Annotated in this window: 50 protein-coding genes, 1 tRNA gene and 2 pseudogenes (2 of these 53 cut by a window edge); 35 read left to right on the forward strand and 18 right to left on the reverse strand. The window is 72.8% G+C overall.

Features of this window, described 5'->3' with window-relative positions; all coding sequences use genetic code 11:
* Together QCD66_RS01610 and acs are read right to left on the reverse strand one after the other, a co-directional pair.
* On the reverse strand, positions 1–545 hold the beginning of the coding sequence (locus QCD66_RS01610; RefSeq protein WP_364214942.1) for an immune inhibitor A domain-containing protein. 1852 nt of this gene lie to the left of the window's left edge; 545 of the gene's 2397 nt are visible here — the first part of the coding sequence; the start codon lies at positions 543–545; its stop codon lies beyond the left edge, outside the window.
* Positions 546–838: 293 nt separating this feature from the next.
* Positions 839–2803 (reverse strand): acetate--CoA ligase, encoded by a 1965-nt coding sequence (gene acs / locus QCD66_RS01615; protein ID WP_375733920.1) that lies wholly within the window; start codon positions 2801–2803, stop codon positions 839–841.
* A gap of 332 nt (positions 2804–3135) precedes the next feature.
* Here acs and QCD66_RS01620 point away from each other — a divergent pair, with 332 nt between their 5' ends.
* Positions 3136–3891 (forward strand): oxidoreductase, encoded by a 756-nt coding sequence (locus tag QCD66_RS01620; RefSeq protein ID WP_407566971.1) that lies wholly within the window; start codon positions 3136–3138, stop codon positions 3889–3891.
* Positions 3892–3919: 28 nt separating this feature from the next.
* Here QCD66_RS01620 and QCD66_RS01625 read toward each other — a convergent pair whose 3' ends face one another.
* Positions 3920–4720, reverse strand: coding sequence for an HAD family hydrolase (locus QCD66_RS01625; protein ID WP_375737275.1), 801 nt, complete (start codon positions 4718–4720; stop codon positions 3920–3922).
* Between the two features lie 634 nt (positions 4721–5354).
* Between QCD66_RS01625 and ssd the strand changes: the two genes are divergently transcribed.
* The 7 genes and pseudogenes from ssd (at position 5355) to QCD66_RS01660 (ending at position 10246) form a co-directional block, all read left to right on the forward strand.
* Positions 5355–6401, forward strand: coding sequence for a septum site-determining protein Ssd (ssd, locus tag QCD66_RS01630; RefSeq protein WP_375737276.1), 1047 nt, complete (start codon positions 5355–5357; stop codon positions 6399–6401).
* Positions 6398–7609, forward strand: a complete 1212-nt coding sequence (locus QCD66_RS01635) for a TadA family conjugal transfer-associated ATPase (protein ID WP_375737274.1) — start codon at positions 6398–6400, stop codon at positions 7607–7609. The genes ssd and QCD66_RS01635 overlap by 4 nt, the downstream gene beginning before the upstream one ends.
* A gap of 476 nt (positions 7610–8085) precedes the next feature.
* Positions 8086–8376, forward strand: a pseudogene (locus QCD66_RS01640) (hypothetical protein); the annotation flags it as partial.
* Between the two features lie 188 nt (positions 8377–8564).
* Positions 8565–9296, forward strand: coding sequence for a type II secretion system F family protein (locus tag QCD66_RS01645; RefSeq protein WP_407566972.1), 732 nt, complete (start codon positions 8565–8567; stop codon positions 9294–9296).
* A gap of 25 nt (positions 9297–9321) precedes the next feature.
* Complete coding sequence (locus tag QCD66_RS01650; RefSeq protein ID WP_212824267.1) at positions 9322–9489, forward strand: DUF4244 domain-containing protein; 168 nt, start codon at positions 9322–9324, stop codon at positions 9487–9489.
* On the forward strand, positions 9486–9854 hold the full coding sequence (locus tag QCD66_RS01655) for a TadE family type IV pilus minor pilin (protein WP_407566973.1): 369 nt from the start codon (positions 9486–9488) through the stop codon (positions 9852–9854). Before QCD66_RS01650 ends, QCD66_RS01655 begins: the two co-directional genes overlap by 4 nt.
* Entirely contained in the window at positions 9851–10246 is a 396-nt protein-coding gene (locus QCD66_RS01660; RefSeq protein WP_375736403.1) for an Rv3654c family TadE-like protein, read from the forward strand. The genes QCD66_RS01655 and QCD66_RS01660 overlap by 4 nt, the downstream gene beginning before the upstream one ends.
* A gap of 50 nt (positions 10247–10296) precedes the next feature.
* On the opposite strand, the gene QCD66_RS01665 is transcribed toward QCD66_RS01660, so the two are convergent.
* Positions 10297–12738 (reverse strand): DEAD/DEAH box helicase, encoded by a 2442-nt coding sequence (locus tag QCD66_RS01665; protein WP_375736402.1) that lies wholly within the window; start codon positions 12736–12738, stop codon positions 10297–10299.
* A 144-nt stretch (positions 12739–12882) separates the two neighbouring features.
* Between QCD66_RS01665 and QCD66_RS01670 the strand changes: the two genes are divergently transcribed.
* The 6 genes from QCD66_RS01670 to topA all read left to right on the forward strand — a co-directional run bounded on the left by QCD66_RS01670 (position 12883) and on the right by topA (position 20861).
* Complete coding sequence (locus QCD66_RS01670) at positions 12883–13275, forward strand: STAS domain-containing protein (protein ID WP_364214638.1); 393 nt, start codon at positions 12883–12885, stop codon at positions 13273–13275.
* Positions 13272–13709, forward strand: coding sequence for an ATP-binding protein (locus tag QCD66_RS01675; protein ID WP_357538193.1), 438 nt, complete (start codon positions 13272–13274; stop codon positions 13707–13709). The genes QCD66_RS01670 and QCD66_RS01675 overlap by 4 nt, the downstream gene beginning before the upstream one ends.
* A gap of 264 nt (positions 13710–13973) precedes the next feature.
* The gene (locus QCD66_RS01680) at positions 13974–16367 is read left to right on the forward strand and encodes a sodium-translocating pyrophosphatase (RefSeq protein WP_375736401.1); all 2394 of its coding nucleotides are present in this window, start codon (positions 13974–13976) and stop codon (positions 16365–16367) included.
* A 134-nt stretch (positions 16368–16501) separates the two neighbouring features.
* Positions 16502–17044 (forward strand): hypothetical protein, encoded by a 543-nt coding sequence (locus tag QCD66_RS01685; RefSeq protein ID WP_364214631.1) that lies wholly within the window; start codon positions 16502–16504, stop codon positions 17042–17044.
* A 17-nt stretch (positions 17045–17061) separates the two neighbouring features.
* Positions 17062–17664, forward strand: coding sequence for a hypothetical protein (locus QCD66_RS01690; RefSeq protein ID WP_357538199.1), 603 nt, complete (start codon positions 17062–17064; stop codon positions 17662–17664).
* A gap of 353 nt (positions 17665–18017) precedes the next feature.
* Positions 18018–20861 carry a type I DNA topoisomerase gene (gene topA / locus QCD66_RS01695; protein ID WP_375736400.1) on the forward strand — a complete coding sequence of 948 codons (2844 nt, stop codon included), beginning with the start codon at positions 18018–18020 and terminating at the stop codon, positions 20859–20861.
* A 10-nt stretch (positions 20862–20871) separates the two neighbouring features.
* On the opposite strand, the gene QCD66_RS01700 is transcribed toward topA, so the two are convergent.
* A complete protein-coding gene (locus tag QCD66_RS01700; protein WP_375736399.1) occupies positions 20872–22200 on the reverse strand; it encodes a D-arabinono-1,4-lactone oxidase in 1329 nt (442 codons plus the stop codon).
* A 232-nt stretch (positions 22201–22432) separates the two neighbouring features.
* Between QCD66_RS01700 and QCD66_RS01705 the strand changes: the two genes are divergently transcribed.
* Positions 22433–22993: a TetR/AcrR family transcriptional regulator gene (locus QCD66_RS01705; protein ID WP_375736406.1), complete on the forward strand. Its 561-nt coding sequence runs from the start codon at positions 22433–22435 to the stop codon at positions 22991–22993.
* A 36-nt stretch (positions 22994–23029) separates the two neighbouring features.
* On the opposite strand, the gene QCD66_RS01710 is transcribed toward QCD66_RS01705, so the two are convergent.
* Complete coding sequence (locus tag QCD66_RS01710) at positions 23030–24235, reverse strand: amino acid deaminase/aldolase (RefSeq protein WP_375736398.1); 1206 nt, start codon at positions 24233–24235, stop codon at positions 23030–23032.
* Positions 24236–24566: 331 nt separating this feature from the next.
* On the opposite strand from QCD66_RS01710, the gene tmk reads away from it, so the two are divergent.
* The 5 genes from tmk (at position 24567) to QCD66_RS01735 (ending at position 29293) form a co-directional block, all read left to right on the forward strand.
* Positions 24567–26651, forward strand: a complete 2085-nt coding sequence (gene tmk / locus QCD66_RS01715) for a dTMP kinase (protein ID WP_375736405.1) — start codon at positions 24567–24569, stop codon at positions 26649–26651.
* On the forward strand, positions 26648–27874 hold the full coding sequence (locus QCD66_RS01720) for a DNA polymerase III subunit delta' (RefSeq protein ID WP_364214616.1): 1227 nt from the start codon (positions 26648–26650) through the stop codon (positions 27872–27874). Before tmk ends, QCD66_RS01720 begins: the two co-directional genes overlap by 4 nt.
* Positions 27875–27989: 115 nt before the next feature.
* Positions 27990–28316, forward strand: coding sequence for a YbaB/EbfC family nucleoid-associated protein (locus QCD66_RS01725; protein WP_375734997.1), 327 nt, complete (start codon positions 27990–27992; stop codon positions 28314–28316).
* A complete protein-coding gene (locus tag QCD66_RS01730) occupies positions 28317–28622 on the forward strand; it encodes a hypothetical protein (RefSeq protein WP_375734996.1) in 306 nt (101 codons plus the stop codon).
* Positions 28622–29293: a hypothetical protein gene (locus QCD66_RS01735; RefSeq protein ID WP_364214607.1), complete on the forward strand. Its 672-nt coding sequence runs from the start codon at positions 28622–28624 to the stop codon at positions 29291–29293. The genes QCD66_RS01730 and QCD66_RS01735 overlap by 1 nt, the downstream gene beginning before the upstream one ends.
* Positions 29294–29323: 30 nt before the next feature.
* Here the strand turns inward: QCD66_RS01735 and QCD66_RS01740 are convergent, their stop codons facing one another.
* From QCD66_RS01740 to QCD66_RS01750, 3 genes are all read right to left on the reverse strand, one after another.
* A complete protein-coding gene (locus QCD66_RS01740; RefSeq protein WP_375734995.1) occupies positions 29324–29566 on the reverse strand; it encodes a type II toxin-antitoxin system RelE/ParE family toxin in 243 nt (80 codons plus the stop codon).
* Positions 29563–29859 (reverse strand): type II toxin-antitoxin system Phd/YefM family antitoxin, encoded by a 297-nt coding sequence (locus QCD66_RS01745; protein WP_364214601.1) that lies wholly within the window; start codon positions 29857–29859, stop codon positions 29563–29565. The genes QCD66_RS01740 and QCD66_RS01745 overlap by 4 nt, the downstream gene beginning before the upstream one ends.
* Before the next feature lie 150 nt (positions 29860–30009).
* On the reverse strand, positions 30010–31491 hold the full coding sequence (locus QCD66_RS01750; RefSeq protein WP_375734994.1) for a hypothetical protein: 1482 nt from the start codon (positions 31489–31491) through the stop codon (positions 30010–30012).
* 209 nt (positions 31492–31700) lie between these two features.
* Here QCD66_RS01750 and QCD66_RS01755 point away from each other — a divergent pair, with 209 nt between their 5' ends.
* Positions 31701–32549 (forward strand): regulatory iron-sulfur-containing complex subunit RicT, encoded by an 849-nt coding sequence (locus QCD66_RS01755; RefSeq protein WP_364214595.1) that lies wholly within the window; start codon positions 31701–31703, stop codon positions 32547–32549.
* Positions 32550–32567: 18 nt separating this feature from the next.
* Here the strand turns inward: QCD66_RS01755 and QCD66_RS01760 are convergent, their stop codons facing one another.
* Positions 32568–34295: a metallophosphoesterase family protein gene (locus tag QCD66_RS01760; protein ID WP_375734993.1), complete on the reverse strand. Its 1728-nt coding sequence runs from the start codon at positions 34293–34295 to the stop codon at positions 32568–32570.
* Positions 34296–34390: 95 nt separating this feature from the next.
* Between QCD66_RS01760 and QCD66_RS01765 the strand changes: the two genes are divergently transcribed.
* From QCD66_RS01765 to QCD66_RS01785, 5 genes are all read left to right on the forward strand, one after another.
* Positions 34391–34466: transfer RNA gene (locus QCD66_RS01765), tRNA-Thr, on the forward strand.
* Positions 34467–34887: 421 nt separating this feature from the next.
* On the forward strand, positions 34888–36669 hold the full coding sequence (locus tag QCD66_RS01770) for a bifunctional metallophosphatase/5'-nucleotidase (RefSeq protein ID WP_375734992.1): 1782 nt from the start codon (positions 34888–34890) through the stop codon (positions 36667–36669).
* A gap of 158 nt (positions 36670–36827) precedes the next feature.
* A complete protein-coding gene (locus QCD66_RS01775; RefSeq protein WP_375734991.1) occupies positions 36828–37331 on the forward strand; it encodes a DUF2231 domain-containing protein in 504 nt (167 codons plus the stop codon).
* Positions 37328–37939 carry an Hsp20/alpha crystallin family protein gene (locus tag QCD66_RS01780; protein ID WP_375734990.1) on the forward strand — a complete coding sequence of 204 codons (612 nt, stop codon included), beginning with the start codon at positions 37328–37330 and terminating at the stop codon, positions 37937–37939. Before QCD66_RS01775 ends, QCD66_RS01780 begins: the two co-directional genes overlap by 4 nt.
* Positions 37933–39105 carry a glycosyltransferase family 9 protein gene (locus QCD66_RS01785; protein WP_375734998.1) on the forward strand — a complete coding sequence of 391 codons (1173 nt, stop codon included), beginning with the start codon at positions 37933–37935 and terminating at the stop codon, positions 39103–39105. Before QCD66_RS01780 ends, QCD66_RS01785 begins: the two co-directional genes overlap by 7 nt.
* A gap of 20 nt (positions 39106–39125) precedes the next feature.
* Here the strand turns inward: QCD66_RS01785 and QCD66_RS01790 are convergent.
* A pseudogene (locus QCD66_RS01790) lies at positions 39126–39974 on the reverse strand (glycosyltransferase family 2 protein); the annotation flags it as partial.
* Positions 39958–41493, reverse strand: coding sequence for a D-glycero-beta-D-manno-heptose 1-phosphate adenylyltransferase (gene rfaE2 / locus QCD66_RS01795; RefSeq protein ID WP_375734989.1), 1536 nt, complete (start codon positions 41491–41493; stop codon positions 39958–39960). The gene rfaE2 and the pseudogene QCD66_RS01790, both read right to left, overlap by 17 nt.
* Before the next feature lie 122 nt (positions 41494–41615).
* Here rfaE2 and QCD66_RS01800 point away from each other — a divergent pair, with 122 nt between their 5' ends.
* Positions 41616–42164 (forward strand): type 1 glutamine amidotransferase domain-containing protein, encoded by a 549-nt coding sequence (locus QCD66_RS01800; protein ID WP_364214576.1) that lies wholly within the window; start codon positions 41616–41618, stop codon positions 42162–42164.
* Between the two features lie 55 nt (positions 42165–42219).
* Here the strand turns inward: QCD66_RS01800 and QCD66_RS01805 are convergent, their stop codons facing one another.
* A complete protein-coding gene (locus QCD66_RS01805; RefSeq protein WP_375734988.1) occupies positions 42220–43521 on the reverse strand; it encodes an MFS transporter in 1302 nt (433 codons plus the stop codon).
* A 133-nt stretch (positions 43522–43654) separates the two neighbouring features.
* Between QCD66_RS01805 and QCD66_RS01810 the strand changes: the two genes are divergently transcribed.
* On the forward strand, positions 43655–44143 hold the full coding sequence (locus QCD66_RS01810; protein WP_375734987.1) for a MarR family winged helix-turn-helix transcriptional regulator: 489 nt from the start codon (positions 43655–43657) through the stop codon (positions 44141–44143).
* Positions 44140–45774, forward strand: coding sequence for an MDR family MFS transporter (locus QCD66_RS01815; protein WP_364214567.1), 1635 nt, complete (start codon positions 44140–44142; stop codon positions 45772–45774). Before QCD66_RS01810 ends, QCD66_RS01815 begins: the two co-directional genes overlap by 4 nt.
* A 33-nt stretch (positions 45775–45807) precedes the next feature.
* Here QCD66_RS01815 and QCD66_RS01820 read toward each other — a convergent pair whose 3' ends face one another.
* A complete protein-coding gene (locus QCD66_RS01820; protein ID WP_375734986.1) occupies positions 45808–46302 on the reverse strand; it encodes an NUDIX domain-containing protein in 495 nt (164 codons plus the stop codon).
* Between the two features lie 87 nt (positions 46303–46389).
* Between QCD66_RS01820 and QCD66_RS01825 the strand changes: the two genes are divergently transcribed.
* On the forward strand, positions 46390–46968 hold the full coding sequence (locus QCD66_RS01825; RefSeq protein WP_375734985.1) for a hypothetical protein: 579 nt from the start codon (positions 46390–46392) through the stop codon (positions 46966–46968).
* 15 nt (positions 46969–46983) lie between these two features.
* On the opposite strand, the gene QCD66_RS01830 is transcribed toward QCD66_RS01825, so the two are convergent.
* Complete coding sequence (locus QCD66_RS01830; RefSeq protein ID WP_375734984.1) at positions 46984–47397, reverse strand: DNA glycosylase AlkZ-like family protein; 414 nt, start codon at positions 47395–47397, stop codon at positions 46984–46986.
* Between the two features lie 40 nt (positions 47398–47437).
* Between QCD66_RS01830 and QCD66_RS01835 the strand changes: the two genes are divergently transcribed.
* Entirely contained in the window at positions 47438–47830 is a 393-nt protein-coding gene (locus QCD66_RS01835) for a PPOX class F420-dependent oxidoreductase (RefSeq protein WP_364214555.1), read from the forward strand.
* 22 nt (positions 47831–47852) lie between these two features.
* On the opposite strand, the gene QCD66_RS01840 is transcribed toward QCD66_RS01835, so the two are convergent.
* Positions 47853–48767 (reverse strand): Ku protein, encoded by a 915-nt coding sequence (locus QCD66_RS01840; protein ID WP_357538244.1) that lies wholly within the window; start codon positions 48765–48767, stop codon positions 47853–47855.
* 185 nt (positions 48768–48952) lie between these two features.
* On the opposite strand from QCD66_RS01840, the gene ligD (QCD66_RS01845) reads away from it, so the two are divergent.
* The 3 genes from ligD (QCD66_RS01845) to QCD66_RS01855 all read left to right on the forward strand — a co-directional run bounded on the left by ligD (QCD66_RS01845) (position 48953) and on the right by QCD66_RS01855 (position 52046).
* Positions 48953–49894 carry a non-homologous end-joining DNA ligase gene (gene ligD, locus QCD66_RS01845; protein ID WP_364214552.1) on the forward strand — a complete coding sequence of 314 codons (942 nt, stop codon included), beginning with the start codon at positions 48953–48955 and terminating at the stop codon, positions 49892–49894.
* Positions 49881–50795, forward strand: a complete 915-nt coding sequence (gene ligD / locus QCD66_RS01850; RefSeq protein ID WP_364214549.1) for a non-homologous end-joining DNA ligase — start codon at positions 49881–49883, stop codon at positions 50793–50795. Before ligD (QCD66_RS01845) ends, ligD (QCD66_RS01850) begins: the two co-directional genes overlap by 14 nt.
* Before the next feature lie 525 nt (positions 50796–51320).
* Positions 51321–52046, forward strand: coding sequence for a helix-turn-helix domain-containing protein (locus tag QCD66_RS01855; RefSeq protein WP_375734982.1), 726 nt, complete (start codon positions 51321–51323; stop codon positions 52044–52046).
* 128 nt (positions 52047–52174) lie between these two features.
* Here the strand turns inward: QCD66_RS01855 and QCD66_RS01860 are convergent, their stop codons facing one another.
* Positions 52175–53854 (reverse strand): DNA repair helicase XPB, encoded by a 1680-nt coding sequence (locus QCD66_RS01860; RefSeq protein WP_375734981.1) that lies wholly within the window; start codon positions 53852–53854, stop codon positions 52175–52177.
* Between the two features lie 209 nt (positions 53855–54063).
* Between QCD66_RS01860 and QCD66_RS01865 the strand changes: the two genes are divergently transcribed.
* Positions 54064–54315: a hypothetical protein gene (locus QCD66_RS01865; protein ID WP_364214540.1), complete on the forward strand. Its 252-nt coding sequence runs from the start codon at positions 54064–54066 to the stop codon at positions 54313–54315.
* A 10-nt stretch (positions 54316–54325) separates the two neighbouring features.
* Here QCD66_RS01865 and QCD66_RS01870 read toward each other — a convergent pair whose 3' ends face one another.
* On the reverse strand, positions 54326–56441 hold the 3' portion of the coding sequence (locus QCD66_RS01870; RefSeq protein WP_375734980.1) for a helicase-associated domain-containing protein. Its footprint extends 299 nt past the window's final position; the window shows 2116 of its 2415 coding nt (coding positions 300–2415); its start codon lies off the right edge, out of view; its stop codon occupies positions 54326–54328.

Consider the following 56441-nt stretch of genomic DNA (forward strand, 5'->3'; position numbering starts at 1 on the left):
TCGCGGAAGTAGTCGGCACTGAAGTCGGAGCGCCACACGGTCGAGTTGTCGACCGCCCGGTTGGGGGCGGGGATCTCGTTGTGGAGTGGACCGTCGAAACGGATCGGCCCCGGCACGTTGGGGTTGCTGTCGATGTCGGGGTAGCTGGGGTGCCGGTCGTTGCCGAACTCGGCCAGGATCACGAAGATCCGGTCGGTCTTCTCACGGGACAGTTCGACGTACTGATCGGTGGTCTGTGCTCCACCGGCCTTGCGGGCGCCGGCGCTGCGGCCGGCCGGCCCGTTGCCGGTGGTCTCGCCGACCTTGACGACGGTGCTGCCGTTGCGCTTCTCCGGCGTCGAGCGGCCGGTCAGAACGTCCGTGAGACCCTGCTGGCGCAGTTCACGGCGCTTGTCTTCGAGCGGGTTGGGCAACTCGTCGTGGAAGGGCGCGGGATCCGAAACCGACGGGGATGCGTCCGGCGTCTGTGCCGGGGGCGCGGCATAGGCCGGCGAGCTGAGCGCGAAGCTCGACGTCGCCGTCAGCGTGAGCCCGAGCAGCCCCACTGCGACTCTGCGCACGTGGTACCTCCGGTTTGAGGGAACCGACCCGACGGGGGTTAGAGGGGTCGGGGGACGGCCCTGTTTTATGGGGCCATTGAGAAACCTAAACACTGATGGGGATCGTGGGAAGTCACCGACGTCAGTTTGTTGCAGGAAATTCGCAGTCGCTGCCCCATATGTCACATCCATCGGATGTTCAGTCCCGTGCGGCTGGCCCCCGGAGGTGTGTCTGCCTGCCAAAAGACCGACGGTGAGTGAGTCCTCAGTCAGGACCCACTCACCGTCGACGATGAAAATCAGTCTTCGTCGGACTTTCCGGACTGCATGCCGGAGGAAATCAGATCCATGACCGCCGAGTCCTGGAGCGTGGTGACGTCGCCGAGTGACCGGTTTTCCGCCACATCACGCAGCAGCCGGCGCATGATCTTGCCGGAGCGGGTTTTCGGCAGTTCCGGTACGAGCATGATCTGGCGCGGTTTCGCGATCGGGCCGAGGGTCTTCGCGACGTGATTGCGCAACTCCTGGATCAGGGCCTCGCCCGCGTCGCCGGCGGTGTCCACACTGCCCCGCGGGATGGTGAAGGCCACGATCGCCTGACCGGTCGTCGGGTCGGTCGCGCCGACCACCGCGGCCTCGGCGACCGAGGGGTGACTGACCAGCGCCGATTCGACCTCCGTCGTGGAGATGTTGTGGCCGGACACCAGCATCACGTCGTCGACCCGGCCGAGCAGCCACAGGTGCCCGTCACTGTCCTTCTTGGCCCCGTCGCCGGCGAAGTACATCCCCTCGAACCGCGACCAGTACGTCTCGACGAACCGGTCGTCGTCGCCCCAGATGGTGCGCAGCATCGACGGCCACGGCTCGCGCAGCACCAGGTAGCCGCCGCCCCCGTTGGGCACCGACTGCCCCTGGTCGTCGACCACGTCGGCGGCGATTCCCGGCAGCGGGCTCATCGCGCTGCCCGGCTTGGTCGCGGTGACGCCGGGCAGTGGCGAGATCATGATCGCGCCGGTCTCGGTCTGCCACCAGGTGTCGACGATCGGGGTCCGGGCCCGGCCGATGTTTTCCCGGTACCACATCCACGCCTCGGGGTTGATCGGCTCACCGACGCTGCCGAGCACCCGCAGCGACGACAGGTCGAAGCCGGCCGGGATGTCGTCGCCCCACTTCATCATCGTGCGGATCAGGGTCGGCGCGGTGTAGAGGATGCTGACCTTGTAACGGTCGACGATCTCCCAGAAGCGGGCCTTCGACGGGGTGTCCGGGGTGCCCTCGTACATGATCTGGGTGGCGCCGTTGGCCAGCGGCCCGTAGACGATGTAGGAGTGGCCGGTCACCCAGCCGATGTCGGCGGTGCACCAGTAGACGTCGGTCTCCGGCTTGAGGTCGAAGACCGCGTGGTGCGTGTACGCCACCTGGGTCAGGTAGCCGCCGCTGGTGTGCAGGATGCCCTTGGGCTTGGCCGTCGTGCCGCTGGTGTAGAGGATGAACAGCGGCTGCTCGGCGTCGAACGGCTGCGCCTCGTGCTGGTCGCTGGCCGTCTCGACGGTCTCGTGCCACCACAGGTCCTTGTCCGTCCAGGCCACGTCCTGTCCGGTACGGCGTACGACCAGCACGTGCTCCACCGTCGGCGACTTGGCGACCGCCTCGTCGACGGTCGGCTTCAGCGCCGACGGCTTGCCCCGGCGGTAGCCGCCGTCGGCGGTGATGACGACCTTGGCGCTGGCGTCGGCGATCCGGCTGGACAGCGCGTCGACCGAGAAGCCGCCGAAGACGACACTGTGGGTCGCCCCGATCCGGGCGCAGGCCAGCATCGCGACCGCTGCCTCGGGGACCATCGGCATGTAGATCGCCACCCGGTCGCCGGCGGTGACGCCCAGGTCGGTCAGCGCGTTGGCGGCCTGGCTGGTCAGCCGGTGCAGTTCGGCGTACGTGATGGTGCGGGTGTCGCCCGGCTCGCCCTCCCAGTGGATCGCGACCCGGTCGCCCCGGCCGGCCTCGACGTGCCGGTCGAGGCAGTTGTAGGCGACGTTGAGTTGCCCGCCGACGAACCACTTCGCGAACGGTGGGTTCGACCAGTCGAGGATCTCGTCCCACTGTTTCGCCCAGTCGAGCCGACCGGCCTGGCGGGCCCAGAACGCGAGCCGGTCCTCGGCCGCCTCGTCGTAGGCGGCGGCGGTGACGTTTGCGGCGTCGGCGAGTGCCGCGGGGGGTTCGAACTGCCGCGTCTCCTGAAGCAGGTTCTCGAGAGTCTCGCTCATGCGTAAGGCTCCTCGTGCGTCACGTGATTTGCGTCTCCATCGCGAGGTTAGTTGCGATGTCCGGACCGGTGCGACAGCAGGCGGGGCCGGAGGCGGGACGGCGCGCCGAGTGGCCGCTGCCGCGCGCCGGCCGGTCCGCCGCTGCCGCCGACGTGGGGCGGGGTGGGCGTGGTCGTCGCGGTGGTCGATGTGGGCGGGGCCGGGCCGATGCGCGGGTGCTGCGCGCCGGTTGGCCACACCTGATCGAATCTTGCCACTTACGAGCGCAATCACGCAGCCCTTGTTTCGTACCCGAACCGCTGGCCACCGACGGACCCGGTTAGCGTGGCAGCGTGACCGCCGACCCGCTCGCCCCGCTTCTCGCCCTGGCCGACGTCGCGCCGGCCGTCGACCGGGCCCGCGAGCGGGTCGACCAGGCTCTGCGGCACCGCGCCCTACGCCGCCACGGCGGCCAGGTCGCCGCCGAGATCAGCCTGCGGTCCGCGGTCGCCAGCGCCGCTCTGGAGGGGTACGTCCACGAGCGGGAGGCCGTTCGCGCCGGCACCGTCACCGATCCCGTGGCGCAGGGGGCGCTCCGGGTCGCCGGCGCCCTGCCCGGCCTCGCCGACCTCTGGCCGAAGGCGCCCCGGCAGGTGCTCGCCCGCCTGCACGTGCTCGCGGCCCGCGGCGCCGTGGCCGAGGACGCCCTCGGCCGCCCAGCGGGCGGCGCCCCCGACGAGCCGGCGGCGGCCCGGCTCGACGCCCTGTCCGCCCTGGTCACCGGCGGCACCTCGGTTTCCCCGCTGGTGCTGGCCGCCGTCGTGCACGGGGAACTGCTCGCGCTGCGGCCGTTCGCCGGCCCGTCCGGCGTGGTCGCCCGGGCCGCCGCGCGCCTGACCCTGCTGTCCACCGGCTTCGACCCGCGTGGACTGGTCGCCGTCGACGTCGGCCACCGCGAGCGGGAACCCGAGTACGCCGGCGCGGCCGGCGCGTTCGCCACCGGAACGCCGGACGGGGTGCGCGCGTGGCTGCGGCACTACACCGCGGCGATCGAGGTCGGGGCCGACCAGCTCACCGCCGTCGGCGACGAGGTGCTCGCCGCCGGATAGCGGGCGGTGTGCGGCGCCCCGGACGGGGTCAGGCCGAGGCGGTGCGGGTCCGGCGGTGGCGGCCGTACCAGGCGATACCGATCGCCACCCCGACGCCGACCCCGATCGCCGCCGCGGCGACCGGTACGGCCGGCCGCTCACGCAACCGGCGGTGCAGCGGGATCGGGTGGCGGAACTCCAGCACCGGCCACGAGTTCTCCGACGCGAGCTTGCGCAGCGTCCGGTCGGGGTTGACCGCGGTCGGATGGCCCACGCACTCCAGCAGCGGAATGTCGCTCGACGAGTCGGAATAGGCGAAGCACTCGGCCAGGTCGTAGCCGCGCGCCTTGGCCAGCGCACCGACCGCGTCGACCTTGGCCGGGCCGGCCGCGTAGAACTCGACCTCGCCGGTGTAACGCCCCTCGGAGATCATCATCCGGGTGGCGATGACGTCCGGCACCCCGAGCAGCTCGCCGATCGGCCGGACCATCTCCTCGCCGGAGGCGGACACGAGGACGACATCCCGGCCGGCCGCCTGGTGTTCCTCGATCAGCGCGGCCGCCTCGGCGTAAACGTAGGGGTTGATCAGCTCGTGCAGGGTCTCCGCGACGATCTGCCGGACCTGGTCGACCTGCCACCCCTTGCAGAGGGTCGCCAGGTAGTCGCGGGTGCGCGCCATCGTCTGCTCGTCCGTGCCGCCCAACCGGAACATCAACTGGGCGTACGCGGACTTGACCACGTCTCGTCGCGTGATCAGGCCGTCGCGGTAGAACGGCCGACCGAACGCCAAGGCACTGGACTTGGCGATCACGGTCTTGTCGAGATCGAAAAACGCGGCACTTCGGCCCACGGCGCGCAAGTCTAGCCGGATGGTCTATGGTCTGCGGGTGCACGGGGGGCATGGTCGTCGCCCCGTCGGCCTGCGAATCCTGATACGCAGGTCAGCGATGTGGCGGCCGTCGATCCCGGGCCCGGTGTCAGCCGGTGCCGCGTGTTGGGGTAAACGCCACTCGACGCGCACCGGTCCACTCAGGCATGCTTGTAATCGCGACAGAGTTCTGTGTGATCGGCTCGTCCGACTGACCCTCAGCGGTTGCACCCCCCGTGACCGCTGAGTGGGTTCGGCTCGACCCCCCCGGAGCCGAACCTCAAGACGACCCCCGTCTCCCCCCGACGGGGGTCGTCCCATTTCCCGGGGTAGCGCTCCCACGCCGCCTGGCGAGGTGCCGAATCGGGTAGCGCCACATTGTCGATCATGAGTCTGGTGCGTCCCCCGAAGGGTACTTCGTCACCGCTCCGATAGCAGATCCACCATCGACCCTCAGCGTTGTCCACAGGCGGGTCGGTTATCCACAGGTACGCCATCGCAGGCTGCACCGGCCGCCCCCGCTCCGCCACGGTTGTGCCCTACCGCACTCGACCGTTGGAGGAGCGCGATGCCACCCCGTACGTCCGTCCGCCCCGCGCCGCGGCTCCCGCTCGTGGTGACCTCCGACACCGACCTTCTCGACGACCTGCTCCGGCTCGCCGCAGCCGGCGGCCGCGAGGTCGACGTGGCCACCGATCCCGCCGCCGCCCGGTCGCGCTGGAGCACCGCCCCGCTGGTGTTCGTCGGCAGTGACCAGGTTCAGCCCTGCCTGCGCGCCCGGCTGCCCAGCCGCCCCCGGTTGGTGCTCGTCGGCCGCTCCGGCGCCGACAACACGGTCTTCGAGATCGCCCAACTGATCGGCGCCGAGCACGTGGCACTGCTCCCGGCGGCCGAACCCTGGCTGGTCGACCGGTTCGCCGAGCCCGTCGTCGAACGCGCCGCCGCCGGCCGGATCGTCGCCGTGGTCGGCGGCCGCGGTGGCGCGGGTGCCAGCGTGCTCGCCGGCGGCCTGGCGATCACCGCCTCCCGGGCCGGCCTGCGCACCCTCCTCGTCGACGCCGACCCCCTCGGCGGCGGCCTCGACCTGGTGCTCGGCTGGGAGCAACTGGAGGGACTGCGCTGGCCGGCGCTCACCCGTGCCGACGGCCGGGTCGACGTGCCCGCCCTGGTCCGGGCCCTGCCGAGCCGGGGTGACCTGGTGATGCTCTCCTGGGACCGCGGCGACCTGCTGGACCTGCCCGCCGAGGCGATGGCCGCCACCATCGACGCCGGCCGGCGGGGTCGCGACATCGTCGTGGTCGACCTGCCCAGGCAGTTCGACGACGCGGCGGTCGTCGCGCTCCAGGCCGCCGACCACGCCTTCGTGATCGTGCCCGCCGAACTGCGGGCCACCGCCGCCGCGGCCCGGGTCGCCGCCGCCGCGGCCGTGCACAGTGCCAACCTTGCCGCCATCGTGCGCGGCCCGGCACCCGGCCGCCTGAAGGGCCGGGAGATCGCCCGCGCCCTCGGGATGCCGCTGGCCGGGACGCTGCGCCCCGAGCCCGGCCTGTGCCGGGGGCTCGAACGCGGCGAGGCCCCCGCCGCCACCGGACGCGGCCCGCTGGCCGAACTGTGCCAGCGGCTCGTCGCCGAGGTCACCGGCACCGACGCGGCGGCGGCATGACCGGCATCCGGCCCGCCCGGCCGTCCGCCCAGGGCACCGACCTCGCCGTACGGGTCCGGCGGCACTTCGTCACCCGGGGCGCCGACGTGACACCCGCCGCCGTCGTCACCGCCGTACGCGAGGACGGCGGTGCGGCGGTCCTCGGCGACAACGCGCTGCTGCGCCTGGCCACCAGGGTGCACGACGATCTCGTCGGTGCCGGTCCACTCGCCCCGCTGCTGGCCGATGCCGAGGTCACCGACATTCTCGTGAACGGAATCGACGTCTGGGTCGACCGGGGGCGAGGACTGCGCCGGGTGGCGGTGCCGCTCGGCGGGGTCGACGACGTACGGCGGCTGGCCCAGCGCCTCGCCGCCGCCTGCGGGCGCCGCCTCGACGACGGGGCGCCGTACGCCGACGCGCGGCTGCCCGACGGCACCCGGCTGCACGCCGTGCTGCCGCCGGTGGCCGTCGCCGGGCCGTACCTGTCGCTGCGTACCTTCCGGCAGCGCCCCTTCACCCTCGCCGAACTCGTCGGCTGCGGCACGGTGCCCGCCGAGGCCGAGCCGCTGCTCGCCGGGATCGTGGCCGCCCGGCTCGCCTACCTGGTGACCGGCGGGACCGGCTCGGGCAAGACGACGCTGCTGAACACGCTGCTCGGCATGGTGCCGTCGCACGAGCGGATCGTCCTGGTCGAAGACGCCGCCGAGCTGCGTCCGGTCCATCCGCACGTGGTCGCGCTCCAAGCCCGTACGTCCAACGTGGAGGGAGTCGGGTCGGTCGGCCTCAGCGACCTCGTACGTCAGGCCCTGCGGATGCGCCCCGACCGGCTGGTCGTCGGCGAGTGCCGGGGCGCCGAAATCGTGGACCTGCTCGCCGCGTTGAACACCGGGCACGACGGCGGAGCGGGCACCCTGCACGCCAACGCACCCGCCGACGTACCCGCCCGACTGGAGGCACTCGGCCTGCTCGGCGGCCTGCCCAGAGTGGCTTTGCACGCCCAGGTCGCCGCCGCGCTCCAGGTGCTGATCCAGGTACGCCGTACCCGCGACGGCCGGGTGCTGGAGGCGATCTGCCTGCTCCTGCCAGCGGGGCCGGACCGGCTGGTGACCGCCGTACCGGCCTGGCGCAACGGGCCGGGCGCAGGTCCGGGCGCACCCATGCTGGCCCGGCTGTTCGCCCAGCGTGGCGTCGCCGTTCCCGCCACCATCGACGGTGGCCGCGCATGAACGGATGGCTCACCGCCGCCAGCCTCCTCGCGGCCGCGACCGTGGTCGGCTGGCCCGCCAGGCAGGGGCGGGTCCGCTGGGCCGGACTGGTCGGTCACCGGGCAGCCCCTGCGGCCCGGCGGCTCGGCCGCCACCTGACCCTCGACGCCCTGCCGCCGGGTCGGGCGGCCCTGCTCGCCGCGGTGGTGGTGGCGGTGCCGGGCGGGCTCGCCGGCGGGCCGGTCGCCGCGACGGTCGCGGCGGTCTACGGCTGGCTTGCCGCACGCACCGTGCTGCGCGGCCGGGCCGCCCGCGAAACCGCCCGGCGGCACCGGGAAGCCCTCGACGACCTGTGCGGGCTGGCCGCCGACCTGCGTGCCGGACTGCCGGCCGCCACCCTGCTGGCCCCGACCACCCCACCCACCCGCACGGCCGCGCCCGCCACCTCCCGTGAGCGGGCCACCCGCAGCGACGACCGGCTCGCCCGGCTGACCGGTGCCGCGGCCCGGCTCGCCGAGCAGACCGGTGCGCCCCTGGCCGAGCTGGTCGAACGGATCGAGGCGGACGCGCGGGCCATGGATCGTGCCCGGGCCGCCGCGGCGGCGCAGGCGGCGGGTGCCCGGGCCACCGGCTACCTCCTGGCCGGGTTACCCGTCGGCGGTATCGCTCTCGGCTACGGCATCGGCGTGGACCCGCTCGCCGTCCTTCTGCACAGCCCGATCGGCGCCGCCTGCGCACTCGGCGCGGTCGCGCTCCAGTTCGCCGGACTGACCTGGACGGACCGGCTGGTGAACGCACCGGACCGGACCAGCGGCCCCGGCATCCTGGACCGGACAGGCGGCCCCGCCACCGTGGCGCAGAGCGGCACCGCCGCCGCGTCCGCACCGGGCGGTGCCCACGACACCCCGGTCCGGGCAACGGCCGGCGCGGCGGCACGCCCGACCACCCGTGACGGCATTCCCGGCCGGGTGCCCTGATGTCGGCACCGATCGTCGCCGCCGGCTGTTTCCTCGTGATCGCCCTCCTGGTCGTGTTCCCCGGCCGTCCGGCCCGTACGGCGACCAGGCGCCGGCTCGTCCAGGTGCTCGGCGATCTTCACCCACGGGCTCCACGACGCCCCGATGTCGTCCGCGCCGGTGCCGTGCTTGGTGGGCTGGCCACGGCGGTCGTACTCGGTGGCTGGGGCGGACTCGCGGCCGGCGTCGCCGTCGCCGTCGGGCTCGACCGGTCGCTGCGCCGCCTCGAACCGGCCGCGCAGCGGGCGAGACGGCTGCGCGAGCTGGCGGACCTGCCGCTGGCCGCCGATCTCCTCGCCGCGGCGCTGCGATCCGGTGCGCCGGTGGACCGGGCGGTCAGCGCCGTGGCGCAGGCCCTGGACGGTCCGCTCGGCGTCCGGCTGACGGCGGTCGCCCGATCGCTGCGGCTCGGTGCCGAACCGGAAGAGGCGTGGGCGCACCTCGCCCCCGTGGCCGGTGCCGAGCGGCTGGCCGCCGCGGCGGTGCGATCGGCGGGCAGCGGCGGCGCCCTGGCCGGCGCGCTGACCCGGCTCGCCGACGACCTGCGGGCAGACCGGGCGGTCGCCGCCGAGGCGGCGGCCCGGCGGGCGGGCGTGCTCATCGTGTTGCCGCTCGGGCTGTGCTTCCTGCCCGCCTTCATTCTCGCCGGCCTGGTGCCGGTGATCGTCGCCGTGCTCGACGACGTGCTGTAACCCGACCGAGGAAAGGGAACCCGTCATGCGCAAACTCATCGCCCGGCTCCAGGGCGACGCCGGAATGAACACCGCCGAGTACGCCGTCGGCACTCTCGCCGCCGTGGCCTTCGCCGGCATCCTGCTCAAGGTGCTGACCTCCGGCAACGTCCAGTCCGCGCTCACCGCCGTGATCGACCGGGCGCTCAAGTGATCCGGCGCCGGTCAGGTGGCCGCGACCGAGGCTCGTTCACCGTCGAGGCCGCGGCCGGGCTGCCGGCGCTCCTGCTGTTGCTGCTGGTCGGACTCACCGCGGTAGACGCGGTGACCGCGAAGGCGCAATGCGTCGACGCGGCGCGGGAGGCGGCGCTGGCCGCCTCCCGCGGCGAGCCGGGAACGGCGGCGGGGGAACGGGCCGCCCCGCCGGGCGGAGCGGTCTCGGTGTCCGTCCGGGGCGACACGGTCGTGGCGACGGTGCGGGCGCCGGTACGCACCCTCGGCGCGCGCCTGCCACGCCTGACGGTGACCGCCACCGCTGTCGCCGCTGTCGAGCCCGACCTGCCGGAGCCGGCCCCATGACCGCCGCCGGTCCGCCGACGTACGCGGCCCCATCCGACCGGGGCAGTGCGTCGCTGTGGGTGCTGGCCGTCGGCCTGCTGCTCGTGGCGGCCGGCATCGCCGGTGCCGCGGTCGGCGCGGCCCGGGTCGCCGGCCGACAGGCGAAGGTGGCGGCCGACCTGGGGGCGCTGGCCGGGGCCGCCCGGACTCTCGACGGAGCCGGTCCGGCCTGTGCCCGGGCCGCGATGATCGTCGAGGCGAACGGCGCCCGACTCGTCTCGTGCACGCCCGACGGCCTCGACCTCCTCGTCACCGCCGACGTGGTCGTGCATCCGATGCCCGGCCTGGCCCGGACCGCCCGTGCCACGACCCGGGCCGGCCCGGTCCGCGCCGGCCCGGGCGGTCCGCCATGAGGTGCGGGACGACCCGGCCACGGGACGGCCGACTGCGGCGGCCCGACGGTCTACTCCGGAAGGTGCGCCAGCACCACGTCGAGGACCTTCACCGCCTCGGCCTTCGCCAGCGGGTTGTTGCCGTTGCCGCACTTCGGCGACTGGACGCACGACGGGCAGCCAGTCTCGCAGCGGCATCCGGCGATCGCGTCCCGGGTCGCCCGCAGCCACGAGGCCGCCGTCCCGTACGCCCGCTCGGCGAACCCGGCACCGCCCGGGTGTCCGTCGTAGACGAACACGGTCGGAGCCTCGGTGTCGGCGTGCGCCGCGGTCGACAACCCACCGATGTCCCACCGGTCGCAGGTGGCCACCAGCGGAAGCAGGCCGATGGCGGCGTGCTCGGCGGCGTGCAGCGCACCCGGTATGTCGGCCACGTCGACACCGGCCGCCGCCAGGGCCGGCGGGGAGAGGGTGAACCACACCGCGACGGTCCGCAGCTCGCGGGTCGGCAGATCCAGCGGGCGGGTGTCGATGACCTCGCCCGAGCCGATGCGCCGGCGCTGGTACGACACGACCTGGCTGGTCACGTCGACCTCGCCGAGGAACAGCCCGACCGGTCCGGCGTCCACGTAGGACCGGACCGAGACCACGGAGAGGGAGGTGACGTCGCGGGCATGGGTGGACCAGTCGGGCTCCTCGGCGTGCACCAGCGCGCAGGCGTCGTCGAGGTCGAGTTCGTCGACGACGTACGACACGCCCTGGTGCAGATAGACCGCGCCGGGGTGGACCAGGAAGTGCGCCGACGCCGGGTCGACGGTGCCGAGCAGCCGTCCGGTCGCCGACTCGACCACGCACAGCGGTGCGCCCCCGGTGCCGCGCAGGTCGACTTCGGGCCGCCCGCTGTGCCGCCAGTACCAGCCCGTGGGCCGCTGCCGCAGGGCGCCGGCCTCGACGAGCGCCGCCACCGCGTCGTTCGCGCCGGGGCCGAAGAGTTCCAGGTCGGCCGGTGTCAACGGGGCCTCGACCGCGGCGCAGCAGAGCTGCGGGCCGAGGACGTACGGGTTGGACGGGTCCAGCACGGTCGACTCGACCGGGCGGCCGAACACCGCCTCGGGGTGGTGCACCAGGTAGGTGTCGAGCGGGTCGTCACGGGCGACCAGCACGGCCAGCGCCTCACCACCGGCCCGCCCGGCCCGCCCGGCCTGCTGCCACAGCGAGGCCCTGGTGCCCGGATAGCCGCAGATCAGCACGGCGTCGAGGCCGATCAGGTCGACGCCCAGCTCCAGCGCGTTCGTCGAGGCCAGGCCGAGCAGTTCGCCGTCGAGCAGGGCGCGTTCCAGCGACCGCCGCTCTTCCTTGAGATAGCCGGCCCGGTAGGCCGCCACCCTGTCGCCGAGGCCCGGGACCGCCTCGTCGAGCGATCGCCGCGCCATCGTCGCCACCACCTCGGCGCCCTTGCGCGAGCGGACGAAGGCCAGCGTGCGTACCCCGGCGGCGACCGCGTCGGCGAGCAGGTCGGCCGTCTCCCGCAGCGCCGACCGGCGTACGGCGTCCGGGGCTGGTTCGTCGCCGTCGGCGGGCCGCCCGTCCCCCTCCCGCAGGGCCGGCCGCCGGGTCGCCGGCACCACGACCGCCTCCCCGTCCGGCCGGTCGGCGGGCAGGAGTGGCGGTTCCCACAGCGCGAAGGTCACCCCGCCACGGGGCGAGGTGTCCTCGACGACGGCCTCGACGGGCAGGCCGATGAGCCGCCCCGCCGCCGCGGCCGGATCGCCCGAGGTCGCCGACGCCAGCACGAAGACCGGGGTACGTCCGTACCGGGCGACCTGGCGGCGCAGCCGGCGCAGCACGTGTGCGACGTGCGAGCCGAAGACACCGCGGTAGGTGTGGCACTCGTCGACGACGACGAACGCCAGCCGGCGCAGGAAGCCGGCCCAGCGGGCGTGGCCGGGCAGGATGCTGTGGTGCAGCATGTCCGGGTTGGTCAGCACGAACCGGGAGTGCTGCCGGATCCACTCCCGTTCGGTGCGCGGCGTGTCGCCGTCGTACGCCGCCGGGCGTACCCCGGGAAGGGCCAGGCCGTCGACGGCGCGCAACTGGTCGGCGGCCAGCGCCTTGGTCGGTGCGAGGTAGAGCACGGTGGCCCGCGGGTCGGCGAGCAGCCGGGACAGGGCCGGCAGCTGGTAGGCCAGTGACTTACCCGACGCGGTGCCGGTGGCGACGACGACGTGGTGGCCGTCGTACGCGAGTTCGGCCGCCCGCGCCTGGTGCTGCCAGGGTGCGGCGACGCCCCGCCGGGTGAGGGTGTCCCGCAGTTCCTCCGGCACCCACCGGGGCCATTCGGCGGTGACGCCGGCCCGGGCCGGCATCCGCTCGACATGGGTGACGGCGGAGTCCCCGGTGCCACTGTCGGCCCGCGGTCGCAGGTGCCGCAGCAGGTCGGGTGGCGTCACGGCGGCCGTGACCGGCGGCCGATCCGGGCCGCCCGCCGCGGATAGTGTGGCTGCGGAGGTCACGCCCTGCACTCTCGCACTGGTGTGCGGATATGGGAAATGGTCGCGCGGGGTATATGACGCGACGGCACCGGGTTGAACCTCGTGCGGACCCGTCCGCCCACCCGATGGTTAGATGCCAGGAGCGTTCCTGGCGGAGGAGGATCCATGGACAGGCCGATGGACAGCGAGGGGCAGTCCAGAGATGCGATGTCGCTCACGACCCGCACCGTCGACGGGCACACGGTGCTGGAGGTCGGCGGCGAGGTCGATCTTGTCTCCGGCACCCGGCTGCGGGAGCGGTTCCTCCAGCTGATCGACGGCGGGTCACGCAGCATCGTGGTCGACCTGGGTGGGGTGACGTTCATCGACTCCACCGGGTTGGGGGTGCTGCTCGGCGGCCTGAAGCGGCTGCGTGCCGTCGGGGGCACGTTCAGCCTGGTCTGTGACAAGGAGCCGCTGCTCAAGATCTTCCGGATCACCGCCCTCGACCAGGTCTTCCCGATCTTCGCCACTGCGGAGGAGGCCCTCAGCGCCGGTCAGGCCGGTCCGGCGGCGTGATGTCGACGGTTCGACTCTCGTTCTCGCCGGCCCCGGTGCACGTGCGGACCGCGCGGCTGGTCGGTGTGGCCGTCGCCCGTCGGGCCGGGGTGGCCGAGGAACTGCTCGACGAGGTACGTCTCGCGATCGGCGAGGCGTGCACCCGGGCGGTCGCCCTGCACCGCCAGTACGGGCTGCCCGACCTGGTGTTGATGGAGATGTCCGACGACGTCTCCTACACCGTGCGGGTGATCGACCGAGCGCCGATCGAGGCTGGGCTGGGGCTGGCCGCGCTACCGCCGGACGAACTCGCCGACGAGTCGCTGACCGACGAGGCGCTCACCGTCGGAGTGGGATTCGCCCTGCTGGCGGGCTTTGTCGAGGACCTTCAGGTGCGTCCGGTCGACGAAGGGATCGGCACCGAGGTCCGGATGGTGTGGCCGGTGGGGCGGTAACGCGGGACCCTCCGACCGACCGCCTCGGAAGCCGAAGCCGATGGCGCCGCTTCTCGCAACCGGTACTACAGCGAAAAACATCACCGTGTCACAGTGGGTGGACGGTGTGACCTCCACCACGGTCTGCCGCTACAGTACCCGGGGTTATCAGCAACAGCCTGGCCCGCAGCCCGCGATGCCGGGTGAGTCGATGCTCCACGCGTGGAGTCGCCGGGCCGGTTCGTCCGCCGGGTCGGCGCGAGCGTTCGGTACAGGAGGACATAGATGTCCGGGACCTTGGCCGCCGAGGGCGGCGGGTTGTCCCTTACCGGCGAGAATCTCTCGTACGTAATTGTCGCCGCGGTAATCGCGTTGGTGGCGCTCGGCTTTGCCGGTGCGCTCGTCAAGGCGGTTCTGGCGACCGGTAGGGGCACCACCAACATGCAGGAGATCGCTGGGGCCGTCCAGGAGGGCGCCTCGGCATACCTGTTCCGCCAGTTCAAAACCCTCGGCATTTTCGTCGTCATCGCCGTGGTGCTGCTTTTCCTGCTGCCGGTGCACGGCGCGGGCGACAACGAGACCCTGGTGAAGATCGGCCGGTCGGCCTTCTTCGTCGTCGGTGCGGCGTTCAGCGCCTTCATCGGTGGGGCCGGTATGGCGCTGGCGACCCGGGCCAACCTGCGGGTGGCCGCGGCGGCGCGGGAGAGCAGCGGTGGCCGCGAGGCGGCCATGCAGATCGCGTTCCGCACCGGCGGTGTGGTCGGCTTCCTCACCGTCGGCCTGGGCCTGCTCGGTGCCGCGGTGGTCGTGCTGATCTTCAAGGCCGACGCGGCGACCGTGCTGGAGGGCTTCGGCTTCGGTGCCGCGCTGCTGGCCATGTTCATGCGGGTCGGCGGCGGCATCTTCACCAAGGCGGCCGACGTCGGCGCCGACCTGGTGGGCAAGGTCGAGCAGGGCATCCCCGAGGACGACGCGCGTAACCCGGCGACGATCGCCGACAACGTGGGCGACAACGTCGGCGACTGCGCCGGCATGGCCGCCGACCTGTTCGAGTCGTACGCGGTGACCCTGGTCGCCGCGCTGATCCTGGGCCGGGCCGCGTTCGGCGAGCAGGGGCTGGTGTTCCCGCTCATCGTGTCCACCGTCGGTGTGATCATCGCGATCATCGGCGTCTTCATCACCCGCCTGCGGGCGTCCGACCGCAACGGGATGGTGGCGATCAACCGGGCGTTCTATGCCTCGGCGGTGCTGTCGGCGGTGCTGGTCGCGATCGTGTCGTGGCTCTACCTCCCGTCGACCTGGCCGGCGCTGCTCGGCGACGACTGGCGGTCGGTGCTGGACCTCGACGCCGACGAGAGCCTTCCGTTGAGCCCGCCGCTGGTGGCCATCGGGGCGGTCGTCATCGGCATCGTGCTGGCGGCGGCGATCCAGGCGCTCACCGGCTACTTCACCGAGACGCACCGGCGTCCGGTGCAGGACATCGGCAAGAGCTCGCTGACCGGGCCGGCGACCGTCGTGCTGGCCGGCATCAGCGTCGGGCTGGAGTCGGCCGTCTACTCGGCGCTGCTGGTCGGCGCCGGCGTCTACGGCGCGTTCCTGCTCGGCGGCGGCTCGCTGACCCTGTCGCTCTTCGCGGTGGCGCTGGCCGGCACCGGCCTGCTGACCACCGTCGGCGTCATCGTGGCGATGGACACCTTCGGCCCGATCTCCGACAACGCGCAGGGGATCGCGGAGATGTCCGGCGACATCGACGAGCAGGGGGCCCGTACGCTCACCGAGCTCGACGCGGTGGGCAACACGACGAAGGCCATCACGAAGGGCATCGCGATCGCGACGGCCGTGCTGGCGGCGACCGCGCTCTTCGGCTCCTACACCAGCAGCGTGCGGACGGCGTTGGACTTCCCGACCCAGGAGGAGTTGGACGCCTTCGTCTCCGACCTGCTCAACGTGGCCAACCCGGGCAACCTGGTCGGGCTGATCGTCGGCGCGGCCGTGGTCTTCCTCTTCTCCGGGCTGGCCATCAACGCGGTGTCCCGGTCGGCGGGCGCGGTGGTCATGGAGGTCCGCCGGCAGTTCCGCGAGTTCCCCGGCATCATGGACCGCACCCAGCGTCCGGAGTACGGGCGGGTCGTCGACATCTGCACGCGGGACGCCCAGCGTGAGCTGTTGACCCCCGGTCTGTTGGCGATCATGGCGCCCATCGCGGTCGGCTTCGGTCTCGGTGCCGGCGCGTTGGCGGCCTACCTGGCCGGCGCGATCGGTGCCGGCGTGCTGATGGCGGTGTTCCTGGCCAACTCCGGTGGCGCCTGGGACAACGCGAAGAAGCTGGTCGAGGACGGTGCGTACGGCGGCAAGGGTTCGGAGTCGCACTCCGCGACGGTCATCGGCGACACCGTGGGTGACCCGTTCAAGGACACCGCCGGCCCGGCGATCAACCCGCTGATCAAGGTGATGAACCTGGTCTCGCTGCTGATCGCCCCGGCGGTCGTGACCCTCAGCATCGGTGACGACGCCAACCACCCGGCGCGGATCGCCATCGCCGCGGTCGCCGTGCTGGTCATCGGGGCGGCCGTGGTGTTCAGCAAGCGCAAGCCGATCGCCATCGGCGACAACCCGGGTGGGCCGGGCAGCACCGGTGACGGTGCTCCGGACCAGGAGCCGGAGACGGTCACCGCCTGAACGGATCGACGGTTGCGGGACCCCCTGCCGGATGCCGGCAGGGGGTCCTGTCGTCTCGCCCGGACGGCACCCGGTCGTCGTCCGGCCGTGATCACACTGCTCCTGGCTGGCCGTCAGGCCGTACGCTGCTTCGCATGCGTAGGTCCCGGGCGACGACCGTCGGTGTCTTCACGGCGGTGGTGGCCGCGTTCGCGGTCCTGGCCGGCTGCTCCTCCGCTCCGGCGCCCAGGGCCTGGGCGGCCGCCGTCTGCGACGCGCTCGGCCCGTGGCGAACGGAGATCCACAACCTCACCAGCCGGACCCAGCAGCAGATGACCGCGATGACCACGCCGGCACAGGCCAAAGAGAACCTGGTACGCCTGCTCGGCGGCGCCGAGCAGGCGAGCGAGACCGCCCGGTCCAAGGTCGAGCAGGCCGGGGTGCCCGACGTGGAGCAGGGCGAGGTGGTCGCCCGGGGCTTCGTCACGTCGCTCACCGCGGTTCGCGACGCCTACGGCCGGGCCAGGACGACGATCGACGCACTGGCCACCACCGGGGCGCCGGAGACCTTCTACGCCGGTGTCCGGGCCGCCGTCGACGTGCTCAACAAGGAGTACGACGAGAGCGCGCTGGACACCAGCAGGCTCAACTCCGAGGAGCTGACGCGGGCCTTCGACGAGGTCCCGGAGTGTCGCTGACGCCTCCTCCCGCGGGGATGCCGGGGTCGTCGGACCCGGTTCGGCAGCTCTCGCTGTTCGGGGTGGAGGCGGCGGAGCCGTCGCCGGCCGACCTGGCCGGCCTGCTGGCCGGGCCGGGTGAGGTGGTGCGGATGGGTGGCACGGCGCGGGTGTCGGTCGCCGTCGACGCGGCCTGGCGGGTGCACGTGCTGGTCGCCGAGTTCGCGGCCCGTGGGCTGGCGGCGACCTGGGAGCCGGCGCCGGACGATCGGCTCGTCGTGCGTACGTCGTACGCGACGACTCTCGCTCCGCTCGGGCGGGCCTGGCTGCGGGGTGCGGTGAAGCAGCCGCCGGGTGGCCTGCATCTCAACGGGCGGCGGCTGCGGCTGTGGGTCGCGGCGGCCGGCGCGGTCGAGCCGACCGGGTTCGTGCTGCGTCTGGGTGCCGGTGACGAGGGCTGCTGGGAGCCGGTGGGAGGTGCGCTGGCGGCGGTCGGCCTGCCGGCGGCCCTGATCGGTGGCGGGGGCGGCGGTCCGGCATACCGGATCACCGGGCGTCGGCGCCTGCGCCGGCTGGCGGAGATGGTCGGTGACCGCCCGCCAGCCGCCCCGGTGGCCGAGTGGCCCGACCCAACTGTCTAATTCACGACAGTAGATGGTTGTTGCGGGTCGGGGTGCGGTTGCGCGGGATTCGCAGTCATCTGCCCTGATCGCGGGCGGTCCTCGAACACCAACCGCATCCGTACGGTGGCTTTCCGTAGCCTGGTGAGATCGGCCTATCTCCGGTGCGGTGGGCGCCGTCACGTTGTTCATAGGTGTACGGTGTCGCCGTCCGTCGGATGAGCCACGGGCGGCGCTCCACACCCGGTCAGGGGCGGTTTGTGAGGGAGGTTTGACCGCCCGCGCGGCCTCGGGCCGGAACGCGGGTTACGTTGGACGTCTGCCTGCACGGCGGGTCAGCCGGGCGGCACACGAGGTCGAGGTCAGGGAGAGACGTGCCGAGTAACGACAGGAGCAACCGTCTGGTCATCGTCGAGTCCCCGGCGAAGGCCAAGACGATCTCGGGCTACCTGGGCCCGGGGTATGTCGTCGAGGCCAGCCTGGGCCACGTCCGTGACCTGCCCCGCAACGCCGCCGACGTGCCCGCCAGGTTCAAGAAGGAGCCGTGGGCGCGGCTCGGCGTCGACGTCGACAACGGCTTCACCGCGCTCTACGTCGTCTCCGCCGACCGGCGCCAGCAGATCGCGAAGCTGACCAAGCTGGCCAAGGAGGTCGACGAGGTCTTCCTCGCCACCGATGAGGACCGCGAGGGCGAGGCGATCGCCTGGCACCTGGTCGAGACCCTCAAGCCCAAGGTGCCGGTCAAGCGGATGGTCTTCCACGAGATCACCAAGCCGGCCATCCAGGCGGCCGTGGCCAACCCGAGGGAGATCGACCGCCACCTGGTCGACGCCCAGGAGGCCCGCCGAATCCTTGATCGGCTGTACGGATACGAGGTCTCCCCGGTCCTGTGGAAGAAGGTCATGCCGCGGCTGTCGGCCGGCCGGGTGCAGTCCGTGGCGACCCGGATCGTGGTCGAGCGGGAGCGCCAGCGGATGGCGTTCCGCACCGCGGAATACTGGGACATCCTGGCCACCCTGGCGGTCGACGCGAAGGACGTCGGTGAGGGCCCGCGCACCTTCCACGCCACCCTCGTCGCTCTCGGCGGCGACCGGATCGCCACCGGCAAGGACTTCGAGCCGACCACCGGCCGGGTCAAGCCCGGCGCGTCCGTGGTGCACCTCGACGGCGACGGCGCCCGCGGGCTGGCCGCCCGCCTCGACGGCCGCCCGTTCACCGTCACCCGGGTCGAGGAGAAGCCCTACCGGCGCCGGCCGTACGCGCCGTTCATCACCTCCACCCTCCAACAGGAGGCGGCCCGCAAGCTGAGGTTCTCGTCACAGCAGACGATGCGTACGGCGCAGCGGCTCTACGAGAACGGCTACATCACCTACATGCGTACCGACTCGGTCAACCTGTCGGAGACCGCGATCGCCGCGGCCCGCCGGCAGATCACCGAGCTGTACGGCGCCGGCAGCGTCCCGCCGGAGCCGCGCCGCTACACGGGCAAGGTCAAGAACGCCCAGGAGGCGCACGAGGCGATCCGCCCGGCCGGCGACAACTTCCGCACCCCGGGTGAGGTGGCGAACGAGCTGTCGACCGAGGAGCGAAAGCTCTACGAGCTGATCTGGCGGCGGACGATCGCCTCGCAGATGACCGACGCGGTCGGCATGTCGGTGTCGGTGCGGATCCGCGCGGTGTCGACGGCCGGCGAGGAGGCCGACTTCGGCGCCACCGGCAAGACGATCACCGAGCCGGGCTTCCTGAAGGCATACGTCGAGTCAAGCGACGACGAGAGCGCCGAGGCCGAGGACGCCGAGCGCCGGCTGCCGAAGCTGGCCAAGGACCAGCCGCTAACCGCCGACGAACTGGCCCCGACCGGGCACCACACCTCGCCGCCGTCGCGCTACACCGAGGCGTCGCTGGTCAAGTCGCTGGAGGAGCTGGGCATCGGCCGGCCCTCGACATACGCGTCGATCATGCAGACGATCCAGGACCGCGGTTACGTCTTCAAGCGCGGCCAGGCACTGATCCCGTCGTTCCTGGCGTTCGCCGTGGTCGGGTTGCTGGAGCGGCACTACCCGCGGCTGGTCGACTACAACTTCACCGCGGCGATGGAGAACCAGCTCGACGAGATCGCCGGCGGCGACTCGGCGGCGGTCGACTTCCTCACGTCGTTCTACTTCGGCAGCGAGGTGGCCGGCGACGACTCGATCGCCCGGGCCGGCGGCCTGAAGCGGCTGGTCACCGAGAACCTCAGCGAGATCGACGCGCGCAGCGTCAACTCGATCCCGCTGTTCCGCGACGACGAGGGCCGCGACGTCGTGGTCCGGGTCGGCCGCTACGGGCCGTACCTGCAGCGGGCGTTGCCGGGTGCGGAGGCGGCGCCGGTCGTCGAGGGCGAGGGCGGCGAGGGGCCGACCGGTGACCGGGCGTCCATCCCCGAGGGGGTGGCACCGGACGAGCTGACCCCGGAGAAGGTCAACGAGCTGTTCCTCGGCGGGGGCGGCGAGCGGAAGCTGGGCGAGCACCCCGACACCGGTGAGCCGATCGTGCTCAAGTCCGGCCGGTTCGGGCCGTACGTCGCCAGCGGGGACCGCAAGGCCTCGCTGTTCAAGACGCAGTCGCCGGACGCGCTGACGCTCGACGAAGCGCTGCGCCTGCTGAGCCTGCCCCGGCTCGTCGGGGCAGACCCGGAGGGGGCGGAGGTGTTCGCCGCGTCCGGTCGCTACGGCCCGTACGTCAAGCGCGGCGACGACTACCGGTCGCTGGACTCCGAAGACAAGATCTTCACGGTCAGCCTCGACGAGGCGCTGGCCCTGCTGGCCGCGCCGAAGACCCGGCAGCGCCGGGCGGCCGCCCCGCCGTTGCGGGAGATGGGCGCCGACCCGCTGACCGACAAGCCGCTGGTCATCAAGGACGGCCGGTTCGGCCCTTACGTGACCGATGGCGAGACCAACGCCTCGCTGCGCCGGGGGCAGACGCCGGAGGCGCTGACCATCGAGCAGGCGTCGGAGATGCTGTCGGAGAAGCGGGCGAAGGGGCCGGCGCCGAAGAAGGCCACGGCGAAGAAGACGGCCGCGAAGAAGGCGGCGGCCGACGGCGGCACGCCGGCGAAGAAGGCGGCACCGCGCAAGGCGGCAAAGAAGACGGCGGCGAAGAAGGCGACGGCAAAGGCGGCACCGGCCAAGAAGGCGGCGCCGAAGAAGGCGGCCGCCGGGCAGCCAGCGGCGGAGTGACCGGGCGCCGTCAGGCGCCCAGCACCCGTGCCGTGTAGTCGTTGGCGAAGATGCGGCGCGGGTCGAGCCGGTCGCGTACGGCCAGGAAGTCGTCGAAACGGGGATACGCCGGCCGCAGCGACGCGGCGTCGCGGTAGTGCAGTTTGCCCCAGTGCGGCCGACCGCCGAGTGCCTGCGCGACCTGTTCGAAGGCCCGGAAGTACGGCTCGTACGGCATGCCGACGTACTGGTGCACGGCGACGTACGCCGACTCGCGTCCGTAGCCGTGCGACAGCCAGATGTCGTCGGCGGCGGTGAACCGCACCTCCACCGGGAAGAGCACCTTGAACGGCAGCCCGTCGACGATCTTCCGGAGGGCGGCCAGGGCCTCGGGCAGGGCGGCGCGGGGCAGGCCGTACTCCATCTCGGTGAACCGGACCCGGCGCGGGGTGCAGAAGACCCGGTCGGAGCGGGCGGTGTAGGTGCGGGCGGTCAGCGCCCGGGCCGAGACGGAGCTGAGCGTCGGCGCGAGGTGGGGCACGGCACGGCCGAGCCGGCAGACGCCGGCGAACACGGTGTTGGACAGGAACTCGTCGTCGAGCCAGCCACGCAGCCGGGGCAGCGGCTGGTCGTCGGCGGGCACCCGGTTGTTCGTCTTGACCTGGACCCGGTCGGTGTACGGGAACCAGTACATCTCGAAGTGGTCGTTGCCGGCGACGTACGTCTCGAGTTCGGCGAGTACGGCCGGCAGCGGTGCGGGCCGTTCGTGGGCCCGGAGCACGAACGCGTCGGCGCAGCGCAGGGTGACCTCGACCAGCACCCCGACGGCGCCGAGGCCGACCCGGGCGGCGGCGAAGACGTCCGGGTTCTCCGCCGTCGAGCAGCGCAGCACCGCGCCGGTGCCGGTGACCAGGGTCAGCGCCTCGACGAAGGTGGACAGGCAGCCGTAGCCGGCGCCGGTGCCGTGGGTGCCGGTGGCCAGCGCGCCGGCTATCGTCTGTTCGTCGATGTCGCCGAGGTTGGGCATGGCGAGCCCGTGCTCGGCGAGCAGTTCGTTGAGCGCCCGCAGTCGGGTGCCGGCCCGTACGGTGACCAGCCGGGCCGACCGGTCGACCCCGACCAGGCCGGCGAGCCGGGTGAGGTCGATGCGGTGTGCGTCGGTGCGGGCGATGTCGGTGAACGAGTGTCCGGAGCCCACCGGCTTGATCCGCTGGCCGGCGACGGCGGCGGCATTGACGGCGGCGACTACATCATCGACGCTGCCCGGTATGAGTACCGAGGCGGCGGTGGCGTGCTGGTTGCCGGCCCAGTTCGACCAGGTGTTGCCGGTCGTGGACCCCGTTGTGACGGTGCCTCGCATGGGACCCTCCGGAGTCCGCCCAGAGAACGTGAGTAGCCTTCATATCAGGCCCACTGATATGAGTAAACACCGTCGATGCGGGTCGTTCGTTGATCCTGGTGACGTTCTCATCCGGAACGACCGACGACCGATCTTTGAAAGGGAGTGGCGACGAGTGGCGACATCTACCGTCACCGCCGGACCCCTGCGCCGGGTGCCGGTGCAGGGACGCAGCGTGGCCCGGGTCCAGCGGATGCTCGACGCCTGCGCCGTCCTGGTCGACGAGGTCGGCTACGACGGCCTGACCACGACCCTGCTCGCCGAGCGGGCCGGGGTCGCGATCGGGTCGGTCTACCAGTTCTTCCCCGACAAGCGGGCCATCGTGCAGGCGCTGACCCTGCGCAACATGGAGGCGTACCTCCAGCGGCTGTCCGCCAGATTCGGCCAGGGCGACCTCGAGAACTGGTGGGACGGCGTCGACGCCGGCATCGACGAATACATCTCGATGCACCGGTCGCTGCCCGGCTTCCGTACCCTGCACTTCGGCGACATCGTCGACGTGCACCTGCTCGACGACGAGCGCGACAACAACGCGGTCATCGCCGAGGAGTTGGCCCGGGTGCTGGTCGAGCAGTTCGGGGTGGCCGACGAGCCGCGTCTGCGCTTCGCGCTGGAGATCGCGGTCGAGTCCGCCGACGCCCTGATCAAGCTGGCGTTCCGGCGCGACCCCGAGGGCGACGACGAGGTGCTCGGCGAGGCCAAGGCACTGATCCGGGAATACCTGCACCGGCACGTCGACGTCAGCACCACCTGACCGGCCGGCGGGCCGTGCCGCCCGCCCGGCCACCCGCTAGAGGAACGCCTGGTCCTCGCCCCGGTAGGTCGGCACCGTGTCCACGATCCGGTCGCCGTCGACCAGGTGCAGCTCGCGTACGTGCTCACTCAGCTCACCGGCTTTGGCGTGGCGGAACCACACCCGGTCGCCCACCCGCAGCGAGTCGGCGGCCGCCCCGGTCAGCGGGGTCTGCACCTCGCCCGCCCCCTCGGTGCCGGTCAGCCGCAGCCCGGCCGGCAGCCACGGTGTCGGCAGCCGGCTCGCCTCGGCCGGCCCGGACGCGATCCAGCCGCCGCCGAGCACGGTCGCCACCCGTGGCGCCGGGCGGCGTACGACCGGCAGGGCGAAGAACGCGGCGGGCGCCGGCCGCCACGCCCGGTAGGCGTCGAACAGCGTGGGCCCGAAGAGGCCGGAGCCGGCGGCGACCTCGGTGACCGAGCTGTCGGCGCCGGTCGCGGCGACGCTGCCGGTGCCACCGCCGTTGACGAACTCCAGGTCGGCGTGGTCGCGTACCGCCGCCACCGCGGCGGCCCGGCGCCGCACCAGTTCCCGGTACGACCGGCGCTGCACCGCCCGGATCGCCGTACCGCGCAGGGCCTGCCCCGGCGGCATGTCGCCCAGCCCGGCGATCTGCGCCTCGTACGCCATCAGCCCGACCAGCCGGAACCCGGGGCGGGCGGTGATCAGCGCGGCGAGCGTGCCGGCCGCCGCGGGCGTGTGCACCGGCGAACGGCGTACCCCCAGGTGCAGCCGCCCACCGAGCGGCCGCCAGGAGGCGTCGAGTTCGAGGCAGACCCGGATCTCCGGCCGGCGGGCCGGGGGAGCGGCGGCGTCGACCGCGTCGAGTTGCTCGACACTGTCGACGGTGATCGTGACGGCGGCGGCGAGGTCGCCGTCGGCGGCCAGTTCGGCGAGCGCCTGCCGGTCCGCGCTCGGGTACGCCACCAGCACGTCCCTGGTGACGCCGGTGCGGACCAGCCAGATCGCCTCCGCCACCGTGTACGCCATCACCGTCTGCCAGCCGGGCGTGGCCAGCGCGCGGCTGAGCAGGGCCCGGCTGCGTACGGACTTGCTGGCCACCCGTAGCGGCTTGCCGGCCTGCCGGGCGAGCGTGGCGGCGTTGGCGTCGAAGGCCGATAGGTCGATCACCGCGATCGGCGGGTCGAGGTGCGCGGTCGCCCGGTCGAGCCGGTCGCGCAGCAGGTCACGTTCGGTGGGCACGACAGCACGCTAGCGGGCCGCCGATCAATGCGAAATACCTTCGTGTATTAATCATCGTTGCGCCGCTTCGGCCGGCCGATCAGGGGAATGTCGGGGACCGGCCTGATGGGCCCCGCCGTTAGAGTGTCATCCGGGGGAGCCCAGCGATGGGCCGGCACGCGGAGGTACGGCCATCGACACGCAGGCGAGCGGCTCGGCAGACGGCGATCAGACCGGAGACAACAGGTCGGCATCCACCGGGAAGGCGAAGTCCTCGGCCGGGATGGAGATGTCCGGTCTGCCGGCGTTACGGTCCGTGCTGCGGATTCGCCCGTTCCGCCGGCTCTGGGCCGTGCTGGGGGTCGCCTCCCTGGGCGACTGGCTCGGCCTGCTCGCCACCTCGGTCTTCGCCGCCACCCAGGTCGAGAGCGACGCCGCCAAGGGCCTCGCGTTCGGCGGCGTCATCGCCGTACGCCTGCTGCCGGCCCTCGTCCTCGGCCCGATCGCCGGCATCCTCGCCGACCGCTTCGACCGCCGCTACACGATGGTCATCTGTGACCTGCTGCGGTTCGTGCTGTTCGCCTCCATCCCGCTGGTGGCGCTCCTGGGCGCGAGCGGCGGCGTCACCGTCACCTGGGCGGCCGTCGCCACCTTCCTGATCGAGGCGGTCACGCTGATCTGGATCCCGGCCAAGGAGGCCGCGGTCCCCAACCTGATCCCGCGGGCCCGGCTGGAGGTCTCCAACCAGCTCACCCTGATCACCACGTACGGCATCACCCCGGTCCTGGCCGCCGCCGTCCTGGCCGCCCTCGACCGGACGGTCCGGGGCATCTCCTCCGGCGAGCCGCCGGCCTGGGTCGAACCCGCACAGCTGGCCCTCTACTTCAACTCGCTGTCCCGGCTCGCCACCGCGCTCGTCGTCTTCTTCGGCATCAAGGAGATCAGCGGCCGGGGCGGTCGGCCGGACGGCCCCGGCCAGAGCGTGATGAAGCAGTTCGTCGAGGGCTGGCGGTTCATCGGCAAGACCCCGCTGGTCCGCGGCCTCGTCCTCGGCATCTTCGGCGCCTTCGCCGGCGGCGGCATCGTCATCGGCACCGCCCGCTTCTTCACCAACTCGCTCAGCGCCGGTGACGCCGCCTTCTACCTGCTCTTCGGCTCGATCTTCGTCGGCCTGGCGATCGGCATCGGCCTCGGCCCGATGGTCATCCGGGAGCTGTCCCGGCGCCGCTGGTTCGGCATGAGCATCGTGCTCGCCAGCGCCTCGGTGCTCCTGCTCGCCGCGGCGATCCACCTGTCGATGGCCATCCTCGGCGCGATCCTGGTCGGCGCCGGCGCCGGCATGGCGTTCCTGGCCGGGACCACCCTGCTCGGCGGCGAGATCGCCGACGAGGTCCGGGGGCGCGTCTTCGCCGTCGTGCAGACCGGTACCCGGATCGTGCTGATGCTCGCCATCTCGCTCAGCAGCCTGCTCGTCGGGGTCGGCGGCTCCCGCGAGCTGCGGATCGCCGATCTCGGGATCTCGATCTCGTCGACCCGCCTGCTCCTGCTCGCCGCCGGTGTCTTCGGCATCTTCGCCGGCATCAGCGCCTTCCGGCAGATGGACGACAAGCCCGGGGTGCCGGTGCTGCCCGACCTGTGGGGTTCGGTCCGGGGGCGGCCGCTGTCGGTCGGCGAGTCGTTCGCCCGCAGCGGCCTGTTCGTCGTCTTCGAGGGCGGCGAGGGCGCCGGCAAGTCGACCCAGGTCAACCGGCTGGCCGCCGCCGTGGGCGAGCAGGGGCACGAGGTCGTGGTGACCCGGGAACCCGGTGCCACCGACATCGGCGTGCGCATCCGTACCCTGCTGCTCTCCGACGGGAGCGGCCCGTCGGCCCCCTCGCCCCGCGCCGAGGCGCTGCTCTACGCCGCCGACCGGGCCCACCACGTCGCCACCGTCGTACGGCCCGCCCTCGCCCGGGGCGCCGTCGTCGTCAGCGACCGGTACGTCGACTCGTCACTGGCCTACCAGGGGGCCGGCCGTACCCTGCCGGTCGACGAGGTCTCCTGGCTGTCGTCGTGGGCGACCGGCGGGCTCAAGCCCGACCTGGTCGTCCTGCTCGACGTCGACCCGGCGGTGGGGCTGGCCCGGGCCGCCGGGCGGGGCACGGCCGCCGACCGCCTGGAGAGCGAGTCGGTCGCCTTCCACGAGCGGGTCCGGTACGCCTTCCTCGACCTGGCCGCCGCCGACCCGAAGCGCTACCTGGTGCTCGACGCCGCACTGCCGGCCGACGACATCGCCCGGGCGGTCGCCGCCCGGGTCACCGAACTGCTCGCCGGTCACGGGACCGATCCCGGCGACCGGACCCGCGCGGACGGCGAGACCGAGCCCGTCCGGCCGCCGAAGCCGCCCCAGGACGATCGGATGTCGATGGCGGACAACGCGGTGGAGGCGGGCCGATGAGCCTCGGCGTGTTCGCCGAACTCGTCGGCCAGGACGAGGCCGTCGAAACCCTGCGCCGGGCCGCCGCCGACGCGGCCGGCATCGTCCGGGCCGCCCACGAGGACGGTGCCGACGGAAACGGCGCGGCCGGCCCGGGCACCGGCGCGATGACCCATGCCTGGATCTTCACCGGGCCGCCCGGTTCGGGCCGCACAGTCGCCGCCCGGGCCTTCGCCGCCGCCCTCGAATGCGTCCACGGCACCGGCTGCGGCGACTGCACCGGCTGCCACACCACGCTCGCCGGCACCCACGCCGACGTACGGTTCGTGGTGCCCGAGGGGCTGTCGATCGGTGTCGGCGAGATGCGCGCCCTGGTGCTGCGCGCCGCGAGCACCCCGGCCGGCGGCCGCTGGCAGGTGGTCGTCGTCACCGACGCCGACCGGCTCACCGAAGCGGCCGGCAACGCCCTGCTCAAAGCGGTCGAGGAGCCGCCACCACGGACGGTGTTCCTGCTCTGCACGCCGTCCACCCACCCCGACGACATCTCCGTCACCATCCGCTCCCGGTGCCGGCTGGTCCCGCTGCGCCAGCCTCCCGCCGAAGCGGTCGCCGCGGTCCTCGGGGCCCGCGACGGGATCGACGCCGAGGTCGCGCGGTGGGCCGCCGCGGCGGCCCAGGGCGACGTGGGCCGGGCCCGGCTGCTGGCCCGCGACCCGGAGGCCCGCAAGCGCCGCGACGCCGTGCTCGCCGTACCCCGCCGGCTCAGCAGCGTCGGCGCCTGCTTCGACGCCGCCTCGGCACTCATCGAGGCCACCGAGGCCGAGGCGGCCGCCTCGGTCGCCGAGTCCGACGCCGCCGAGCGGGCCGCACTGGAGACCGCGCTCGGTGCCGGTGGCACCGGCCGGGGCGCCGCCGGCGCGGCCCGTGGCTCCGCCGGACAGATCAAGGAACTCGAACGCCGGCAGAAGTCGCGGGCCACCCGGGCCCAGCGCGACGCCCTCGACCGGGCCCTGGTCGACCTGGCCGGTTTCTACCGCGACGTGCTCACCACCCTGCTGCGCGCCCCGGTCGCCCCGGTGCACACCGACACCGCACCGCTTGCCGAGGCGGCCGCCGAGAAGTGGACCCCGGAGAGCACGCTGCGCCGCCTGGAGGCGGTGCTCGCCTGCCGGGAGGCGATCGGGGCCAACGTGAAACCCCGCATCGCCGTCGAGGCGATGATGCTCGCCCTCTGGCGCGGCTGACCGTCCACCGGCCATCCCGGGCTCGACGGCCACGGGGTATCGCAACCGCAGCCCGACCGGTACGGTTCGGTGCCGTACCGCAACCGGAGCGGCACATCGGGTGAGGAGCCTGTGCATGGCGCGCGAGATCGACGAGGCATGGATCGAGGAGGCGGTCGAGCGGCACCGCCGCATCGAGTCACTCCGGGCCGAGTTCGACAAGGCGGTGCAGGGCGTCGAGGTGACCGTGCGCTCGCCCGACGGGCTGATCGAGGTCGTCGTCACCGCCGCCGGCGTCATCACCGATGTCCGCATCCCCGGCACGCTCCACAACCGGGCCAACACCGAGGTCGCCCGCTCGATCCACGCGGCGGTCACCGCCGCGGCCGACGCCGCCCGCTGGGCCCGCGAGAAGCTGCACGCCGAGACGTTCACCGACTACCCGCCGCTCGGGAGGTCCTGAATGGACAGCCTGCAGCAGGCCGCCGACCGGTTCGACGCGGCGGCCGGCAACCTGACCGACGCGGCCCGCCGCATCGCCGTCACCGGAGCCGCCGGCGCCGACCTCGGCCCGCCCGGCCCCGGCCGGCTCGGCGACCTCACCCGTGACCTGCGCGACCAGTGGCTCGTCGCGGCCGGCGCCCGCTGCGACGAGGCCACCACCGCCGCCACCCGCCTCGCCGAGGTCGCCGACACCCTGCGCCAACTCGCCGGCCACTACACGGACACCGACGACGCCGCCCGCCGGCGGCAGCCCGAGGAGACCTGATGGACGCGCTCGACCAGCTCGTCCGGGCCGGCGCCGGACTGCTCGTCCGGGTCGACGACATCCTCGCCCGATCCGGTGCCCCGGACGGCGACCCGGTCTGGCCACTGCTGCGCCGCCTACGGGCCCTGCCCGGCGAGGCGGTCCGCGCGGTCGCCGCGTTCGACCCGGCACCGCTGGCCACCGCCGGGTCCGCGCTGCACGACCTGCGCCCCGGCTACGCCCGCGGCCACGCCGCCGTCGCCCGCGGCGTCGACTGGACGGGCGGCGGTGCCGACAGCTTCGAGGCGCACCGTACGGCGCTCGCCACCCACCTGTCCGACGACCCGGACGGGCTGACCGGCCGGCTGGCGGCGACGGCGACGTACGCCGAAGCGGTCGCTGAATGGCTGGCGGGGAGCAGGGCCACGCTGGCCCGTACCCTGGCTACCGTGCTGACCTGCGCCGAAGCGGTCACCCTGACGGCGGCGGCTCCGGCCGGAGCCGGCCCGGACAGCGACGACGCGCTCGCCGCGGCGCGCGTCGGCACAGTCCTGCTCCAGGCCGTGGCCGACGTGTACGAAAGCGGCGAGGCCCTGCTCCGGCGGCACGCGTCCGGCCTGGCCGAAGTGCCCTACCGGGCCCCTGCGGACCCGCCGCCCGGCCACCACACCGACCTCCGCCTCCCGCTCTGACCGGACGGCGGGAGCCGGTGCCACGGCGGATCAGTTGTAGACATCCTTGCGGTGCCCGACCGCGTGCACGGTGAGCGTGTCGCCGTCGATCCGGTAGACGATCCGGTAGTCACCCACCCGGAGCCGCCGGCCCGACCCGTCCCGCATGGCGGTCGAGTTCGGCGGTTGCGGGTCGGCGACGAGTTCGAGCATCGCGCCGAGCACGGTCAAGAAGACATTGCGTGGCTGCTTGTGGAGCCAGACGAGCACTTCGCGATCGACCTCGACCTTCATGCGGCCGCGCGCCCCCGGTCGGCGAGTAACGCCTGTACCTCTTCGGGGTCGACACCGAGCGACTCCAGAGCGGCGGCCAGCGGGACGAACTCGCCGTCCGCACGGGACCGGGCGATCGCCTCGGAGTCCTTCCGGTCCCGGAACGCTTCCAGTTCCTCCCACTCCTCAATGCCGATCAGGACGGCCACCGGCCGCTCGTACTTCGTGATGATCACCGGCTCTTGGTTGCGTTCGAGGCTTTCCAGGATGCGCCCCGCGCCGTCCCGGAATTCGCGCAGAGAAATGGTCGCCATACGATGAATGGTACCGTGCGGTACCGGCTGAGGTGCCAACTATTTGGCGGTCCGCGTACTGACCTCGAGTAAGCCCTTCGGGTCGCACCTCGAGTAAGCCCTTCGGGCCGCACACCGGGGACGTGTGCGGCCCGAAGGCGGGGGAAGGAATCAGGTCGTACGGCGCCGCCGGCTGGCGACCAGCAGACCGCCGCCACCGGCGAGCAGCAGCAGGCCGGCGCCCGCCACCACCCCGACGTTCACGCCGGTGACCGGCAGGCCGCCGCCACCACCGGCGTTCGGCGGGGGCGTGGACGGGCTCGGGCTGGCCGCCGGTACGGGGGCCACGGCCGCGGCCTGGAGCAGGCCAACTCCGACGTCGACGACGCTGCGCCGTTCGGTGTTTCCGTTCGTGTCCCGGCTCGGTGGGCCGCTCAGCACCTGCAGGCGCAGCGAGGCGGCGTTCGCGTGTACGGCCTGGTCGGTGATCCGCTGTTCGAGCTTGCCGACGGACAGGCGGACGAGCGCGAGGTCGCCGCCGAGCACGGGCAGCCGCTCCGGAATGCCACCGATGATCTCTCCGGCGGGGGGCAGGTCCGGCAGGCCGGGCAGCCCGGGTACGCCGGGCAGGGCGAGCGGTCCGGCGGCGGCGCCGGTGCGGGCCTGGTCGGGGTCGAGTTCCTTCAGCAGGCCGTCGAGCGGGTTGCTGCCGACCAGCGGCACGTCACCGGATTCGGCGGCCGCCCGTGCCCCGGGCAGTCCGAGGGCGCGGGCCGGCAGGGCCAGGTCGACGTACTCGCCGGGCGACTCGATCCGGGCCGAGGCGATGCCGGCGGCGGAGATCTCCAGGATCGGCGCGTCGTACTGCACGGTGGCGCTGTCCCGCGTACCGGCGGTGGTGACCCGCAGCGTAGGCGGCTTGATCACCTTGACCACGATCTCGGACGACGAGCCGGCGAAGAGCCGCACCTCGCTGACCCCGATCGAGGCGGCGCCGACCGAGCGGACCGCGCCGCCCTCTTCGGCCAGGCCGGTGGTGCTGGTGCTCGACAGGTTGTTCGGCACGCTGACCAGTGCCCGACCGAACGGGCCGGGCAGCACCTTGGCGCTGGCGATGCTGGCCGACGACAGTGTCGTCTGGCCGACCTTCTTTCCGCAGGCCATCGCCTCGTCCCACTGGGCGTGGGCCTTGAGTTCGCCGACGCCGAGCGACAGCACGCCGAGGTCGGCTCGGGCCAGTGAGCGGGTGGCCGGCTCGGCGTTGGTCGGCGGGGCCTGCTGGTGCAGCGGCCGGGTCAGCGGGCCGAGCGGCAGGTCGATGCCGAGCAGGTCGGCTTCGAGCAGTCGGGCCGCGGCACCCGAGTTGACTTCGGCCTGGGCGTTGAGCCCGGAGTTGGCCGAAGCCAGCCGTACGTCGGCGACCGGGCCGAGAGGCAGGCCGAGCGGACGCAGGTCGAGCAGGCCGAGCTTGACCAGTTCGGCGCTGGCGAGGGCGCCGTACGCGGCGGGATTGGCGCACACGGGGTCCGCGGCCGCGGGCGTTATCGCCAGGGCGGGGCTGACCAGGGCGCCGGCGAGACCGGCGACAGTGAGTCCGGCGAGGCGCCGGCTGCGCTTGGGCAGGGTGGTACGGGCGGACTGGGCGTCCGTCATCGACATCCTCCGGTGACCGGGAACCAGGGGGCGACGGCATACGGCGGTATGCCGTCGGCACCGCGTCAGACGGTGTCTACTGATCGATCCCAACGACGGCCCCGCCCTCGGGTTGCGGACAAAAAGTAAGTCCCATTCATACGGTCAGCGCGGATCGTCCGAATGGTCAGTGTTCTCCGGTTGCCCGTGTCCGTCGTAGGGTGTGGTGCATGGGGATGCTCTGCGCCGTCAGCTTCAACCGATACGGGCGCCTCTACTACCTCGACCCCGGCGACCTGCACCCCGTCGTCGGTGACAAGGTGCTGGTCCCCACCGACGACGGCACCGAGGTCGCCGAGTGCGTCTGGGCCGCCCAGTGGGTCGACGAGGAGACCACCGGTTTTCCCAGGCTGGCCGGCATGGCCACCGAGAGCGACCTGCGCCGCGACGAGACGCAGCGCAAGCGGAAGGCCGAGGCCAAGGTCGCCGCGAAGCGGCTGATCCGCGAGCACGGGCTGCCGATGAAGGTGGTGGCGGTCGACCACACGCTCGACCAGGCCGGCGGCCCGTCGGCGGGTGGCGGCGCCCGCACCACGATCTACTTCACCGCGCCGCACCGGGTCGACTTCCGGTCCCTGGTCCGCGACCTCGGCGCCACCCTGCACTGCCGGGTGGAACTGCGGCAGCTCTCCGCCCGCGACTCGGCCCGGGTCCAGGGCGGCATCGGGTCCTGCGGGCGCGACCTGTGCTGCGCCACCTTCCTCAACGACTTCGAGCCGGTGACCATCCGGATGGCGAAGGACCAGGACCTGCCGCTCAACCCGCTGCGGATCTCCGGCGCCTGTGGCCGGCTGATGTGCTGCCTGAAGTACGAACACCCGCTCTACCAGCAGTTCCAGGCTTCCGCACCGTCGATCGGATCCCGGGTTTCGACGCCGGAGGGCGACGGGCGGGTGGTCGCGCACAGCGTCCCGCGCGACTCGGTCACGGTCCGGCTGGACGCCGACGGCTCCCGCTGCTCGTGCAGCCGCGCCTCGGTCTGCGGTCCTCGAAAGGCCCACGACGAGCACTACGGCTGAACCGGGCGCCCGGCCGCGTCAGCGGATCGTGAACGGCTCCTCGGCGAGCCGTACGGTCAGCGGGGTTTCCGGCTCCAGCCACGGCGCGTCGTACGGGCCGTCGGGGTTGGGCCGCCAGCGGCGGCAGACCTTGTCGACGGCGACCGGATAGCCGGTCAGCGTGCCGTCGGCCGCGATGTGCAGCCGCAGGAAGCTCTTGGCGTCCTCGATGCCCTGCCCGGCGAAGAGTTCGTTCAGGTTGACCTTGAACTTGCTGGCGACCAGCAGGTACGCGGCCGTCACCTGGCTGGCCACCAGCCCGGCCACCGGCGCGTAGAGCAGGGCGGCGACGAGCAGTGGCAGCGGCCATGCCCAGTCGTGGAACGGCAGCCGCAGCCAGACCAGGGTGCCGCCGATGGCGAGCGCGATGTGCGCCAGGCCGTGGGCGGTGCCGAGGATCCAGTGCGGCGTACGGCGGCTGCCGGACGCGCTCGGCGGCTTGGCGAACAGGGCCGCGCCGAGCAGGGTCGTGATCAGCACCAGGGCCAGCGGGATGCTGAAGAGCCGCTGTTCGGTGCCGCTGACCCGCTCTTCCGCGAAGCTGGTCATGGCGAGCAGCAGCAGGGCGTGGAGTCCGCCGAGCAACGTGGTGAAGCCGGGGTTGCGCAGCGGCAGCTTGCCGAAGATGCCCCAGCCGAGCCGGCGGGACTTCCGCGCGGTCGGGTAGCGGGCGGCGAGGTCGTACTCCTGCGTGGTGCTGGACCGGCGGGCGAGCGTGCGGCGCGGCGGCACCTCGATCCGTTCCGGCAGCTTGTGGGTGGGGTAGAGGTAGGCGCCACCGCCGCCGCAGGTGACCAGCTCGCGGTCCGGGCCGGAGTAGCGGGCGTAGTGGTGCAGGTCGCCGGAGACGATCAGGCGGACCTGCGCCCCGGTCGGCTTGATGACGGTACGGATGAAGTAGTCGACCGCGTCGTACGCCTGCGGTTCCTCGACGGCCTTGACCCAGGTCGGTGCCGGTACGGCGAGGATGACCCGGTCGTCGGGGCCGAGCCGGGTGGCGGCCTTCTCGAAATAGCTGAGCTGCGGATCGTCGAGGTATGCCCCGAACTGCTCGTCGATGGCGAACAGCCACCAGTTGGCCGGCAGTTCGACGGCGAAGTACGAGCGGGACTGCTTGGTCCGCCAGCCGCCGATGCTGGCGTCGCGGTGCCGGGTGAACAGGCGCAGGAAGGCGGTCAGCCCGTCGTACCAGTCGTGGTTGCCGGGCACCGCGTAGAGGCTCGGCCGGGGCTCGGCGCTGCCGGGCAGCGCTGCCTGGTACGGCCCCTTGCAGCGGTCCTCGTACGCCGACCCGCTCGCGGTCGGATAGACCTGGTCGCCGCCCATCAGCAGCACCTGGCCGCGCGGCAGTTGCCGCCCGTCGATCTCCAGCTCGGGGCGGCCCAGCAGGTACGCCACCGAATAGGTGGCGTCGAAGCCGTCACCGAGGTCGGCGACGTAGTCGAGCCAGAGTTCGCCGTCGGTGCCGGCCTCTTCGAGCACGTCGCCGGGCAACGCGTTCTGGAGTTCGCGCTTGTCGAGATAGGCGCCGAACAGGATCGCCAGCAGCGTACGCAGACCGGTGCTGAGCAGCAGGAACGGGCCGAGCCAGGGGACCGGCCCGCGTGGGGTGAAGCCGAGTTCGTGCGGGTCGAGGCTGCGCGGCCGGGGGCGCCCGTCGTGGTTCGGTTCGACCGGTGGGGGTGGTGTGGCGCGGTCATCCGTCACGGATCGGCAGCCTAGCCGCTGTGCGGGGTGCGGTGCGCCCGTCGGTCGTCGGGTCGCGTACACTGGTCCGGCGCGGTGCACCAGCATGCGCGCGTGCCGCCTTAGCTCAGTCGGTAGAGCACGATACTCGTAATATCGGGGTCAACGGTTCGATTCCGTTAGGCGGCTCCAGATGAAGCGCCCCACCGGTCGGTGGGGCGCTTTTTGATGCCACCGGGCACCCGGTTCACGGCGCGTTGGCGTATCGTTCATCGCGCTTGCCGGCCATCCATTCTTGTTACCAGTTAGTTATGAAGGTCACTGGTTGAGCGCGGATCGGGCGCGACGCTACCGGTTGGTCCGGCTTTCCGGTCGGATGGAACCTCCTAAATGGTCATTGGTGCGCTATGTCGGCTCTGTCAGCCTTGAAGGCTTTGGTCGAGTATCGCAACCAGCCGTAACAGCGCTCCGTCTTGACGTGCGCGCCGAGATTCCCGATCGTGACGGTCGACGTCTTCACCCGCGACTCCCGGCCCCGCACCATCGGGGCCGCGTCACGCGTCGGCACCGGCGGCTGTCGATCCGGTGGACCGGCGCGGCAACAGGAGGATTCATGCGCAAGTCACCCCTGCGCGCGTTCGGCGCGGCGACCGGCGCCGCGCTGCTCGCCATGGGTGCGATGGCGACACCCGCGAGTGCCGCCCCGGCCACGACCGAGATCCAGATTCTCGGCTTCAACGACTTTCACGGCCGCCTGGAGGCCACCACCGCCACCCCGCCCGTCGGCGGTGCCGCCCAGCTTGCCGGCCTGATCAATTCGCTGCGTACGGAGAACCCGAACACGCTCGTGGTCTCCGCCGGCGACAACATCGGCGCCTCGCCGTTCATCTCCGCCGTGCAGCAGGACAAGCCGACGCTCGAATTCCTCAACGCGATCGACCTCGACGTGTCGGCGGTCGGCAACCACGAGTTCGACAAGGGCTTCGCCGACCTCGACGGCCGGGTGAACGACCTGGCGAACTTCCCCTACCTCGGGGCGAACGTCTACAAGGGCGGCTCGCCGGCGCTGGAGGAGTCGTTCGTCAAGACGGTCGACGGGGTCAAGGTCGGCTTCGTCGGCGTGGTGACCGAGGAGACCGCGTCGCTGGTGTCTCCGGACGGGATCGCCGGCATCGAGTTCAAGGACCCGACGACCGAGGCCAACCGGGTCGCCGCGAAGCTCAAGGCCGAGGGTGCCGCCCTCGTCGTGCTGCTCGCCCACGAGGGCTCCGAGGCCACCGACTGCGCCGGGGTCGCCAATGAGGCCACCGACTTCGGCAAGATCGTGAAGGGCGCGAGCGCGAACATCAACGCCATCGTCTCGGCGCACACCCACCGGGAGTACAACTGCTCCTACCCGGTCACCGGGCTGGGGCACGAGCGGGTGGTCCTGCAGTCCGGCCAGTACGGTGCGCTGCTCGGCCAGCTCAACATCACCGTCACCGACGGTGCGGTCACCGCGATCGAGGCCGAGAACGTGCCGGTCAGCGGCATCACCCCGGACCCGGCGGTCGCCGAACTGGTCGCCAAGGCCAAGGCCGAGGCCGACGTGATCGGGCTGGTCGAGGTCGGCGAGATCACCGCCGACATCACCCGGGCCAAGAACGCCGACGGCTCGGAGAACCGTGGCGCCGAGTCGACGCTCGGCAACTTCATCGCCGACGTGCAGTTCGAGCAGACCAAGGCCGACGGCCGTGGTGGCGCCCAGATCGCCTTCATGAACCCGGGCGGCCTGCGGGACGACCTGCTCAAGGGCGACGACGGCGTGGTCACGTACGCCGATCTGGCGGCCGTCCAGCCGTTCGCCAACGACCTGGTCACGGTGACCCTGACCGGCGCGCAGATCAAGTCGGCGCTGGAGCAGCAGTGGCAGCCGGCCGGCTCCAGCCGCCCCTACCTGCACCTCGGCGTCTCGAAGGGCTTCAGCTACGTCTTCGACCCGGACGCCGCCGCCGGCAGCCGGATCGTCCGGATGACGCTGAACGGCACCGCCATCGACCCGGCCGGCACCTACCGGGTGACGATCAACTCGTTCCTGGCGTCCGGCGGTGACAACTTCGCCGCGCTGGGCGAGGGCACCAACCGGACCACCACCGGTGACAACGACCTGACCATGCTGGTCGCCTACTTCGAGGCGAACAGCCCGATCACCGCAGACACCGCCAAGCGGGCCGTGCACGTCGACGACGCGCCCCCGGCCGGTGGCGGCGGTGGCGGCGACGACCCGGGCCTGCCGGTCACCGGTGCCGCCACGACGGGCATCGTGACCGTCGGCCTGCTCCTGCTGATCGGTGGCGTCGTCGCGGCGTACTTCGCCCGGCGCCGGCGGGTCGTGCTCACCACCCCCGAGGACTGACCTCCCCGAGGGCCGAACGACCGTTTCGACACGCGGGTGGCCCGCTCTCCGACCGGAGAGCGGGCCACCTCCGCGTTTGTGTCTCCCCTCGACGGGTACGGCAGTGGCCCACGCCGGGGCTGTCGCGGCCGCGCCGGCCGAGGCTGGGAGAACGACCAATGGAAAGCCGTCTCAAGGTGCTGGGCCATCCGGTCCATCCAATGCTGGTGACACTGCCGGTCGGGCTGTTCGTCACCGCCGTGATCTTCGATGTCATCGACGTCGCTGGCGGACCACGGATCCTCGGCGAGGTCGCGTACTGGAACATCAGTGTCGGCCTGATCGGCGGCATCCTCGCCGCCGGCGCCGGGGCGGTCGACCTGCGGGCCATCCCGCGCAACACCCGGGCCAAACGGATCGGGGTCATGCACGCCCTGGTCAACACGGCGATGATCCTGCTGTTCGCGGGCGTCTGGGTGGTCCGGACGGCCGCCGACCAGCGGGTGGCCGGCGGCGGGCTGCTGGCCATCGAGATCGTGGCCATCGCCGGCACCGGGGTGGCCGCGTGGCTGGGCGGCGAACTCGTCGACCGGCTCGGCGTCGGCGTCGACCGGGCGGCCGACCTGAACGCCCCCAACTCGCTGTCCGCCACCCGGCTCGGTCGCGCAGGGGGCGACCGGTGAACCAGTCGTTGCTGAAGGCGCGCCCCGAGTGGGGCTGGAATCCGGTCGAGGACCTGCGGACGCTGCGGACCGGGCTGAACCGGGTGCTGGCGACGCTGACCGGTGGCCGGATCGGCCGCTCGGACGCGGAGATGACCCCGACCGACGGCGGCTACACGGTGGTCGTACGGCTGCCCGGTGTCGCGCCCGAGGAGGTCGCCGTCGAACTCGACGACCGGGAACTGTGCGTTCGCGCCCGGACGCCGGAGGAGGTCGACGCCGACAACGGCATTCCGGACGGCGCCGGTTCCAGCCGGGCCTTCGAGCACCGGATCGACCTGCCCGCCGACGTGGACCTGTCCCGGGTCGACGCGGTGATGGACCACGGGCTGCTCACCGTCACGCTGCCCCGGGGCACCCGGGTGCTGCGCCGTACGATCGTCGTCGGCCGCCGGCAGTACGACCCGGAGCGGCCCGCCGGGGCGCGACCGGAGCCGGCGGCGCGGACACCACCACCCGAGCCGAAGTCCCCACCCGGTCCGGTCACGATCCCCGATCCGGTCGCCGACCGGGAGATGCACCGGCCGGACGTGTCGTTTCCCACCGCCGGCGGGCAGATCGGCTGGTGACCGGCACCGGCCTCGTCGAGGGGGTACGCCGGATCGGCGTACTGCGGGCCAACGCCCTCGGCGACTTCATCTTCGTGCTGCCGGCCCTGGAGGCGCTGCGGGCCGCGTACCCGGGGGCGGAGCTGGTGCTGCTCGGCGCCCCCTGGCACGCGGACTGGCTCACCGGCCGGCCCGGTCCGGTGGACCGGGTGGTCGTCGTGCCGCCGACCGGCGGCGTACGCGGGCCGGTCCCCGGTGAACCCGATCCGGCCGGGCAGGAGGCGCGCTTCGCGGCCCTCACCCGGCGGGAGGGTTTCGACCTGGTGCTGCAACTGCATGGCGGCGGGCGCAACAGCAACCCGTTCGTCCGCCGGCTCGGCGCCGGGCTGACCGCCGGCCTGCGCGCCCCCGACGCGCCGCCGCTGGACCGCTGGCTCCGCTACGTCTACTACCAACCGGAGGTCGTCCGCTATCTGGAGGCGGTCGCCCTGGTCGGCGCGGAGCCGGTCACGCTGACCCCGTCGATCGGGGTCACCACCGCCGACCGGGAGGAGGCGGCGGCGGTCGTCGGCGTTCCGGCCGCCCCGCGGGCCGTGTTGCATCCGGGTGCCAGCGATTCCCGGCGCCGCTGGCCGCCGGACCGGTTCGCGCAGATCGCCGACCGGCTCGCGGCCGACGGGTTCGAGGTGCTGGTCACCGGTACGCCGGCCGAACGCGACGTGGTCGAGGCGGTCCGCGCCGCCGCGCGTGCCCCGGTCCGCCCGCTGGTCGGCGTGCTGTCGCTGGGCGGCCTCGCCGGCCTCTTCGCGGACTGTGCGGTGGTGGTCTCCAACGACACCGGCCCGGTGCACCTGGCGGCGGCGGTGGGGACGCCGACGGTCGGGATCTACTGGATCGGCAACCTGATCAACTGTGCGGCGGGGGTGCGTGGCCGGCACCGGGCGCTGGAGTCGTGGACCGTCCACTGCCCGGTCTGCGGGCTGGACTGCACCCGGGACCTCTACCCGGACCGGCCCGGCGGCGGCAGCACCTGCGACCACCGGGAGTCGTTCGTCGCCGAGATAACGGTGCGCGAGGTCCTCGACGCCGTGGAGGACCTGCTCCGGCACGCCCGGACTCAGCCGGCGCGGCTCGGCACGCCCGGCCCGGTCGCCGGCAGGCCGGCCGGCCCGGTCGCCGGCGGGTAGTCCGCGCCGGCCCCGTCGCCGAGCACCACCTGCCAGCACTCCACGCCCCGGTCGGTGAGCGTGGTCGGCGACTCCAGGTGGAAGGCGCCGCTGGGCAGCACGCCCGCCGCGCCGTCGCGCTCCATCACCCGTAGCTGCGCGGCCACGTCCTCGCCCTGATGGTCGGCGGGCACCCGGGGCCAGAAGTCGAACCCGCCGGCGCGGACGAGCCCGGCCCGGTCGAAGAGGACGCAGCCGCCGATCCAGGCGACCTTGTAGGCCCGCCACTGCCCGGGGCCGAGGCCGAGCCGGTCGGCGATGTGCAGCAGGTTGGCGGCGGAATGCAGCCGCCACCGGTCCCAGCCGGGCCCGCCGGAACGGATCCGTTCGGGTTCCGGCCGGCCGGGCCACTCCTCGTACGCCGCCTGTTCCGCCGGCCGCAGGTCATCCAGATAGGACAGTCCCTGTACGGCGTTGCCGACGAAGCCGCAGCCGAGCCGCCCGATGGCGGTGACCAGCCGGTCCACCGCCCCGGGTTCGAGCCACACGTCGTCGTCGAGGAAGAGCACGTAGCGGGCCGCCGAACCGGCGAGCAGGAAGGCCCGCTGCTCGGCCATGCCCCGCGCCGGCAGATGCCGGGCCAGCAGCACCGGATGGCCACGGTGGCGCAGCACCCGGGCCATCGCGGCGGCTGCCGGATGCGCCCATGACGGCTCGCCGTCGGACTGGTCGCTGACCAGCACCCCGAATCCGGCCGGGCCGGGCTGTCCGGCCAGCCCGGACAGCGTGGTGGCCAGTTCGGCGGGCCGGTTCCGGGTCGGGATGAGCACGTCGAGCAGCCGGCCGGCCCGGAAGGCGGCCGGCTCGCCGGGGTCAATCGGCCGGGTCAAGGCTGCCAACCCTGCTCCTGGACCGGATCCGCTCGATGATCGCCGAGGTGGAGCGGTCCGGTACGTACCCGAGGATCCGTACCTCGCCGCCGAGCCCACGGACCAGGGGAGCCTCGGGGACCAGATCGGGCGGGTAGTCGCCGCCCTTGACGTACACCTCGGGCCGGACCGCGCGCAGCAGGTCGGCCGGCGAGTCCGCGGCGAAGGTCACCACGTGGTCCACACACGACAGCGCGGCGAGCACGGCGACCCGGTCCTCGACCGCGTTCACCGGCCGGTCGCGCCCCTTCAGCCGGCGGACGCTGTCGTCGGAGTTGACCGCCACCACGAGCACGTCGCCGAGTTCGGCCGCCTGTTCGAGGAACCGGACGTGGCCGCGGTGCAGCATGTCGAAGCAGCCGTTGGTGAAGACGATCCGGGCGCCGGCCGTCCGCCGCCGGTCGACCGCGGCGACCAGGGCGGCGGCGTCGACGACCGGACGCCGGGTGGTGCCGGTCGGGCCGGGCGCGGCGACCAGCCGGTCCCGGTCGCAGACGCAGGTGCCGGGACCGTCCAGGGTGCGGCTGGCGGCCGACTGCGCGATCCCGGCGGCGACCCCGGCCGGCACCCCGGTGGTCAGGGCCAGGGTGATCGCGGCCAGGTAGACGTCGCCGGCACCGACCGCGTGGCTCGCCGGCACCGGGTCGGCATGGCTGCGGTACGGGCTCCCGACCCCGTCGCTGACCACGGCCCCGTCGACGTCGAGGGTGAGCGCGACGACGTCGGCCCCGGTCCGTCGGCGCAACTCCGGCAGGTACGACTCGGCCAGCGCCACCCGCTCCGCCGACCCGGCGGCCGGCCCCGGCGGGCTGCCGGGGGGTGGCCCGGAACCGGGCCGCAGCGCCGCGTGTGCCTCGCCGAGGCTCGGGGTCACCACCGTCGGGGCGAGGCCGCCCCAGGGGGTCAGGTCGTGCGCGTCGAGCGCGACGGTGTCGAAGCGGTGCCGGTGGGCGAGCAGCCAGGCGCGTACCGGCCCGGGCAGCGCGCCCAGCCCGTAGTCGCAGATCACCAGGGCGGCGCCGGGGCCGGTGACCTCGTCGACGGTATCGGCCAGCGCGTCGAGGAGCAGCCGTACGGCGTCGTCCGGCAGCGGCCCGGTCGGCCCGCCCTCGTCCTCCCGTACCAGGATCTGGTCGGCGGCGAGCAGGCGGCGCTTGACCGGGGTGGGGTGGCCGGGGCGGAGCAGGGTGTGGTCACGTACCCCGGCCCGGTCCAGGCAGGCGCGGACCTCGCCGCCGGCGGTGTCCGCGCCGACCGGCGCGACCAGGGTGGCCCGGGCGCCGAGCGCGGCGACGTTGACGGCCGTGTTCGCCGCCCCGCCGGCGCTCGCCAGCCGGTGCCGCAGGGTGAGTACGGGGGCGGGCGCCTCGCGGCAGAGCCGGTCGGTGTCGGCGAACCGCCACTCGTCGAGCATGGCGTCGCCGACGACCAGCACCTCCCGGTCAACCCAGTTGTCGACGACGGCGGCGACCTCTGACATGCCGCTGCGCATCCCCGCCGGTGCCGCGGGTCAAACGTGAGGCGGACGACGCGGGCCGGTGTTTGGGCCACCGACCTGCGGAGATTGAAAAAGGGAGCCACCGACGAGACGGGAGATCAACCATGGGTACGACACTTCAGGGCCGCCGGATCGCCTTCCTCGCCACCGACGGCGTCGAGGAGATCGAACTGACCGAGCCGCGGGCGGCGGTCGAGGAGGCCGGTGCGACGGCCGACCTGATCTCGTTGAGTTCCGGCACCATCCAGGCGTTCGAGCACCTCGACAAGGGCGGCACCCACGGGGTCGACCGGGTGGTGGCCGACGCCGATGTCGCCGACTACGACGCCCTGGTGCTGCCCGGCGGCGTGGCGAACCCGGACTTCCTGCGTACGGACACCGACGTACGGCGGTTCGTCCGGGGGTTCTTCGACGCGGGCAAACCCGTCGCCGCCATCTGCCACGCGCCGTGGACGCTCATCGACGCCGGGGTGGTCGAGGGGCGCACGCTGACCTCGTGGCCGACCCTGCGTACGGATCTGACGAACGCCGGGGCCACCTGGGTGGACGAGGAGTGTTTCGTCGACCGGGGGCTGGTGACCAGCCGGAAGCCGGACGACCTGCCGGCCTTCTGCCGCACGATCGTCAAGGAGTTCGCCGGGGCACGTAGCTGAGCCTGCCGTGGGGCCGTCCCGGGCGCCGGTCGGCTCCCGGGGCGGCCCCGCCGGGTCAGGACGGGGCTGGGCCGCTGCCCGCCTTTGCCGCCCAGGCCGCGTCCTCGGCCTCCTTGCGGGCCCGTCCCTCGCGCCCGTCGTAGCGCAGGAACGACGGCATCAGGGCGGCCAGGGCCACGGTGCCGAGCACGCAGAGCACCCCGCCGGAGACGATCGAGCCGTTGATGCCGAGCCAGCGGGCGGACAGGCCGGAGCGGAGCTGCCCCAGCAGTGGGCCGGTCGTGTACGACAGCATCTCGATGCCGGCGAGCCGGCCGCGCAGGTGGTCGGGGATGGTCTGGTTCCAGATGATCATGCGGAAGAGGCCGGAGATCATGTCGGCGGCACCGGCCAGGGCGAGGAAGAGCACCGCCAGCCAGAGCGTGTCGACCACCCCGAAGCCGATGATCGCCAGACCCCACGCCCCGGCCGCGAGCACGACCATCAGCCCGTGCCGGTGCACGTACCTGGTCCAGCCCGAGCTGACCGTGGCGACCAGCGAGCCCACCGCCGGGGCCGCGTAGAGCAGGCCGAGCACCGCCGGGCCGCCGAACTTCTCCGCCATGAACGGATACAGCGCCTGCGGCATGCCGAAGAACATCGCGTTGATGTCGACCAGGTAGGTGCCGAGCAGTTCGGGGCGGCTGCGGGCGTACCGCAGGCCGGTCACCACCGACCGCAGCGACGGCCGGTCGGCGTCCGGTGGCGGCGGCACCGCCCTGATCAGGGTCAGGAAGACCAGTGACACGGCCAGGGTGCCCATGGTGATGGCGTACACCCAGGTCAGGTCGACCGAGGCGATGAGAATGCCGGCGACACCCGGTCCGCCGAGTTGGGCCACCTGCATCCGTAGCGCGTTGAGCGAGCTGGCGGCCGGGATCTCCTCGGGCTTGACCAGCCGCGGCGTCAGGCTCTCCATCGCCGGGCGCTGTACGCCGTCGACCGCCGCGGTCAGCGCGGCGACCAGGTAGAGCAGCCACAGGTGCGGCTCGTCGGACAGCGAGTTGAGCAGCAGCACCCCGCAGAGCGCGGTGAAGGCGACCTCGCCGCCGATGACGATCAGCCGCCGGTCGAGGTAGTCGGCGAGCGCGCCGCCGACGAAGGCCATGAAGAGCAGCGGTACGAGTTCGAAGACGCCGATCAGGCCCACCAACAGCGGATCGTCGGTGATCAGGAAGACCTGGTAGGGGATCGTGACGTAGGCGATGAACGCCCCGAACGCGGAGATTCCGCTGGCGGCGAACTGGAACCGGTAGTCGCGTGAGGTCTTCAGCGGGGTGACGTCCAGCGCCACGCGCCGGAACAGTCCCCATTTCACGCACGAGATGTTGACCGACCGCCGGGCGCCGTGTCGAGCGGGTTTTCCATGGGCCGTATCACAACCGGTTCCGTGGGTAAGCCAGCGTCGCTGATGGCAGAGTGCTTGTAGCAAGCAAGCTTTTGGGGTGGCGATGCAGACGACACACGACCCGGACGCCGGATACGTTGAACTCGGCCGGTCGATCGGGCTGTTCTACCGGCGGGTCAACCTGCTCTACCAGCGGCTGCGTCCCGACCAGGGCCTGGAGCGGTCCGCCTACACGCTGCTGAGCCGGCTCGGCTCCGCCGGCCCCGCCCGGCTCACCGCGCTCGCCGAAGACCTCGAACTCGACCTGTCGACGGTCAGCCGTCAGGTCACCGCCCTGGAGACCAGAGGACTGGTGACCCGTAGCCCCGATCCCGCCGACCGCCGGGCGAGCGTCATCACCGCCACCGCCACCGGCGTCGAGTCCTACCGGCGCTACCGCGCACAGTGGGTGGCCGCCCTGCGCGACGCCCTCGCCGACTGGACACCGGACGAGCGCGACGAGTTCGCCCGCCTGTTCGCCCGCCTCAACGAATCGATAGCCGTACCGCCCGCCGTGCCGGCACCGGCGAACAACGGGGAGAACGCACCATGACCACCGTCGACCAGACCGCCACGCCGCGGCTGACCCACCGGCAGATCCTGCTGCTGATGGTCGGGCTGATGACCGGCATGCTGCTCGCCGCGCTCGACCAGACCATCGTCGGCACCGCCCTGCCGACCATCGTCGGCGAGCTGGGCGGGATCAACCACTACTCCTGGGTGGTGACCGCCTACCTGCTGGCATCCACCGCCTCCACCCCGCTCTACGGCAAGATGGCCGACCTCTACGGCCGCCGGCCGGTCTTCCTCTTCTCCATCGGCACCTTTGTCCTCGGCTCGCTGCTCGCCGGCTTCGCCCAGGACATGACCCAGCTCATCGTCACCCGGGGCATCCAGGGCATCGGCGCCGGCGGCCTGATGACACTCGCCTTCACGATCATCTCCGACGTGGTGTCGCCCCGGGAGCGCGGCCGCTACCAGGGGCTGTTCGGCGCGGTCTTCGGCGTCTCCTCGGTCGCCGGCCCGCTGGTCGGCGGGTACTTCGCCGAGACCGACTGGCGGTGGATCTTCTTCATCAACGTTCCGCTCGGCGTGGTCGCCATCCTCGTCTGCTATCAGGTCATGAAGTTGGTCCCGTTCCAGCGCCGGGACCACGCGGTCGACTGGCTCGGCGCGGCCCTCATGGTCGCCGCCGTGAGCTGCCTGCTGCTCGCCCTGAGCTGGGGCGGCAACGAGTACGCCTGGGGTTCGCCGGTCATCATCGGCCTGTTCGTCGCCGGTGGCGTGCTGTCGCTGCTGTTCCTGTTCCAGGAATCCCGGGTCGCCGAACCCATCCTCTCGTTGCGGTTCTTCCGCATCCCGACCTTCGCCCTGGCCAACGCCGCCGGCTTCGTGCTCGGCCTGGTGATGTTCGGGTCGATCATCTTCATCCCGCTCTATCTCCAGATCGTCAAGGGCGCCTCACCCACCCGCAGCGGCCTGCTGATGCTGCCGATGATGGCCGGCGTCATCGTCACCTCGGTGCTCTCCGGCCGGGCGATGAGCCGCCGGGGCCGCTACAAGTGGTTCCCGGTGGCCGGCTCCGTCGTACTGCTGGTCGGCATGCTGCTCTTCACCCGCCTGGAGGTCGACACCTCACTCTGGCTCGCCTTCGGGTTCATGGTCGTCATCGGCGTCGGCCTGGGCCTGTGCATGCAGTCGCTGGTCCTCGCCGTACAGAACGGCGTACCACCCCGCGACCTCGGCGCCGGCACGTCCGCGGTCACCTTCTTCCGCTCGCTCGGCGGCTCGTTCGGCGTCGCGATCCTCGGCGCGGTGCTGTCCGCCCGGCTCACCACCGAACTGGCCGACCGGATGCCGGGGGCGATCGCCCAGCTCCCGCCCGAGCAGGCGGCGGCCTTCGCCGGCGCCTCCAGCACGAGCTTCTCGGTCAACGAGCCCTCGGTGATCCTCGCCCTACCGGACCCGATCCGGGCCGCCGTCCAGGAGTCGTTCGTCGACTCGCTGCACGTCGTCTTCCTGGTCGCCGGGCTGATCGCCATCGTCGCCGTCGCGGTCACCGTCCTGCTGCCCGACCACGAACTGCGCGGCGCCATGCCCGCGGCCAGCGACGACGCCCTGCGCAAGGAGCCGCACGACGACGCCGCCGCCGAGATGGAAGCCAAGTCGCAGACGATGATCTGACGCCTACTCGCTTCGCTCGCTCACGCTGGCCGCTCACTTCATCAGCAGTTGGCCCGTCTCCTCGAACGTCGCCAGGTCGGCGAGGACCTCGGCCACCACCGGGGAGATCGGCGCGGGTACGGCGTCGGCGGCGAAGAAGCCGGCGTCGGTGCTCTCCGTCGTCATCCGGGCCAGCTCGCCCGCCCATCGGTCGACCCGGAAGGCGACCACGAAGAGCTGGTAGTTGTGGCCGTACATGTTGGTGTGGGTGTAGTCCGGGCCGGTGTAGAACGCGAACGGCGTCACCTCGGTCGCGGTCAGCCCGGTCTCTTCCCACACCTCACGTATCACGCAGTCCGAAATCGACTCGCCCAGCTCCATCGCCCCGGCCGGCAACGCCCAGATCCCGTTGTCCGAGCGCTCGATCAGCAGCACCCGGCCACCGTCGTCACGGACCACGGCCCGCGACCCGACGAACATCAGGGTGCGGTCGCCGGCAAGCGCGCGAAGCTGCCCCAGGTAGGACTCCGCCCACGGAAGGTACGCCATCAGATCACCTTAGAGGCGGCCGATGACCGCGCGGCGGCCCGCCGGACTGGGCAGTGGGCGGGGTGCGCGATCGGTAACGTGCGGGGCATGGGTGAGACCATGGTCGGGTTCGGTTACAAGCAGGCGTGGCTCGCGGTCCGGGACGGCGACCCGGCGGCGGTGGTCACCGTACTCGGACTGCGTGACCTGGGCACCGTGCCCTGGCGGGACGGCATCGACCTGGCCTACCTGACCGACGACCGGCTGGTGCTCACCCCGCCGCTGCCCGGCGCCCGTGTCTCACACTGGCTGCTGGCCACCGGACGCTGGCTGCTCGGCCCGCGCTCCGCCGTCGACGTCATCGAACTGTCCGCGATCATGCAGACCGAGGTGCAGTTCTTCGCCACCTACCGGGTGTCCGAGGTGCACCGCTGGGAACGTGCCGTCGACGGCGTGTCGGTCCGGGCGTTCGGCTACATCGGCGAGACCGGCGAGGTCACCGAGTGGCGCGGCGACCCCGACGACGCCGAACGGGCGATCGGCCTGCCACCGGAGGTCGACACCGACACCGACATCCTCGTCGCCGAGGACGACGTCATGCGGCTGGCCCGGGCCTGGAGCGTCGACCCGACCTCGCTGGACGGCCAGCCGGCACCGGGCCCGCTGCGAGCCACCGCCTGCCCCTGACCGGGCCGCGCCCGCTCAGTCGACGGTCAGGAGCACGTCGGGCACGCCACGTACGGCGGCCAGCCGCTCGGCCTCCACCTCGGCTTTCCGGCGCACCTTGGCCGACAGCGGTTCGAACGGGGTCACGGTGACGTCGAGGCGCTTGCGGTTGGCCAGCCGGGCCCGCCAGGTGCCGGCGATCTCGCCGTCGACGAGCAACGCGCCCGGTGCCGCGACCGCCCGCCAGACCTGCCGCTGCCGTTGCCGGTCGGGCAGCAGCAGTTCGCGGTCCCGGGCCTGGCGGGCCGACCCGTACGGCGTGTCCTGCACGCCGAGGTCGAGCACGGCGAGTGCGGCCGGGTCGCCGCCGCCGGCCCGGTCGAGCTGCTGCGCCGCCACCCGGTAGGCGAGCACCCGCGACCGGGTGACCTTGATCGGCTGATCCGTCAACCGCCGTCGCCCTTCTCGCGGTCGCTGTAGATTCGGGTCCATGTCGATTCTGACCGAGGCCGATGTCGCCCTGCTCAACGAGCCACACCTCGCCCACGTCGCCACCATCGAGGCCGACGGCTCGCCGCACGTCACGCCGGTGTGGGTGGACACCGACGGGGAACGGATCATCTTCAACACGGCCAAGGGCCGGGTGAAATACGACAACATCCTGCGCGACCCGCGGGTGGCGGTGTCGGTGGTGGACAAGAACAACGACTACCGGACGCTGTGGGTGAAGGGGACGGCCGAGTTCGTCGACGAGGGTGCCGACGAGCACATCGACAAGATGGCACAGAAATACCTGGGCCAGCCGACGTATCCGATGCGGAAGCCGGGCGAGCAGCGGGTGATCGTACGGATCACGCCGACCGAGCGCCTCGGTCAGGGCTGAGCCCTCCGGGCCGGGACGGCGGTCAGGCGGTCTTGCGGGTCGGGGTCCGGGCGGACCCCGCCTTCTTGGCCGCCGTCTTCTTCGCGGCCTTCCGGGGCGCCGCCTTCTTCGCCGCCTTCTTGGCCGGGGCCTTCTTCGGCGCCTCCTCGGCGGGTTCGCCCCGGGCGACCCTGGCCCGCTCGACCGAGGCCCGCAGCGCCGCCATCAGGTCGACGGCGGCCGCCGGCGCCTCCTCCACCTCTTCGGGCTGTACGACCTCGCGGCCTTCCACCTTGGCGTCGATGACCTCCTGCAACGCGGCGCGGTAGTCGTCGGTGAACGCGTCGGGTTCGAAGTCGCCGGCCATCGAGTCGATCAGCGAACTGGCCATCGCCAGTTCCGGCGGGCGGACCTGGATGTCGTCGTCGAGGAAACCGAACGACGGCTTACGGATCTCGTCCGGCCACAACATCGTGTTGAGCAGCAGTACGCCTTCGCGGACCCGTAGCGTGGCGAGCTGTTCGCGCTGCCGCAGCGCCACCTTGACGATCGCGACCCGGTCGGAGTCGGTCAGCGCGTCGCGCAGCAGCACGTACGGCTTGGTGGCCGCACCCTCGGGTTCCAGGAAGTACGCCTTGTTGTAGAGGATCGGGTCGACCTGCTCGGCGGGCACGAACTCCATGACGTCGATGGCGTGCGAGGTGGTCAGCGGCAGGTCGGCGAAGTCCTCGTCGGTGAGGATCACCATCTCGCCACCGCCGATGTCGTAGCCCTTGGCGATGTCGTCGTACTTGACCTCTTCCCCGCAGATCGAGCAGGTGCGCTTGTAGCGGATCCGGCCGCCGTCCTCGCGGTGCACCTGATGGAAGCGGATGTCCTTTTCCTCGGTGGCCGAGTAGAGCTTGACCGCGATCGAGACAAGACCGAACGAGACGGCACCCTTCCAGATAGCCCGCATGTCGCTCCTTACCCGGCTCCACCGCTGGAGATACCCGGCCTGACCTGTGGAAATCCGCCGTACCGGGGCCGGAGCAGCCCGGTATAGACCAGGATCGCACCGGGGGGCGCCGAGCGGGAGGGTTTCCCTCCGACGGCTGGCGGATGTGTGGCCTGGCCAGGCCGGATTCGTCCTACGATGGGCAGGTGCCGGCCCCGCCGCGTAAGCCGATGCTCGCCGTCACCGGCGACCTGCCCACCGGCCCCGGCTGGGGCTACGAGTTCAAGTGGGACGGCGTCCGGGCGCTGGCCGACGTCGCCGCCGGCGGCGGCCGGTTCTTCGCCCGGTCCGGGGTCGAGATCACCGTCGCCTACCCCGAGTTCACCGCCCTGACCAGGCTGTTCGACGACGTCCAGTTCGACGGCGAGATCGTCGTGCTCGACGAGGGTGGCGTGCCGTCGTTCACCGCGCTGGCCGAGCGGATGCACGTACGCGACCCGGGCCGCGCGGCGCGGCTGGCGGCGACCGTTCCGGCGATGTACATGATCTTCGACCTGCTCCGGCTGCGGGGCGTGGACCTGACCGGACGGACCTATCGGGAGCGGCGCGCGGAACTGGACGGGCTGGACCTCGCAGGACCACGCTGGGCGGTACCTCCGACGTTCACCGACGGCCCCGCGACCTACGCCGCCGCCCGCGAACACGGCCTGGAGGGAGTCGTCGCCAAACGGCTCGACTCCGCCTACCGTGCGGGGGTGCGTACCCCCGACTGGGTCAAGACCAAGGTCGAGGTGACCGCCGACTTCGTCGTCGGCGGCTGGCGACCCGGCGCCCGCCGGCTCGGCGGGCTGCTGGTCGGGGTGCCCGGCCCGGACGGGCGGCTCACCTACCGGGGCCGGGTCGGCGGCGGCATCGGGGCGGCCGCCGAGCGCGACCTGCTCGCCGAACTCGAACCGCGCCGCGCCGACGCCTCACCGTTCGCCCCTGGAGTGTCGCGCGAGGACGCCCGGGGCGCCCACTGGGTACGCCCCGAGGTGGTCGTGGAGGTGAAGTACGGCCAGCGCACCCCCGACGGCCGGCTGCGCTTCCCCCGCTTCCTGCGGCGCCGCCCCGACCTGCGACCGGAGGACGTCGATGGCGAGTGGTGACCGGATCAGGGTCGAGGTCGGCGACCGCGAACTCGACCTGTCCAACCTCGACAAGGTGCTCTACCCGGCGAGCGGGTTCACCAAGGGTGAGGTGATCGACTACTACACCCGCGTCGCGCCGGTCCTGCTGCCACACCTGCGCGACCGCGCACTGACCCGCATCCGCTATCCCAACGGCGTCGACCAGCAGTTCTTCTTCGAGAAGAACGCCCCGGCGAGCACTCCGGACTGGGTGCGGACCGAGCGCCTGCCGGCACCCGGTTCAACCAAGAACCGGGAGAAAATCGACTACGTGGTCGCCGACGACCTGCCGACCCTGGTCTGGCTCGCCAACCTGGCCGCCCTGGAGTTGCACACCCCGCAGTGGCGGATCGGCACCCACCCCGACCTGATGGTGGTCGACCTCGACCCGGGTCGCCCGGCCGGCCTGCGCGAGTGCTGCGGCGTCGCGCTGTTGCTGCGCGAACGCCTAGCCGCCGACGGCCTGGTCAGCCAGCCCAAGACGTCGGGCAAGAAGGGCATGCAACTGTGCTGCCCGATCTCCGCCGGGCAGTCCGCCGAGGTGGTCAGCGACTACGCCCGGCGGATCGCGGAGGAACTGGAACGGACGGCACCGAAGTCGATCACCTCGAAGATGGCCCGCAACCTGCGCCCCGGCAAGGTGTTCATCGACTGGAGTCAGAACAACGCGGCCAAGACGACCGTGGCACCGTACTCGCTGCGCGCCGAACCGCAACCCTTCGTCTCCACCCCGCTGACCTGGACCGAGGTCGAGGCGGCGGCCGACGGCGACGCCCGGGCCGTCCGCCCGTTCACCGCCGCCGAGGTCCTGGACCGCGTCGACCGGTACGGCGATCTGATGGCCGACCTCGTCACCCCCGGCCCCGCCCTCCCCACCTGACGCCACCGACCGGCGGAGGGTCGACGCAGCGGCAGCCGGCGGCGGCCCCGGCCCGGGCGCAGGTGGTCGCCTGAGTTTGCGGAGCCGGAGCCCGGCCCTCCGCGGTTGCGCTCTCGGCCGGGCGGACATAGCTGTCCGAGCCGCCGGACCCCCCCGGCGGCAGCCTGCCCGGGCGGCTGTCCGGCCGGGCCCAACACTGCTGTCCGAGTCCACAGCGAATTCAGTGTTAAAACAGTGAATTCGCTGTCGCCCGCAACAGCAGTACCTGCCCCGGCCCGGCCCGTGCGTCCCGGCCCGGCCCGTGCGTCCCGGCCCGGCCCGTGCGTCCCGGCCCGGCCCGGTCCGTGCGCCCCCGGGCCCTGGCGCCGTCGATCGTCGGCCCGGTCGAGCCCGGCCCCGCACCACAGGCCTGCACCCAGCCCCTTCGAGGCCTCGAATCCCCAGCGGCTGGAGTTATCCACAGCGTTTTCCACAGGGTGGGCAGGCAGGGTGGCGCGCGACGGCGGACCGCGCCACGATCAGGCGGTGAGTGACGACCGAGCCGTCGCCGCGGCGCCGGCCGGGCGACTCAATCTTCGGCTGGGGCAACTGCTCCGCCTCGAACGGGAGCGGGCGCGGCTTTCACAGCGGGCGCTGGCGGCCCGTGCCGGCACCTCCCAGCAGTGCGTCTCCCGTTTCGAGACCGGCTTCTACGCCCCGACGACGGCCGTCGTCGAACGGCTCTTCGAGGCGCTCGGCTGCCAGGTGCGGGCCGATGTCGAAGCGCTCGACGCCGATCTCGACGAGAGCATCGCGGTGGCCCGCCGGGAACGGGACGACGACATCCGGTTCATGCTGGGCAACCTCGGGAGCCTGCTGCGCTGGTCCGGCGGCCTCGACTACGTCATCGACGGCGAACTGGCCGCCGCGTTGCAGGGCGTGCCGGTCCGGGTGACCCGCGCCGACGTCGCGGTCGCCGCGGCCGACCTGCCCCGGTTGACCGACTGGATCTTCACCTTGCCGAACTGCGAGCGGTGGAACGAGCGGTGGCGGGACTTCGTCGGCGCCGACCGGGACCCGAACCGGCCCGGCCCGCTGCGCTGGTGGACACCACTGGCCGAGCTGCGGGTACGGCTGCTGGAGACCCGGCCGACGCCGGTCCCGGTGGTCGCTGGGGCGGAAGAGGTGCCGGTCCGGCCGCTGCTCGACGTCCTCCGCGACGACCCGCAACTCGACCGCGTCGCGCGCCGCGCCAGAGTGCTCGGCGCCTGACACCCACCCTCAGCGCCGGCGGCCCGCTACGGCCATCCGCGAGTCACGAACGCCCGCCACGGCCATCCGCGAGTCACGGCCGCCGACACGGCCACCCGTCGCGCACGCCCGCCTCGGCGATCCCCGGATCAGTCTGTCGACGGCAGCGGCGGGCCGAGCACGTCGTCGGCGTCGACGATCGTGTACGCGTACCCCTGCTCGGCGAGGAACCGCTGCCGGTGTGCGGCGTACTCGGTGTCAATCGTGTCCCGGGACACCACCGTGTAGAAGTGCGCCTGCCGTCCGTCGGACTTTGGCCGCAGCACCCGGCCGAGCCGCTGTGCCTCTTCCTGCCGGGACCCGAACGTGCCGGAGACCTGGATCGCCACCGCCGCCTCCGGCAGGTCGATGGAGAAGTTGCCCACCTTGGAGATCACCAGGGTCGACACCTCGCCGGAGCGGAACGCGTCGAAGAGCCGTTCCCGCTCCTTGTTGGTCGTCGACCCCTGCACGATCGGCGCGTCGAGGAACTCGCCGAGCTGGTGCAACTGCTCGATGTAGGCGCCGATGACCAGCACCTGCTCGCCGTGGTGCCGCTCGACCAGGCGGCGGACCACGGGCAGCTTCGTACGCGCCGTCGCCGCCACCCGGTAGCGCTCCTCCGGCTCGGCGACCGCGTACGCCATCCGTTCGGCGTCGGTCAGCGTGACCCGTACCTCGGTGCACTCGGCCGGGGCGATCCAGCCCTGTGCCTCGATGTCCTTCCAGGGCGCGTCGTAGCGCTTCGGCCCGATCAGGGAGAAGACGTCGCCCTCGCGGCCGTCCTCGCGGACCAGGGTCGCGGTCAGGCCGAGCCGGCGGCGGGCCTGCAGGTCGGCGGTGAACCGGAAGATCGGCGCCGGCAGCAGGTGCACCTCGTCGTAGACGACCAGCCCCCAGTCGCGGGCGTTGAAGAGGTCGAGGTGGGTGAAGGCGCCGCCACGCCGCGAGGTCAGCACCTGGTACGTCGCGATGGTGACCGGCCGGATCTCCTTGCGTTCCCCGGAGTACTCGCCGATCTCGTCCTCGGTCAGCGACGTCCGGGCGACCAGTTCCCGCTTCCACTGCCGGCCGGCGACGGTGTTGGTGACCAGGATCAGCGTGGTCGCCTTCGCCTCGGCCATCGCCGCCGCCCCGACCAGCGTCTTGCCGGCGCCACAGGGGAGTACGACCACGCCGGAGCCGCCGGCCCAGAAGGTGTCGACCGCCTCACGCTGGTAGGACCGCAGCGTCCAGGCCGGCCGGCCGTCCTTGCCGGCCTCGGCGAGGTCGATCGGATGCGCCTCGCCGTCGACGTAACCGGCCAGGTCCTCCGCCGGCCAGCCGAGCTTGAGCAGTGCCTGCTTGAGCCGTCCGCGTTCGGACGGGTGCACGACCAGGGTGTCGTCGTCGACCTTGGCACCGAGCATGCCGGCAAGCTTCTTGCTCTTGGCCACCTCGATCAGCACCATCCGGTCCAGGGCACGCAGCACCAGACCGTGGGTGGGGTGGTTGACCAGTTGCAGCCGGCCGTACCGGTCCATCGTCTCGGCGACGTCCACCAGCAACGCGTGCGGTACCGGATAGCGGGAGAACTTGATCAGGGCGTCGACCACGCCCTCGGCGTCGTGGCCGGCGGCCCGCGCGTTCCACAGCCCGAGCGGCGTGAGCCGGTAGGTGTGCACGTGCTCCGGCGAGCGCTCCAGTTCGGCGAACGGCGCGATCGCGATGCGGCAGGCCTGCGCGTCGGGGTGGTCGACCTCCAGCAGAAGAGTCTTGTCGGACTGGACGATCAGCGGACCGCTGTTCACGCCGGTTTTCCCCCTCGACCGCGCGGAAAGGACCCTCCAGTGTTGCACGCACGGGACGGTTCGGTGCCGGTCCGCGGCGGCCGCCCACCGGCCGTCCGACCTGCCCTGACGGGGCGAACCCGGAGCGGACTCCGGGGCGAAAACCCTGTCAGAAGCGCCGTGCGGCTGCCAGTCTGGATAAAACCGGCTGGTGGAGACGGGGAGGGCGCATGTCAGTGGATGGTGAGACGGCCCGCCGAACCGAGCCGGGGTACGCCACGTCCGACGATCCGGCGCCGGTGTCGCGCGCCACGATCGTCGCGTACGGCTGTGCCGCCGCACTGCTCTTCGGCTGGTTCCTCTTCGGCTGGCTGGTCCAGCAGCAGGGCTTCGTCGACTCGGTCGGCGAGGCGCTGGGCACCGCATCCGCCCTGCTCCTGCTGGTGTCGATCGTCGGGATGGCACGCCGCCACCGACGATGAGCGGGTCAGGTCACTCCTCGACGACCGCCGCGGTGATCCGGTGCAGGGCGAACGTGTGCAACGTCTCCGTCCGGTCGTCCTCCGCGCGCAGGTAACCGCCACCGATCGACACCGGTCGCAGCAGCCGCGACGTGGTGCCGCCGTGCGCGTCGACGTATCCGACCCAGACCTGGGACCGGTCCCGGACCGCCTGCTGCAGCACCGCCAGCGCCTGGGTGTGGGCCTGCACGGTGGTCAGCCGCTCGCCGTTGCGCCCACCCGCTGTCCGCATCGTCGCCGGCGCCCGGCGGGCCGCCCGGGCGGCGGCGTCGCCGCGGCGGAGCTGTTCGACGATGCCCAGCACCCGGGGCTGGGTGAGGGCCGGCGCGGCCAGCGGGTCGGCGCCCCGGTCGGGCGTACGCAGCGGTGCCCGGCGGACCTTCGGTCGGGACAGCACGGCGGCGCCGCTCGCGTCCTCGGGCACGGGTGCGTAGCCGGCCTCCCGGAGCGTGGCCAGCAGCCGACCGGCCTGGTGCGGGGTCACCAGCACGGTCGGGGCCAACCGGCGCAGCGCCAGCACCGTCAGCCGCCGGTCGGCGAGTGCCTGGGTGAGCAGCGCCTCGTCGTCGCTGCGCAGGTATGACCCGGCCGGCCCGGCCCGCAGCCCGCCGTGCTTGCGGGCGGTGTCGTCGACGAGGTAACGCAGCGCCTGCGGCACCGGAGTACGCGACCGGCGGCCGAACAGTGCGTGCAGGTCGTCGGCGGAGTATCCGGCGTCGAGGGCACGGCGGACGCTGGCCGGGGTGACCCGGTAGACGCTGGCCCCGCCGGCTGACTCGGGCTCGGCGACGGCGTCCAGTTCGGCGGCGAGCGCCGGTTCCGGCGGACCGGGTACGACCACGGTCAGGTCGGCCTGCACCAGCAGGTGGTCGACCGGGGCGGGCAGCAGCCCGTCGAGCGCCCGGGCCACCGCCGGCAGGTCGGCCGGGCTGCCGACGGTCGACCGTACGCCCAGCGGGTCCTCCTCGACGGTGGACGTCCGGTCCGGTGCCGTCTCGGCGAGCAGCACCCGCCCGAAGCTGGTGAGCGCGCCGAGCCCGGTCACGCCGAGCTGGGCGGCCTCGGCCAGCGCGTCCCGGTAGGCCGACTCGCGGCCGCGCCCACGGCGTGGTGCTTCCCAGGCGAGCAGGTCCAGCACCTCGCCGGCGGTCGGCGCGGCACCGGGGGCGAGGTCGGCGAGCACACCGAGCGCGGCCCGCCGGGCGGCCGGTGCCGAACCACGCCCGACCTCGGTGGACAGTACGGCGATCGGCCGGTCCCGGTCGTCGCGCTGGCCCACCAGGCCGGCCTGGCGGGGCATCCCGAGCCAGCCACGGGCCAGCTGCTCCCAGCGGGCCGACAGGGGCAGCACCCGCCACACGTCGTAGCCGGTGGTCGGCAGGATCTGGCTGTCGCCGCCGGCCCGACCACCCGCTCCGGGCACGTCGGCCGGGCCGAGCAGCCCGGCCGCGTATCCGACCTCGATCAGCAGCGCGGCCGGCGCGTCGTCGAGGCCGGCGGCCTTCGCCAGCCGGCGCAGTTCGCGTACGCCGATCCCGCCGGACCGCAACACCGGTGCCGGCTCGGCGGCCAACGCCTCGGCCAGTGCCTCGACGTGCCGGATGACCTCCATGGCCTGGCCGGCGCCGGCCGAGTCGACGGCCTTGGGTTCCCGGCCGGCGGGGACCGGGACGGGTGGCCGGGGATGCAGCGGCCCGAGCGCCCCGGTGTCGCGGCGCAGCAGCAGCCCGACCTCGCGGGGCAGTTCGACGGCGTCGGCGTCGACCGAGAACGCCCCGTCGGTGATCGTGACGAGAAGCCCGTTGTCGAGCAGCCAGCCGACGGCGGCACCGGTGGCGGGCGAGCCGACCGGCGGGCCGGCGGCGAGCCGGTCGAGGACCGCCCGGGCCGGCTGCGGGGCGGCCAGCACCGTGCGGCGCAGCCGCGCCGGGTCGGCGACCAGGGCCGCCGTGCGCGAGTCGAGGTCGGCGGCCGGTCGCCCCAACCCCGCCGGGTACGGCGAACAGACCTCGTCGACGGCGTCGACGAGCCGCAGCGTGGTTTCCGGGCCGTAGACGATGAACCGGGCCCGGAGCCGGTCGAGGGCG

This window comes from Polymorphospora sp. A560 (assembly GCF_045781765.1).
In the GTDB taxonomy this organism is placed as follows: Bacteria; Actinomycetota; Actinomycetes; order Mycobacteriales; family Micromonosporaceae; genus Polymorphospora; species Polymorphospora lycopeni.

Coding starts and splice junctions, on each gene's coding strand:
- acs (WP_375733920.1), bottom strand. CDS start 2,803: ATGAGCGAGACTCTCGAGAACCTGCTTCAGGAGACGCGGCAGTTCGAA.
- QCD66_RS01635 (WP_375737274.1), top strand. CDS start 6,398: ATGACCGGCATCCGGCCCGCCCGGCCGTCCGCCCAGGGCACCGACCTC.
- QCD66_RS01645 (WP_407566972.1), top strand. CDS start 8,565: ATGTCGGCACCGATCGTCGCCGCCGGCTGTTTCCTCGTGATCGCCCTC.
- QCD66_RS01650 (WP_212824267.1), top strand. CDS start 9,322: ATGCGCAAACTCATCGCCCGGCTCCAGGGCGACGCCGGAATGAACACC.
- QCD66_RS01660 (WP_375736403.1), top strand. CDS start 9,851: ATGACCGCCGCCGGTCCGCCGACGTACGCGGCCCCATCCGACCGGGGC.
- QCD66_RS01670 (WP_364214638.1), top strand. CDS start 12,883: ATGGACAGGCCGATGGACAGCGAGGGGCAGTCCAGAGATGCGATGTCG.
- QCD66_RS01680 (WP_375736401.1), top strand. CDS start 13,974: ATGTCCGGGACCTTGGCCGCCGAGGGCGGCGGGTTGTCCCTTACCGGC.
- QCD66_RS01685 (WP_364214631.1), top strand. CDS start 16,502: ATGCGTAGGTCCCGGGCGACGACCGTCGGTGTCTTCACGGCGGTGGTG.
- QCD66_RS01690 (WP_357538199.1), top strand. CDS start 17,062: ATGCCGGGGTCGTCGGACCCGGTTCGGCAGCTCTCGCTGTTCGGGGTG.
- QCD66_RS01700 (WP_375736399.1), bottom strand. CDS start 22,200: ATGCGAGGCACCGTCACAACGGGGTCCACGACCGGCAACACCTGGTCG.
- QCD66_RS01705 (WP_375736406.1), top strand. CDS start 22,433: ATGCTCGACGCCTGCGCCGTCCTGGTCGACGAGGTCGGCTACGACGGC.
- QCD66_RS01720 (WP_364214616.1), top strand. CDS start 26,648: ATGAGCCTCGGCGTGTTCGCCGAACTCGTCGGCCAGGACGAGGCCGTC.
- QCD66_RS01725 (WP_375734997.1), top strand. CDS start 27,990: ATGGCGCGCGAGATCGACGAGGCATGGATCGAGGAGGCGGTCGAGCGG.
- QCD66_RS01730 (WP_375734996.1), top strand. CDS start 28,317: ATGGACAGCCTGCAGCAGGCCGCCGACCGGTTCGACGCGGCGGCCGGC.
- QCD66_RS01735 (WP_364214607.1), top strand. CDS start 28,622: ATGGACGCGCTCGACCAGCTCGTCCGGGCCGGCGCCGGACTGCTCGTC.
- QCD66_RS01740 (WP_375734995.1), bottom strand. CDS start 29,566: ATGAAGGTCGAGGTCGATCGCGAAGTGCTCGTCTGGCTCCACAAGCAG.
- QCD66_RS01745 (WP_364214601.1), bottom strand. CDS start 29,859: ATGGCGACCATTTCTCTGCGCGAATTCCGGGACGGCGCGGGGCGCATC.
- QCD66_RS01750 (WP_375734994.1), bottom strand. CDS start 31,491: ATGACGGACGCCCAGTCCGCCCGTACCACCCTGCCCAAGCGCAGCCGG.
- QCD66_RS01755 (WP_364214595.1), top strand. CDS start 31,701: ATGGGGATGCTCTGCGCCGTCAGCTTCAACCGATACGGGCGCCTCTAC.
- QCD66_RS01770 (WP_375734992.1), top strand. CDS start 34,888: ATGCGCAAGTCACCCCTGCGCGCGTTCGGCGCGGCGACCGGCGCCGCG.
- QCD66_RS01775 (WP_375734991.1), top strand. CDS start 36,828: ATGGAAAGCCGTCTCAAGGTGCTGGGCCATCCGGTCCATCCAATGCTG.
- rfaE2 (WP_375734989.1), bottom strand. CDS start 41,493: ATGTCAGAGGTCGCCGCCGTCGTCGACAACTGGGTTGACCGGGAGGTG.
- QCD66_RS01800 (WP_364214576.1), top strand. CDS start 41,616: ATGGGTACGACACTTCAGGGCCGCCGGATCGCCTTCCTCGCCACCGAC.
- QCD66_RS01810 (WP_375734987.1), top strand. CDS start 43,655: ATGCAGACGACACACGACCCGGACGCCGGATACGTTGAACTCGGCCGG.
- QCD66_RS01815 (WP_364214567.1), top strand. CDS start 44,140: ATGACCACCGTCGACCAGACCGCCACGCCGCGGCTGACCCACCGGCAG.
- QCD66_RS01820 (WP_375734986.1), bottom strand. CDS start 46,302: ATGGCGTACCTTCCGTGGGCGGAGTCCTACCTGGGGCAGCTTCGCGCG.
- QCD66_RS01825 (WP_375734985.1), top strand. CDS start 46,390: ATGGGTGAGACCATGGTCGGGTTCGGTTACAAGCAGGCGTGGCTCGCG.
- QCD66_RS01835 (WP_364214555.1), top strand. CDS start 47,438: ATGTCGATTCTGACCGAGGCCGATGTCGCCCTGCTCAACGAGCCACAC.
- QCD66_RS01840 (WP_357538244.1), bottom strand. CDS start 48,767: ATGCGGGCTATCTGGAAGGGTGCCGTCTCGTTCGGTCTTGTCTCGATC.
- ligD (WP_364214549.1), top strand. CDS start 49,881: ATGGCGAGTGGTGACCGGATCAGGGTCGAGGTCGGCGACCGCGAACTC.
- QCD66_RS01865 (WP_364214540.1), top strand. CDS start 54,064: ATGTCAGTGGATGGTGAGACGGCCCGCCGAACCGAGCCGGGGTACGCC.